Below are 57,671 nucleotides of genomic sequence, written 5' to 3' on the forward strand. Positions count from 1 at the left end.
GAACCGTGCTTTTGCCTCCAGCTTCCTCCAGATTCTGCCTCACGACAGACACCCTTGCTTTTGGCTAATGGTAGGCGCTTGCCAGCCCCCATTCCGGACTTTCACCGTAGAGATGACGCCCATGCTGGGCGTACAAACAAAACGGAGTCCGAATTCGAATTCGGACTCCGTTTTCCTTCCAGCGATTATTTCAAGGCGTCGATGACTTTGCCGAAGCCGCCTTCGAACACCGTTTCGTTCAACGGTCTCCGGCCGTTCGGCTGCTCCCGCTCCTGCAGGTTTTCCGGCAGCGCCTCTTTCTCGCCCCGGTAGCCGATCGCGATGACGATTTGCGGTTCGACGTCGTCCGGCAACCCTAGCGCGGCGCGGGCTTTCTCGCGATCGAAGCCTCCCATCGCGTGAGTGACGAGGCCTTGGCGCGTCGCTTCCAGCGCGAGATATCCCCAGGCGGTGCCGGCATCGAACGCGTGCGCGCGGTTGTCGCCGCGCTCGGTCGTCGTCGCCGACGCCAGGACGGCCAGCGCCGGCGCGTTCTGGCACCATGCGAGATTGCCCGGCAGGATGAAGGAATGGAAGGTTTCGAGATCTTCCTTCGTTCGCGCGACGATGAAGCGCCACGGCTGCATATTGTTCGCCGACGGCGCCCAGCGGGCGGCCTCGAAGAGGCTGAACAACGTTTCCTCCGGCACGTCTTTATTCGCGAACGATCGCGGAGACCAACGCTGGATGAAGACGGGATCGATGTCGTACGCCGGCTGGCGGAGCGTTTCGGGTTTCGTTTGAGATGGCTGCATGCGAACAAACCTCCATGATGAGTTGACTCATTGTTTAAATTCATAATAACTCTCCGGAGAAATGTACGCAAATAGCCGTCCTCCGCGTCGGCAAAGGACGGCCATCTTCGGTTCGCGCCGCTCGTTCGGAACGGCGTTCCGGCGCGCAGCGCGTCGATGAAATGCGACTGGAGCCTCCCCCCTCCTTCGTTACCGTTCCGCCCCGTACGCGAAGTCGATCGCGACCGCGCCGTACGGCGCCAGCGTCAGCTCGATCCGCCCGCCGCCGCGCTCCTCCCCGGTTGGCGCGCCGGGCGCGCGAACCGTCGCCGTCTCGTACGGACCGGCCGCCACTTCGATCCGCACCGGTTCGGCGGTCACGTTCGCGGCCAGCATCCGCCCGCGAGCGCCTTCGCGCAGCGCCAGCGCCGCGACCTTCGCGGAAGACGATGCCGCATCCAAGACGGCTGCGCCGCGAAACTCGCCGATTTCCTTGAATACGTCGAACAGCGGATTGCCGCCTGATTCGCGTTCGTCGATGACCCCGAGCGGACCGCACAGCTCGTAATACGAAATTCCGCGGACGGGCTCCCGGCACAGCGCGGCAAGGCTGCCCACCGTCCATGCGGCGCCGAACGCGGCGCGCTGCCTCGCGTCCGTCTGATCCGCGACGGTCAGGACGGCGCCGGACGTCGCGTTCGGGTTGAGGCGCGGCTTGAAGGTGACGGGCCCGATATACAGCGGCAGGCCGGTTTTGGCGGCCGCGTCCGCCGCGGTGACCGACTGCGCGGACAGCGTCTCCATCAAGGAGCGGTCGTCGAACGCATGCACCTGCGGATTGATCGGATACGCGGCGAACTCCATGTCGGCGAGCGGCAGCGTCGCCCGGTTCAGCTCCGCGTAATACGCGCGCGAGCCGCCGCCGATCGGCACGCGGCAGCCTCGCTCGTCGAGCGCGCGGCGGACCGCGGCGAGCGTCTCCGCGTCGGACGCGAACGAGCCGGAGCGGAACGGCAGCAAGCGGAGCGCCGGAAGACGCCGCCGGTCCAGCCGCTCCGCGAATCGACGCAGCTCCTCCTCGCCGCCGACGAGCAGCTCGATTTCGAGGCCGCAGCCGCACGCGGCGCTCCACTCGGCCGCGGCGTCCAGCCGCTCCGGCCAATCGTCGGCGGTCGTGTCGACGACGGCCCGCAGGAACGCGGGCGCCAGCTCGGCGAGCCGCTCCTTCGGCGGCGGCGTGACGCCATGCGCCTGCGGCAGAGCGAAGCCGATCGCGGGCAGAGCGGCGCGCGGTTCGCCCCGCACGACGATGCGGCAGCCGTCGTCCGGCCGCCGCCTCGTCTGCGCGCTCGGACGTTCGTCGACGCGAATGTCGACCGTCTGCGCGATGCGCTGCCCCGCCGACACGGCGACCGGGAACGGGAGCTCGAGCGGCGTGCAGTACGTTTTGTACGAAGCGTCCGTCCAGTTGCGCTGGTCTTCCATCTCGAAGGCGTCGCCGTCGAAGTCGATGCGCACATGGATGCCCGGCGCAGGTTCGTACGACATGCCTTCGATGCTCCGGAACGGTTGATGCGGCGAAATCGCGCCGGGGAAGACGCTATGCGCGACGCCGTCCGGCGACCGGATCTCGACGGGAAGCGCGGCGAATTCCATCGGATGCAGCACGCAAAACCCGATGCGGTTTTTCAGAAAGTTCGATCGCGCCGTACCGTCGAATTCGAATCGGATGCGCCGGCGCTCGAATCGAATGCGCCCTTCCCAAGCGAAATCGATATCGCCTTGCTCGTGGACGGACGAGAACCGCACCGAGACGCCTTCCGCGTCCTCCTCGAGGGCGAACGATTCGAACCGCGGGAGCACGGTGTTCCAATCGCGGTCGCGCACCGCGGCGTACGCGCCGCGGACGATTTCGACGCCGCGATAAGCGATGCTGCGGAGCCCGCCGTCCTCCAGCAGCGCTTCCATCTCTCCCGCGCGCAGCCGAACGGTCTCCATGCCTTCCATGCGCGCCTCCTCCTTTGCCCGATGGGATTAGAGCGCTTTCAGCTTCTCCGGATGAAGCATGACGTCGATCTGTTCGCGCACGCTCTCGGGGCTGAACAGATTTTTCCAATCGTCCTTGATCATCGCCCGGCGGCCGTATTCGATCGCGACGAGGCACGCGTCCGAGAACGGATTCACCTTCTCGAACACGACGGCGAGCTCGATGTTAATATGGCCGAGCATGAAATCTTTCGCGGCTTCGTACGGGACGCCGCGGCGCACCGCCTCCTCCATCGCTTCCCCGAGCAGCGTCGCCAGCATCGCTCCGACCGTCTCCGCCATCGCCGGCTCCAAAATCGCCATCTGTTCCACCGTCAGCCGATGCGTCCGCATGACCGGGGCGTACATTTCGCGCGCCAGCGCCTCCCCGACCGCGTAATGTTCGTCGGGCCCCTGCATGAGCGCGCAGACGACCGCCTGCTTCGCCGCCACGCCGCCGAACAAATCCCGCTTCGCTTCCGGCGTCGTTTCGTCGTTGAACACCGGCGGGTGGCACGGATGCGCCACGAAATACGACACGTCCCCGCGCGGCGGCAGCTTGCCGAGGTAGGCGGCGGCCGGGTCCAGCACCATCAGGAGGGCGCCGGGCTTCATCGCCGGGACGAGCTCCGCGGCCACGTCGCCGATCGCCGTATCCGGCACGGCGAGAATGACGGCGTCCGCCTCGGCGACGGCGGGCGCGGCGGGCGTCGTCGCGAGTCCTCTCTCCTTGAGACGCGCGACGCCTCTCTCCCCGTTTTCCACATACAATACGCGGTGAATCCCTTTCACCAAATTATCGGCGATTCTGCAGCCCATCTTCCCCCCTGCGCCGATCAGCGCAAGCGTCATCGTTTGCATGGACAAGACCTCCATTTCGTCATTTGAAATTGCCTTCCGGGCTGCGGGCTGCTTGCCTTCCCGCCCGCGGACGAAATCATCTTCCTTGCCGACCTGTCCGCCCTTCGGCGCCGCTTCCAAGGCAGTGGTTCCACGGCGCGGCTCCTTTCTTTTTTCCTGCTAACTCCCAAACTTGAACCTATGGTAACATGAGAGCAGCGGACCGTATTTAGCGGAAATCGCAAAGGTTCCGCCGCGCCCGCCGGTCGAAACGCTTGATCCGCCGGCATGGACGGAACGCCGTTTGCACGATGTTGTAACCGCTCGCAAGGAAGGAGTCGGATCGCTCATGCGCATACGCGAATCCGGGCGGCTTCGCATTCCGCCCATCGGCGCGGGAGGCGTGCATCCTTATCACGAATTGCTGTATCTCGCCTCCGGCATCGCCGAACTGCAGTGGATGGACCGGCGTTACCGGATGGCCGCGCCTTGTATGGCGCTGATTCCCGCCCACACGCCGCATTGGCTGACGCCGGACGGCGACGTCTCAGGGTGGTATTTGGAGGTCGACATGCAGTCGGTTTCGTTCCCGGATTACGATGTCGTGCTCAGTTGGAATCAGCGGCAGTCGCGAGAAGGAGGGGACCGCTCGCCGCCGGCGGTCTCGTCGTGCATCGACGGCGTGACTTCCGTCGTAGACGCGTACGAGATCGGGGAACTGGACGGGGAGCTCGCCCACCGGCTGCTCGAGCTCGACATCCGGAAGCTGCTGCTGCTCGTGGAACGGTATGCGCCGGAACCGGGCTCCGCCGCTCCCCCGCGGACGGACGGCCCAGCCGCTCCCGCCGTCGAACGGCAGCTATATATCGCCTTGCGCCACATCGAACGATCGTATGCGAAGAACGTCACGGTGGAGGAGCTGGCGAATTTGTGCCACTTGACCCCGTCGTACGTCATCCGGCTGTTCAAGCAGACGTTCGGCGCCACGCCGATCCAATATTTGCAAGAACTGCGCCTGAAAGCCGCCGTCAGCTACCTGAGCACGACCGACATCCCTGTACAGGAAATCGCGCGGATGACCGGTTTTTCGAACCTGCATTATTTCAGCCGCATCTTCAAACAGAAAATCGGCGTAAGCCCGACCGCTTGGCGCAACAACCGGAAGCGGCAGCGCGGCACGCCGAGCGCATAACGAAGGAGGAACGCGATCGTGACTATGAACCGCATCGTCATCACCGACCCGTACGACGCTTCGCAATGGAACGTCGAATCGTTGCGGCTTCGCCTCGCCGCTGCCGCGCCGGCCGCCGCCGAACGGCTGACCGGTTTCCGACTGGAGCGGCTCGGCGCCGACAACTCGAAGGCGTTCCGCGTCGCGCTCGACTACTCGCCGCATGCCGCCCCCGATTGGCCGCGGTCGTTGTTCTTGAAGCTCTGCGGCGGCGGAACGTTCGGGCCATCGGAAGTCGATTATTATATGAAAGATTACGTTCGTTTGGAGGGCGCGCCGCTGCCGCGCTGCTACGACGCCGCCTACGAGGACGGCGCTTATCATTTACTGCTGGAGGATTTGTCCGTCACGCACCGCAACCGTTGGGACGCGGCGCCGACGCTCCTTTACGGGCAAGCGGCCGGAGCCGCGCTTGCGAAGCTGCATGCGCATCATTGGGGGGCCGTCTCGGAGGATGCAGCGGATGCGGCGGTCGACGGGATGCAGCGGTATCTCGCCTATATGATGCAGGGGAGAGAGCCGCTTCTGGAAGCGCTGCGGGACGCCCCCGACGCCGAGCGCCGGGCGTTCGCGGAGCGCGTGTTCGACAAGCTTCCGGCGGCGCTGCTGCGCCGGGCGGCGGACGCGGCGGGCTGCACGCTCGTTCACGGCGATCTGAATCCGGGCAATATCCTGACGCGCGGCGAAGACGACTCGCCGGACGTGCGGTTTATCGACCGGCAGCCGTTCGATTGGTCGCTGACGCATTGGGTCGGGGCGAGCGATTTGGCTTACCTAATGGGGCTTTGGTGGGAGCCCGAGCAGCGGCGCGCTTACGAGATCGACGCGCTTCGGGCGTATTACGAGGGGCTGCTCGCTCGCGGCGCCGCGGCCGATTACCCTTGGGACCGGCTGCTGCGGGACTACCGGTTGACGCTGCTGCAGAACGTGTTCGTCGCCGCTTCGTGGTGCATTGACGAACGCGAGCGGAGCGGCATGCGCTGGCTGTGGGAGGCGGAGCTGGACCGAGCGGCGGCGGCATACCGCGATTGGGACGGAGCGGCGCTATTGGATGGGGCGTGAGTTGGCGGGACGCGATTAGTGGTGCGGCATGTCCCGCTCCGCCGCCTCGAGCGCGGCGACGCCGTTCTCGCAGCAGTCCGTCACCCTTAGACCGAGCGCCTCCCAAGAAATCGTCTCCGACAACAGCTCGAGCACCGGGTAATCGTCGTCGACAAGCATGACTTTATACATGAATCCCTTACGCCTCCTGCTGCAGCGGAAACCGCATCGTAATCGCGGTTCCCGCCCCAAGTTCGCTTTCCACGGTCATGCGGAACGCGCCGCCGTACCGGATGCGCATGCGCTCGCATACGTTCGGCAGCCCGATGCCGGAAAAGCGGGACCCCCGCCCGTCGGACGGCTCGCCCGGCTCGTGCCGCTCGGCCTCCAGCCGGGTTCGGAGCCGCGCCAGCGCTTCCGCGTCCATCCCTTCGCCGTCGTCGCGGACGACGATCTCGAGCTCGCCCCGCTCCGTTCGGCGGGCGACGACCGCGATCGTGCCGTTCGATTGGCGCAGACCGTGAATAAGCGCGTTCTCGATGATCGGCTGCAAAATGAACCGCGGCACCCTCGCGAGCATCGCGTCCGACGACACGTCCGCGTCGAGGCGGACCTTCTCCTTCTGCCGCATATTCATCAAGTTGACGTAATCGATGGCCGTGCTCACTTCCTCGTGCAGCGTGATCGCCTCCTCCTCCCGGCCGATTGTCATGCGCAGCAGCCGGGACAGCGACGAAATCATTTCGGCGCTGTCCTCGTCCCCTTTGCGCAGCACCTTCATCCGGATCGAATTGAGCACGTTGAACAGGAAATGCGGATTGATTTGCGCCTGCAGCATGGCGAGCTCCGCTTTCCGCTTGCGGCTTTGCTCCGCCGTCACCTCCGCGATCATCTGCTTGATCCGATCTAACATCTGGTCGAACGAGCTGGCGAGCCGCCCGATTTCGTCGCTGCCCCGAATTTGCGACCGCACCTCGAGGTTGCCCCGCTGCACGGTGTGCGCGAGCTTCCCGAGCCGGACGATCGGCTTCGTGAAGGCGCGAATCAGCAAAATAAGCACCACTAGGAACGTGGCGAAGGCAACGATTTGGAACAGGAACACCGATTGGAAAATGTGATTGATTTTGTGCACCGCGTCTTTGTACGGGGTCAGCAGCACCAGCTTCCAATCCTTCACCGCTAAGCGGCGCTGCGCGACGAGATAATCTTCGCCGTCGAGCTGCACGATGGCCGAGCCGTCCTCGCCCGGACGGATGTACGGCAGCCGCTCGCCGATTCGGCCGCGGTCGAGGTGCGACATGATCCGCCCCTCCCCGTCGACGAGCATGACCTCTTGATTCACCGCCAAACGCCGGAAAATGTCGAGAATTTGGTTGTCCGTCACCGTGACGATGACGTAAGCGTAAATCTCGAAATTCGGGCGACGGAGCGTGCGGGCGACGGAAATTTGGTACCTCCCGGCCGCCTCCTCGTACAAATACGGCGAGGGCTCCGCTTCTACCCAGTACGCCTCCATGCCGGTCAGCTTCTCCAATTCCCGGAACCACGGCTCCTCGACCAGACGGAGAGGGTCGAAGTCCTCCACTTCCACGGAATAATTCGTAAAATAACGCCCGTTCGGCAGCAAAATCGTCACGTACGTCTTCTCGCCGACGATCGCGATGTTGTTGATCTGCTTAATGATTTCGTTCCGATCCTCGAATTCGCGATATTCCGCGTCGGGACCCGCGTACGTTTTGCCGGCTGCTTGTTCCTTCAAAATCACGTTCATGTCCGGCTCGACGATAATGTAGTTGGAGATGTACAGCATGTTCGCCAGCAAATTCGACAAATACCCGTCGATCAGCTTCAGCTGCTCGGCGGCGTTCGTCTCCGCCTGCTCCTTGACGGCGTCCCGCGTAAGGATATTGGAAACCGACAGCGTGATGAGCGTCGGAATGAGGAGACAGGCGATCGACGTCAACAGCAGCTTCGTTCGGAACGACCCAATTCGCACCTTCAGTTGGTGAAGCGCTCTCACAAAACTCCTCCTATCTCACAACGAGGAAATGCAGGGGCCAAGCCTCCGCCTCCCCATCATACCGCCGGCGCTTTATCGTTGTCGACGATTTCCTACCCTGTTCGGCGCAAACGAAAACGGCAGCCCCCGCGGGACTGCCGTCGTTACTGCGTCGATGCATCCGATTATTTGCGCTGCGCTTCGACGACCGGGAACCAGCCCGGCGTATTCATAATCGCGTTCCACAGCGGATCCGGCACGACGAGCGCGGCTTGATCATCCTTCGTCAGCGTCGTGCGAATGTCGGCTTCGCGTTCCTGCTCGACCTTCTGCACCCAGTCCGGCTCCATAATGAGCTCCCGGCCGAGCGCGACGAAGTCGATCCCCGCGTCGAAAGCCTTGAGCGCTTCCTCCGGCGTATGGATCGAACCGACGCCGATGACCGGCACCCGCCCGGCGGTACGCTCCACGATCCACTCGATGCGCGCTTTGCCGTCGTCCGCCCCGCGCCGCGGCGCGGACCAGAAATCCTGCAGCGACACGTGGATATAGTCGAGCGATTGCTCGGCCAGCGCGTCGATCAAGCGGAACGTCTCGGCCATCGTGAGGCCCGGCGTTTCCGGCTCTTCCGGCGAGAACCGGTAACCGACAAGGAACGGCCGCTTGGCGTGCTCCTTCACCGCTTTCTTCACCGCGTCGACGACGGCGAGCGGGAACGCGAGCCGCTTCTCTCCGTCGCCGCCCCACCGGTCGGTGCGCCGGTTCGTGTGCGGCGAATAAAACTGCTGAATCAAATACCCGTTCGCGCCGTGGATTTCGACGCCGTCGTAGCCGGCCTCGATCGCCCGCCGCGTCGCTTCGCCGAAGTCGCGGACGATGCCCTCGACCTCTGCGTCCGTCAGCTCGCGCGGAATGACGCCCTTCTCGTTCGGCACGGCGCTGGCGCTGACGACGTCGCCGTTCGGCACGAGCTCCGGCGGGCAGGAGCGGCCGCCGTGGAAAATTTGCAGCACCGCGCGCGCGCCTTGCGCCTGAATCGCCTCCGCCAGACGGCGCAGGCTCGGAATCATCTCGTCGCGGTCCCCCGCGAACTCGCCGGGGAAACCTTTGCCGTTCGGCGTGACGTATGTGCATGCGGTAATGACCATGCCGACGCCGTTCGACCGGCGGGCGTAATAGTCGACTTCGGCGGTAGATACCGTGCCGTCCTCGTTCGACGAGAAGTTCGTCATCGGCGCCATGACGATCCGGTTTTTGATCTCGACGCCGCTCCGCAGCGTCTTCGACGCGAATAACGGTGAAAATTTCGGTTGCATCGGTTAACTCCCTCCAACATTTAGAAAATGTCCCCGGTTAGTTTGGTACGCTGTCGCTCCCTTTACTCATAGACGGGGAACACCGACCGCAAACTGATATCATCTATGTAACAGTTTAGGTTTACTGTAATTATAATAGTGACAGTAAGGAGTGTCAACATTGCTTCTGCCAAGACGCAGCAATGCCGGCTCTCTATTCGCCGCCTGCCAGGGCAGCATGTACTGGGTTTCCATCCCAATGCGTCTTGATTTTTGTTTTTGCAACGCCGAAAGCCCTGTGCTCCCACAAGGTTCGTTCAACAAAATCGGTTTGATCCGGATGACACTGAACGACAAGAACCACCTCGGTCTGCTTCTTTTTCGCAGTCCGCCCTTTTTTTCTTTTCATTACATTCATGATCAAATCAATTAGGAAACCCGCGGCAAATCCCCCCGCAGCTCCGATTAACCCCCAAAACACGGGTCCCCATTCCAAAACGTATCCCCTGGAAACGCCGATCGTTCCGAACATCATGGCCAGAATGAGTCCCAGATCGACGAGCGAAGTCCCGTCCGTACCGTGAATCGTATCCACTACCTTCACATCGTCTGCCCGTTGCTCTAACGGAACGGCGTAAATCCCTGTAACGTCATGCTCCTCCAGCTTACTTATGGCCAGTTCGAGATATTCCGAGTGGTCGAACGTTGCAAAAAATTGAATCACTGCACGGGCTCCCCTTTATAAACCACAAAATCTTTCGATTGATACTTCTTCCTGAGGTAATTGGCTTGTTCTCTGTCGAACAGTTTATTGTGTTCAACCGTGTTTACATATGCGTCGTACACGCCAAAAAAGTAAATCGAGGGCATATATAGAACCCACTGCGGTTCGATCACTGCCTTCGAAGCGGCGATATCCCCAAGGAAAAACAGGTGAAACCCTTCGATAAAGTTGGAATATTCAACGATCATGAGCGTGATAATCAGGGTAAAGGCAGCGGAAACCATACGATGCAAATACAATTGCCCCATGCTCGGGATGCCTAATGACCAAACTAACGCGAGCCACGGCTTTTTCTTGTCGATGTAATTTACCTCGAAGGTGTTCATTACGAATATAGGAAAAGGTGCATTCTCTCGTTTCGCAAGAAGATAGAGCTTGTTTTCGTCCACGGCCGTTCGATAACTATCCCAAATCGCAAACAAATACACAGGTATATAGAGGTATATATACTTTTCGTTTAACACGCTCTTTGCCAACTGTATGTTTCCATTGAAGGAGTGCATCATCGCTGTATTCAGCAGCGTTTTCTGATTAATGTACAATTCCCAAATAAACAACGCGTATCCGCGAAGATACTTATGAAGCAAGAAATGACCGAATCCGGGAAAGGCCACAGACCAGAGGGCAATCACCAATGGGTTTCTCAAATGAAGCTGCGAAGAGCCAAAAGCGTTAATGTTGGCTAAATAGCGACGACGATAACGGAATTTTTTGCGAGAATTGTTCAAGCTCCCACCTCATTGACCGATGCCATTGCAGGTATTATTTACCTTAGCTCCTTATAGCTATTCATCAATGCGCTTTCATGCCGGCGTTGCCGCAACTTTCGGATGGAGCATCCGTCCTTATTGTAGTTGCGAATAAGGAGTCTAATAAGGTCGAAGAAAAGAGGTTCGATACGAATGACGAAAAAAGGGGTGCTCGCGTTGGCGATTCTCATGACTATTATGCCGTGGGTACCTGCGGTAGGAGAGGCGTGGGCCGAGACGGCGCAAACGTACGACGGTACGAGCAGCGAAGAGCAGCGGAAAGGTTTAGACTACGTCAACCGCATCCGCAAGGGAATGGGGCTAACGGAGCTGGCGCTCGACCCGTCGCTGGCCGAAGCGGCGGTCCGCCATGCCAGGTACGCCGATGCGCATTTCAACCGGGACGATCGGCGGGATTTTTCTGCGGAGGAGCCCGGGAAGGCGCATTATAGCGGGACGACGCCGGAGGAGCGGGCGGCGGCGGCCGGGTACAAGGGCGAGGCGGATATTCGGGAAACGATCATTTTGGAAAACGAAGCGTACGACGAATTCGATTTGGCCGAGAACATGCGAGTAATGTCTTTGTTTCACGATTCCCGCGAAATCATGACCAACCCGAGCGCGACGGCCGTCGGCAACGCGAGGGTGGGGAAAGCGACCGTTATGGTAGGCGCCGTACAAAGCCCGGAGTCGGATTCGCCGGTACGCGTCGGCATCTACCCGTATGACGGAATGACCGAAGCGATGATCGGATTTTACGAGCCGCAAGACGACTCGGATTTCACGGGCATGACGATCACAGTCCATGCCGATCGAGAAGGCGTGGACGACATCCGGGCGACGTTGGAACGACAGGCAGGGGAGAAGCGAATCGTCATTCCCCTCTCCGCTAAGAAGATGGAGTACGGCGACGGATACGTGCTGACCGCGACGCGGATGCTGCGAGGAGACGCCGAGTATACAGCGAACGTATCGCTGCGGGTCGGCGGCGAGCGAATCGAGAAGGAGTGGACGTTCCGCACGGTTGCCTTTACGTACGATTTGTACATCGATGATGTCGGGGTCCATTCGCCGCCGTTTTACACGGTGGACGGACGAGTGACCGCGCCGATGCGGTTTTTGTTCGAACGGTTCGGCGCCCGCGTCGACTGGAACGTCGAGACGCAGACGATCACGGCGCACAAGGACGGGCTGAACCTGTCGATGACGATCGGCTCGGATACCGCATACGTGAACGGGGAAGCCGTCCGGCTGGACCGGCCGCCGTATTTGTCCATTTATACAACGTACGTCCCCCTCCGGTTCGTCTCGGAAACGTTCGGCTACGAAGTGGTGTACAACGAGGCCGACCGCAGCGTCGAGGTGTGGACCGGAGAGTTGGACGAAGCTTCCATCGATTGAACGGATGACGAGCCTGCTTCCGCGCCGAATTGCCGGGTACGGCGGCCGCTCCGCTTCCCGCTCGGCCCGCTCCCGGTCCGTCGAGCCGGTCAGCACGAGCACCGTCCTCATGCCGTGCAGCTTGGCGAGCCCGACGTCGGATTCCAGGCTGTCCCCGATCATCGCGCACCGCTCCGGCGGTTCGCCGACCGCTTCGACCGCCGCTTCCGCCATATGCTTCTTGTTCCGGGCAACAACACGGCCCGCTCGAACGTCGTCCGGCGGGCCTGCTGCGGTACTTTGTCGAATTGGGTAGCAAACTAAATCTTCGGCGTCAGTGTAAAGCTTTGACCGGGATTCATATAAACGGGTGCGAAAGCATGTCCCGAAGCTTCGTGTTTTAGCGGAACGCTGCTCCTCACGTCTAGAAAACCGCCGGACTTCGTACGGATCACCGCCTGCGTTATCGTTCCGCCGGACCACGAAAGATCCACCTCGAAGCCTCCGCGCGCCCGAAGGCCTGTAGCCCGGCCGCCGGACCAAGCCGCAGGCAGGGCGGGAAGCAGATGCAGAACCCCTTCATGGCTCTGAAGCAGCATCTCTGCGATGCCCGCGGCGCCGCCGAAATTGCCGTCGATTTGGAACGGCGGATGGTTATCGAACAAATTCGGTAAGGTGGAGGAACGCAGAAGCTCGGTAAGATGGCGATAGGCTTCCTCGCCGTCCTCGAGCCGCGCCCAAAAATTGATAATCCATGCGCGGCTCCAGCCGGTATGCCCCCCTCCGTTGGCGAGCCTTCGTTCGAGCGTCGCCCGCGCCGCGTCCGCCAGCTTCGGCGTGCGGCGAGGCGTAATTTGCTTACCCGGATGGAGGGCGAACAGATGCGAAATATGCCGGTGGCCCGGATGCTTCTCCTCGTAATCCTCCAGCCATTCTTGAAGGCAGCCGTTTTTGCCGATTTTCGGCTCCGGGATCCGGAGGAGCGCGCTGCGCAAACTCTCCTGAATCGGCCTCGTTTCTCCTAATCGTTCGATCGCTTCCAAACAAGCCGTAAACAGCTCGCGCGCGATTTGGCTGTCCATCGCGGGGCCGACGCACAATGTCCCTTCCTCCCCGTTCGGGAGCACGTACGTGTTTTCCGGCGATACGGAAGGGCATGTGACGAGCCGCCCCCCCGGTCCCTCGATCATGTAGTCGAGTAAAAACAACGCCGCTTCTTCCATGATCGGATACGCCTTGGCCAGAAACGCGGCGTCCTGATTGTACAAGTAATGTTCCCATAAATGCAGGCTTAGCCACGCCCCTCCAAGCGGCCAATGCGTAGCGGGCAAGTAGATGTCCTGCGGCGCCGTGTCCGCCCAGATGTCGGTATTGTGATGCGCCGTCCAGCCCCTGCATCCGTACATGACCCGGGCGGTCTCCCGCCCGCGCTCGCGCATCCTGCCGAGCAATTCGAACAACGGCTCATGGCACTCCGATAAATTGCACACCTCCGCCGGCCAGTAATTCATCTCCGTATTAATATTAATCGTGAATTTGCTGTCCCACGGCGGACGCATCTGATCGTTCCAAATCCCTTGCAGGTTGGCGGGAAGGGAACCCGGACGGCTGCACGATATCAACAAGTACCTGCCGAATTGATAATACAATTCTATCAATTTGAGATCGCTCTGCCCCGCTTGGACCCGTTCCAACCGTTCATCTGTCGCGAACTCCTCCAAGCCGCTTTCGTCGGGTCGCGGCTCCAGCGTAAGCGTATTTCGTTCGTACAATGCGCGATAGTCTTCGAGATGCCGCTCCAACAATTCCGCGTACGGGCGAGCTCGCGCTTCCTCGACGATCTGCAGACAGTAAGCCTCTGGGTCCTCCGTTCGGAAATTCGTAGCGGCGGACAGGAGGAATGTCACGGCGTCGGCATGCTCGACCATCAAAAACTCGCCGATGATTCGCGCCGTTCCTCCTTCCGGCACGGCGCGGACGGCGCAGCGAAACACAAGGCCGTCCTCCCCCCCGCAATGGCCGTGCATAAGAAGCGTGTGCCCCCCGTAGGTCCGAATGCCGTCCATATACCTTCCCTTGCCGCGGGACAACCGGACGCGAGCGTTGATGGCGCCCGGTCTTTCGGCGCGCAGGCGTACGACGAGCGCTTGATCGGGGAAGCTGGAGAAAATTTCTCGCTCATAAGCGATCCCGCCAGCCCGGTAGCGAATCCGGACGACGCCGTCGTTCAGATCCAACGTCCTTCGATAATCCTCAACGTTATCCCCATGAGCCATTTCAAGAGTCAAGTCGCCGAGCGTTGTGTAGTGCCTCTGGGTCTCCGGCACGCCGGATAAGGCCATAGCAGCCAATCGATGCGCTTCGGACAACCGGCCTTCGAGCAGGTGGCTGCGAATGACCGGCAAATATTTTAAAGCGTACGGGTTGTTACGATTGCTCGGCCCGCCGTACCACACCGTATCTTCGTTTAATTGAACATGCTCCTTCGCCGCCCCGCCGTAGACCATGCCGCCAAGCCGGCCGTTGCCGACGGGCAGCGCTTCGTTCCACTTCGCCGCGGGTTTTTTATACCATAACTTCATCAGTGCATCATCCTTCCGCTGTACCGTTTCCTTTGCCGTGCTGCATCCGATATTCCTTTGGCGTCGATCCGGTTACCTGTTTAAATCTGCGAATAAAGCTTGAAACGTTGTAGTAACCGACCTCCTCCGCGATCGACTTCAGCGTCGCGTCGCTCTCCAGCAGCAAACGCTTTGCCGTTTCCATGCGGAGGTTCGTCGTGTATTCCAGCAGCGTAAGTCCGGTTTGCTCCTTGAAATAAGCGCTCATGTTCGGCAGCGCAATGCCGAATTCTCGGGCCATGTTCTGAAACGAAAAATCGAGACTCAAGCCGTGCTTTTCGATATGTTCAAGGATCGCGTCGATGGAACGCCGGCTGTCCATCGCCGTAGCCGCCGTTGCAGCCGCGGACGCGGCCAAGGTCTGCGACAGGTCCGAACAGGCTGACCGAATCAATTGTTCGAAAGCGTCCAGCGTCTCGAGCCGTTCCAAGGAAAAAACGTCCGGATACGCCGCGGAACCCTCTTCGATGATGCCTAACTCCACCCAGGCTCGATTCACCGTACGAATAATCTCATAGCAGAGCGCCCGGACCGCGATCAACGGCGGCTGCTTCGATCGGATCGCGGTAACCATGGCGTTCATGCTGGATTCCACGCCGGGAGCGTTGCCGGAACGAACAGCGGCGCGAACCTGTTCCAGTTCATCATGAAAGTACGTATCTACAGCGTCCTGATTCGGCGTGATGTCTTCGAAATATATAGTGCGATCGTTGCCGTGAATGAATCGGTAATCGATGGCCGTGTTCGCCTCCAGGTACGACGTAGGAATCCCCGCGAGATCGCAGCGCGTGCCGACGCCGAGCGTCACAGGCTTTGCGACGACGTTCCGCACCGCGGCGCGGAATCGTTCCATTCCCTTGTGGTCCGCTTCCGTCGACATGCTGTCGATCGCGATCAAGAATATGTACCGGTTGCTGTCGAAATGCTCGATTCCGAAGCCCTTGAAGCCTTCCGGCAGCAGCTCTTCTAGCGCATGCGCGGTCCATCGGCGCTCCTCTTTCTCGCTGGGCAGTTCGACGATCGCGACCCGGAAAGCGAAGTTCGCCGACAGAAAACCGCCCTCTTCCCCTTCTTCCGCCAGCGCTTCGGCCGTGTCGAAATCCCCTTTCAATAAGGAAAGCAGCCAATGCTTCTTTGCCGCGGCCGCATGGGACTTCATCTTCTCGTCCAACTGACGGTTTTGAAGGGCCAACGAGTTAATCGCGAAACGAACCGTCTCCAACTCGTTCATCGCCCTCGCGCCGAGCGGCACGATGCGCTCGGTCTCCATCTTCAACTGGCGAATCGGGCGGTAATTCCACCGCATGCCGAAATAAACGAATAACCCGCCCGTCAAAAAAATTAGGAGCAGTCCGTATTGGAACATCTTCTGAGCTTTCCACACCTTGTCGAGCACGTGGCGTACGGGGAGAAGCGTCGTAAACTTCCATCCCGTTTGCTCCGATTTCACCATAAACAAATAATACTCTTCGCTGTCGAGCACGATTTTTCGGTACGCGTCGTCGCCGTGCCCTTCGAACAACGCGGAGATTTCCTCGACTCGATCGTGGAAGGAATCGCCGACGCCGGTCACGATCCGATTATCCCGATCTAATACCCAAGTAGACCCCCCGGTGTGTACTTGATTGGACAAAATTTTCCGTATAGAGCTCTCCTGTATTAAATAAACGAGCGTCGCGTATGGTTGATTATCTCGCGGATGAATCGGTATCAAGATGGGGACCACCCGCCTGCGATCGACCAAATTCAGAGTCGGCGGTCGCACCTTGGGCTCCGCCAACGTATTGAGATCTTCGAAGATTTCCTCCTCCGACCAGTTATCGAATCGGTAGATTTGTCTCGTGAGCATCGGAAGCGAATACACGCTGTTGTTCGTAAACACCGAGGCTTCCCCTCGATAATACAGCCACATCTCGTCGACGAACGGATTGCCCATATAATATCGTCTCAGCTCTTTCACAATTCCCCACGCTTTGTAACCGGGGTCGCCCGAGGCGCGGTATTGAGCGAGATGGTTTTCCTTCACCATCATTTGATAAGTCGTATCCTCCACTCTCTTCAACTGATCGTCCATTACGTATCTGACTTTGTCGAGTAGATTGACGTTCCCCGTAATGACTTCGTCCTGCAGTTGATCGACGAAGTAATGATACACGACGAAAGACATGATCGAGATCGGCAGCAATAAAATCGTTATATATGTCATTAAATACTTGAAGAAAATGCGACTTTGCTTCGCCCGCGCCATCCGGTTCCTCCTTTCGTAAAGCGATGAAAAACGGATCGGGGCTGGACGCTGAGCGTCCAACCCACTGAACGCTATTTCCGGTTTTGGAATCGTTCGTAAGCCGCTTGATAGATTGCGATCGCTTCTTCGATTCTCATCTTGCTCAGCGTATCGCGGAATTGTTCGTAATTGTCGATCGGCTCGTTACCCATGATGAACTTCACCCACATCTCCCTGGAGTACGTCTCTACTTCGCTCATGATGCTGCCGAGCGTCTGACTTTCTTCGCCCGTGAACGTAAGCGCGGGGAGCAGCAAGGAACGGTCGGCGTCGTACCACTTCTTGTTCGCTTCCGCCGCTTCCGGATATTTCAATTCGAAGGCGGCCCAGGCGTCGAAGCTCATCACCTTCACCATCCCCGTAGTCGGCAGCGCGTATTTCTTTACGGCGTCGGACGGAGAGAAATCGGGGTGTTTGAAGACTTCGTCGGTATATTTCTTCTTGCCGTTCTCGACGACATAGCTCTTGCCTTCGATGCCCCAGTTTTGCAAATCGCTGCCTTCCGGGCCGATCATGAAGTCCAGCAGCTTGACCGCGGCAACCGGGTCTTTGGCTTGCGAGCTGATGACGGCACCCTCGAGCGGAACGTTCTGCACCATCTGAGTGTGTCCGCTGTACGATTTGCCGGCCGGGCCGATGGGCGGACTTAAGCCTATAAGCTTAAAGTCCGGAACTTGCGCCTGCATTAAGTCTTTAAAGTTGTTAATGCCGGAAATGACGGCCGCGTAAGAGCCGATCGTATTATTCGCGAATTTCGCCTCGAACGCCTTCTTATCGAGCGCCGCGAATTCACTGTCGATCAAGCCTTCTTCGTACCATTTGTTCATCGTGGTCACATAGTCCTTGAATGCCGGCTCGTACGGACCATACGTCACTTTTCCGGTTTGCGGGTTCAAATGGAACGTATTCGCCAAAATGCCGTAGCTCGTAGCGAACGAACTGATCGAGCTCAAGGTGTCGCCGCGCTCGCCCAGCGGTATTTCGTCCGCGACGCCGTTGCCGTTCATATCGTTTTCTTTAAACGCTTTCAAGACTTTGTACCACTCGTCGATCGTCGTCGGCGCCTGAAGATTCAGCTTGTTCAACCAGTCCTCGCGGATGATATGTCCGGAATACGCGATCCGGTGCATGTCGATATCGATCTGAGGAAATTTCGCGATCGTCCCGTCATCCATCATGATCTGCTTTTTAATCTCCGGATGCTCGTCCAGAATTTTCTTGTAATTAGGCGCATGCTCCTCGATTAAATCGTTCAGCTTCAACGCGATGCCTTCCTGGACGAGCTTTTCGACGCCGCCCGGATAATTTCTCGGCACGAACATGATGTCCGGATACGAGCCGGATGCCAACATAATATTGAATTGCGACCCGTCGCCTGGAAGCTGGAAATTGATTTTCGTATTAGTACGTCTTTGAATCTCCTTGAACCCTTCGATTTCCTCGAAGCCTTTCACGGCTTTCGCTTCCATGTTCGTGTTCATAAAGAAAGATATTTCCACGGGTCCTTGTTGTTCCTTCTGCGATGTAGAACCCTTGTCCGATTGCGCCGGGGCGGCCGCGCCGCCGCCTTCGTTCCCGCCCGCGTTGCAGCCGGCCAGCGCCGTTGCGGCGATCGCGATACAGCTTACGAGAGTCAACTGTGTTCTCTTTTTCATACCTCTAAGAGCCTCCCTATATTTATTATACATGTTCCCTGCGATGGCACCTTTTCTTTCCGGCATCCCCCCTTTCGCGAATCGGCGAATGTTACCCCTTCAGCGCGCCGATCATAACCCCTTTCGTGAAATGCCGCTGAATCAACGGGTACAAGACCAAGATCGGAACGGTCGCCACGACGATCGTCGCATGCTTGACGACCTCGCCCAGGAACGGGTCGCTGTCCGTCGTCAGGTTGGTCATGTCGTTCATGCTGTTTTGGATCAAAATTTCTCTAAGCACTAACTGCAGCGGGAACAAATCGCGGTCGCGCAAATAAATCAATGCGCTTGCCCAAGCGTTCCAGTGTTGTACGCCGTAAAACAGCACCATAACGGCCAAAAGCGGGACCGAGAGAGGGAGTATGATTTTCCAAAACACCGTCCAATCCGATGCTCCGTCCATCTTAGCCGACTCCTCCAGCTCATAGGGAATCGACTGGAACGACGTACGCATAATGATCAAATTCCATGTCGCGATCAAGCCGGGCACGATCAGCGCCCACCGCGTATCGAGCATGCCGAGATGTTTGACCAGCATGTAATCCGGAATCAAGCCGCCGCTGAAAAACATAGTGAACACGATCATCATCATCATGTATTTCTTCCAAAACAAATCCCTGCGGGACAGGACGAAAGCGAACAACGCGGTGAAGAACACATTCATGACCGTACCGACGGCAACGTAAAACAACGTATTTCGATAACCGACGCCGATCATCGGATTGAGCAGGACCAGACGGTATCCCTCAAGGAAGAAGCCCTGGGGCTTCCACAGGATGCCCGTATGTTTAATCAGTTCGGACGGCGTGCTCAGCGATGCGAAAACCACGTAGAGGAAAGGATATAACGTAATCAACATTAAGACGGTTAACAATGCGTAATTGCATGTGTCGAACAGTTTATCTCCGAAAGACGATTTCATCATCCCTGCGCTCCCCCTACCATAAGCTTGTTTCGCTGACCTTGCGGCTGACGCGATTGGCAAGGATCAAAAGTGCGAAGTTAATGGTTGCATTGAATAATCCGACCGCCGTACTGTGGCTGTAATTCGCCTCCAGTATGCCTCGCCGGTAGACGAAGCTGGAGATGACGTCCGCGGTTTCGTAGGTCTGCGGATTGTACAGCAGGATAATTTTCTCGAATCCGACGTTCATCATCCCGCCGATTTGCAGAATCAGCAAAATGACGATCGTAGGCATAATACCGGGCAGCGTCACGTGTACCATTTGCTTCCAGCGATTCGCGCCGTCGACGGTCGCCGCATCGTAAAGCTGCGGATCGATCGCCGTCAAAGCGGCGAGATAAATAATCGATCCCCAACCGATGCCCTGCCAGATGCCTGAACCGATATAGATGGTTCGAAACAAATCGGGATTCAACAACAAATTCTGCGGCTCCGCTCCGAACCAACCTAGGATCGTATTCAACAATCCGTCTTTAGAGGAAAAATCGACCAACATCCCGCAAATGACTACGATCGAAACGAAATGCGGCAAATACGTAACCGTCTGAACCATTCGTTTGAACATCGTTTTGCGTACCTCGTTCAAAAGCAGCGCAAGGATGATCGGGGCCGGGAAAGCGAACAGCAGCTCGTATACGTTGATCATGATCGTGTTTCGCAAAATTCTCCAAAAGTAATAGCTTTGAAAGAAATCCACGAAATGCTTGAACCCTACCCAAGGACTGCCGAGGATTCCCTTGGTCGGCGAGAACTCTTTGAAGGCGATCAAGGCGCCGTACATGGGGATGTACTTGAAAATCAAGTAATATGCCACGCCGGATAACGACAGGAGGTAGAGCAGTTTATTTTTCTTAAAATCCTTTCCCAGCACCGCCGCAGTCTCTTGAAACCGAGAGCGCATCCCGGCCTTCCCCGCGATGGCCGTCGCGTTTTTCTGCATGCTGCCAACCCACTCCTTTTGTCTTTTTGGTAACGAAAACATACCACCGTTGACAGCGCTTACACAATGCTCATTATTTATGTGCAGTTTTTATGATTCGCCGAAAAAGACCGGAACGGCGCGGGTTTTCGGTCTTCGATTTTCCTTATTCGGCAGATCGGCCAGCGCATGATTGACTTAAAAACAGAAAGAAACCCAACGCTGGTTGGGTTTCCGGGAATGTGCAAACATTTAGATGTGAAGGCGGTGTTCATTATATCCGAAACTTCTGCAAACGTTCGTTAAGCCCTCGCGTTTGCGTATAAACGTCCTTGTACACTTCGAACAGCTCCGCGTACCGCTGAACGTTCTCGGGCTTCGGCTCGTACGCGGCGCCGTACCGGAGGAACGCCGACGCGCATTCGGCGAGCGAGCCGAACCAGCCGCAGCCGACCGCCGCGAGCATCGCCGCGCCCATGCCCGGGCCCTGCTCGTTCTGCAGCGTCGCGATTTCGGCGCCGAACACGTCCGCCTGCATCTGAAGCCACACGGGGTTCTTCGCGCCGCCGCCGATCGAGAGAATGCGGCCGACGGACTTGCCCGCGGCGCGGAACAGCTCGATCGACTCGTTCAGCGAGAACGTGATGCCCTCCATGACGGCGCGGGCGAAATCGATGCGCGTATGCGACGCGTCCATTCCGACGAAGCTGCCGCGAATGACGGCGTCCGCGTGCGGCGTCCGTTCGCCGACGAGATACGGCGTGTACAGCAGCCCCTTCGAGCCGATCGGCACGTCGCCGACGGTCGCGAGCAGCTCGCCGAACGGCACGCCCGGAGCGAACGTGTCGCGGAACCAGCCGAGGCTGTGCCCCGCGGACAGCGTGACGCCCATTGCGTAATACGCGTCTTCCTGCGCATGGTTGAAGAAATGCACCTTCCCCGCGAAGTCGCGGTCCTTGTCGCGCTCGTACCCGAGGATGACGCCGGACGTGCCGATGCTGCACATCGTCGCGCCCTCGCCGAGAATCCCGGCGCCGACGGCGCCGCACGCGTTGTCCGCGCCGCCCGCGAACACCCTCGTTCCGCTCGTCAGACCGGCCTCGGCGGCGACGTCCGGCAACAGCGTGCCGACAAGCGCCGTCGAGTCGACGAGCGGCGGGCAGAGCGCCAGGTCCACGCCGACGCGCTCGCACACGTCCGCGCTCCACGCCTTCGCCCGCACGTCGAGCAGCAGCGTCCCCGCCGCGTCGGAGAGGTCCATCGCGATGTCGCCCGTCAGGCGGTACCGCACATAATCTTTCGGCAGCACGAACGTCGCCGCTCGCGAATACAGCTCCGGCTCATGCTCCTTCACCCACAGCAGCTTCGGCAGCGTGAAGCCTTCCAGCGCCGGGTTGCGCGTAATGTCGAGCAGCTTGCCGCCGAGGGCGGCCTCGATGTCGCGGCACTGCTTCGTCGTGCGGGTGTCGTTCCATAAAATCGCGTTGCGCAGCGGACGATGCTCTGCGTCGAGCAGCACGAGCCCGTGCATTTGGCCCGAGAAGCTGATGCCTTCCACGTCGCCCGCCGGCACGCCGGAAGCGCGTACGACGTCCGCGAGCGCGTTCACCGTCTCCCGCACCCAATCCTCCGGCCGCTGTTCGCTGTACCCGGACCGTTCCTGCAGCAGCGGATATTCCCGCGTCGCCTCTCCCGCGATGCGCCCTTCCCGGTCGACGAGCAGCGCCTTCACCGAGCTCGTACCGAGGTCTACGCCGATGACGTACTTCATCCCGAACTCTCCTCTCTATGGAAAGGGGGCCCCCTCCGGAGACCCTCATCCTTTTCGTTGCAAGTCTATTTAGAAAATGTATTCGTTCAACAGGGAGCGGATTTGCTCCAGACGGCCGGATTTGTTTTGGATCTCGCCTTTGTCGATGATGTACGCCTCAAGCGATTTGAAATCCGCCTTCCCGCTGACGATCTCGAGGCCGATGCCGGAGCGGAAGCTCTCGTAACGCTCTTCGAGCACTTGGTCGAGCACGCGCTCCTCGATAAGACGCGCCGCCGCCTTCAAGCCGCGCGCGAACGTGTCCATCCCCGCGATATGCGCGTAGAACAAGTCTTCCGCGTCGAACGACTGACGGCGAACCTTCGCGTCGAAGTTGACGCCGCCGCTGCCGAGGCCGTCGTTCTTGACGATTTCGTACATCGCGAGCGTGACCGACGCCAGATCCGTCGGGAATTCGTCGGTATCCCAGCCGAGCAGCGTATCCCCTTGGTTCGCGTCGATCGAGCCGAGCATGCCGTTGATGCGGGACACATGCAGCTCGTGTTCGAACGTGTGGCCCGCGAGCGTCGCGTGGTTCGCTTCGATGTTCAGCTTGAACCGGTCGTCGAGGCCGTACGTCTTCAGGAACGCGATCGTCGTCGCCGCGTCGAAATCGTATTGATGCTTCGACGGCTCCTTCGGTTTCGGCTCGATCAGGAACTGGCCTTTGTAGCCGATTTCGTCCGCGTAGTCGACCGCCATGCGGAGGAAGCGCGCCAAGTTGTCGAGCTCCAGCTTCATGTCCGTGTTGAGCAGCGACTCGTAGCCTTCGCGGCCGCCCCAGAACACGTAGTTTTCGGAGCCGAGCTCAAGGCCGGTTTCGAGCGCTTTCTTCACCTGCGCGGCAGCGTAAGCGAACACTTCGGCGTTGCTGGACGTAGCGGCGCCGTGGACGAAGCGCGGGTTCGTGAACATGTTGGCCGTGTTCCACAGCAGCTTGACCTTGCTCGTCTTCATATAATCTTTCATCATGCCGACGATGACGTCGAGGTTTTTATTCGTTTCGCGCAGCGTGTCGCCTTCCGGCGCGATGTCGCGGTCGTGGAAGCAGAAATACGGGATGCCGAGCTTCTCGTAAAATTCGAAGGACGCTTCGACGCGGCGCTTCGCGAGGTCGAGGCCGTTCGAGCCTTGCCACGGGCGGATCGCCGTGCCGACGCCGAACGGGTCGGAACCTTCGCCGACGAACGTATGCCAATAGGCGACTGCGAAACGGAGATAGTCCTCCATGCGGCGGCCGAGCACGATTTCGTCCGGGTTGTAATGTTTGAATGCTAACGGGTTTTTCGATTGCTTGCCTTCGTATTGGATCTTGCCGATGCCTTGGAATACGCTCATGAGTGCAAACCTCCCGATTAAATCGTCACGTCGCCGCCGCGAATAGCGCTTACATCTCCGTCTCTCCGGCTGCGGAACGACCGTGCGTTTGAGATCAGTGTAGCACGGAACACTTTGTTTGTCGATACAACAAACTAAGTTTCATCATTTTCATTTTTTGTGCTATGATGGTGAAAAATCAACGAACGAAGGTTTCGCGACAAAGGGGCGGACGAACGCGGCATGAAGCTGACCGGGGACCAAACGTACATCAAACGAATGAACAAATCGCTCGTGCTGGACACGATCATCGCGCATGCGCCGATTTCGCGCGCCGACATTTCCGCGAAACTCGGGCTGAACAAAGCGACGGTCTCTTCCCTTGTCGCCGAATGGCTCGACGAACGGCTCGTGCTGGAGACGGGCCTCGGCGCCTCGAGCGGCGGCCGCAAACCGGTGATGCTGCTGTACAACGCGCAGGCCGGTTACGCCGTCGGCGTTGACCTCGGCGTCAACTATATCAGCGCCGCGCTGACCGACCTGTCCGGCGTCGTCGTCGCGCGGGAGCGGCAGCGGCTGCGCGACGCGGAGCCGGGCGCGGTGCTGGAGCGCGTCGTCGGCCTCGTCCGCGCGCTGACGGCGCAGGCGCCGGCGTCGCCCTACGGCGTCGTCGGCGTCGGCGTCGGCGTGCCGGGCATCGTGGACGGCGACGGCGTCGTCCTTACCGCGCCGAACTTCGGCTGGCGCGACGTCCCGCTGCGCGCCATGCTGGAAGACGCCGCTGGCCTTCCGGCGTGCATCGAGAACGAGGCGAACGCCGGCGCGGTCGGCGAGCAGCGGTACGGCATCGGGCGCGACGCGTCCGACGCGGTGTACATCAGCGCCGGCGTCGGCATCGGCACCGGGCTCATCGTCGGCCGCGACCTGTACCGCGGCGCGTCCGGCTTCTCCGGCGAGCTCGGCCATATGACGATTCAGGCCGACCAAGGGCTCCCGTGCGGCTGCGGCAGCTCGGGCTGCTGGGAAATGTACGCATCGGAGAAGGCGCTGCTGCACCGTCTCGCGCCTCATCCGGAGCGCGAAGACCTCGAGAGCGTCCTGCGCCTTGCGGACGAAGGCGACGCGGCGGCGGCGGACGCCCTCTCGGACATTGGCCGGTATCTCGGCATCGGCGTCGCTACCATCCTGAACGCGTTCAACCCGGAGATGGTCATCGTCGGCAACCGGCTCGCCCTCGCCCGCGCGTACGTGGAGCAGCCGCTGCTCGACGCCGTCGAGCGCCGCTCGCTGCGCCAGCATCGCCGCCGCGCGCGCATCGAATTCGCCTCGCTCGGACTCGACTCCGCGGCGCTCGGCGCCGCCTCCCTTGCGATTTCGCGGTTTCTCGCCGCCGCGAAGGCGGGGGAGCAGGCGTGACGTTCATGAAGTTAGCGCCCTTACGAACGATCGTCGTCGTTTGGGGGCACGAAAACGAAAAAAACGCCCCCCGGGCGTTTTTTCGTTCCTGCTATTGTTGCCGATCCGCTTCGTGCCTCCCTAGCAGCGGCAATCGCACCGCGCGCTTCGTGACGTGAGACCGGACGACGGCGTCCAACACCTCTTGGTTACGAAACCCGTCCAGGAAGCCGGGAAGTCCGTCCGCAGTTCCGCCCTCGAGCAGCGCCAAGAAATCCTCGTACTGCTTCGTCTTGCAGCGGTTCGGCACCTCCAGCGTCGTCCTCGCCAGCTGACCGGGCGCCTCCTCGCGGATTCGGACCACCCGGTCCGGGTCCAGCGTCGAGGCGTGAATCGTGCCGCGATCGCCGTAAATCGACACTTCGTGCTGGTTGCCCGAGCCGACCGCGTTCCGCGTCGTTTGGAATACGCCGACGCTCCCGTCCGCCATTCGCGCCCCGAAGCTGGCGAAGTCGTCGACCTCGACGCGAACGGGCTTCCCGCTCGAGGGATCTCTCCGCTCGGGGATGATCGTATGCAGCATGGCGGTAAGCTCCTCGAATTCGCCGAACAAGTACCGCGCCATGTCGATCATGTGCGAGCCTAAATCGCCGAGCGCGCCCGTACCGGTGATCTCCTTATTGTACCGCCACAAATAAGGCGTGTCGTAGATCGCGGAGCCCCAGCCCTGCAGGTACTGTATCGAAAAGCTGCGCACCGCGCCGATCGCTCCGCCGCGAACCAGCTCTCGCGCATAGCGGAATGCCGGCGTATACCGGTACGTAAAACCGATCATCGCGGGCACCGGCCTCCGTTCGTACAGCTCCAACAGCGGCACCGCCTCCTCGAAGACGCGGGTGAACGGCTTCTCCGCGAGGAACGGTTTCCCCGCGAGAAGGCAAGCGCGGACGATATCCGCATGCACATGGTTCGGCGTGACGGACACGATCGCATCGACGTCCGGATCGTCGATGAGCCGCACGAAATCGGAGTAACGCTTCTCCTCGCCGAGGCCCAACCGGCCGCCGACGTTCGCCAGCGCCTCCGCGTCGACGTCGCTCACGGCGACGACCCGGAACCGGCCGACGGCGTCCATCCAGTGAATATGCTCCCGCGCCATGCCTCCCAGACCGATCAACCCGATGCGATACTCGCGCTTCATGCCTTCACCCCGATTCGCTCCAGCGGCTTCGCGTTCCCGTAAACCGGTCGGCTGCGCCGAACGGGCCGCGCCCATTGCACCGCGTTCGCGATGACGCGCTGAATATCTCGATGATGATACGTAGGATAGGTTTCGTGTCCGGGCCGGAAATAAAAAATTTTTCCGCTGCCGCGGAAGTACGCGCAGCCGCTGCGGAACACCTCCCCGCCCTCGAACCAGCTCGTAAAAATTAATTCGTCCGGCGCCGGAATGTCGAAATGCTCGCCATACATTTCTTCCTTCGGCAGGTCGATGTACTCCCCGATGCCTTCGACGATCGGATGGCCCGGCGACACGACCCACAACCGCTCCTTCTCGTCCGCTTCGCGCCATTTCAGCTCGCAGCTCGTTCCCATTAACGTCTTGAATATTTTCGAGAAATGTCCGGAATGAAGGACGATCAGCCCCATGCCGTTCAGCACGCGCTCCCGCACCTTCCGTACCGCCTCGTCGCTTACTTCTTCGTGAGCCAGATGTCCCCACCAGATGAGGACGTCCGTCTCGTTCAACGCTTCGTCCGTCAGGCCGTGCTCCGGCTCATCCAACGTCGCCGTTCTAGTTTCGTACCCCGCCTCCGCCAAGAAGGACGCGATCGTCCAATGGATGCCGTCTGGGTAAATGTCCCTGACGATACAATTTCTTCGCTCATGTCGATGCTCGTTCCATACCATCACTCTCGCCGCCATCGGCCAACGCCTCCTCCGAGATGAATGCCTCCTAACGAATCGCGCCGCCCCGCGGCGTCTTGCCGGCGGGGCGGGCATGAACGCCGGCCGCTTATTCGACGTTCATATAGCGCTCGTATGCGTCTTCGTAGATTTGAATCAAGCGCTGCAGTCCCATTTCGTTGAGCTGCTGTACGTAGGCGTCCCAGCCTTCGTCGATGCCGCCTTTCGTCACCCATTGAGCGCGGGTGCTCGCGATATAGCTGTTGATGTCGGTCGTGAGCGTCGGCAATTCTTGATACTCCTCCGCCGTATGCATCACCTCCGGGTACGGCTCGGTAACGAACTGCTTCCCGAGCTTGTCGAGCTCCAGCTTCAGGCCGTCGCCTGTCGTCGGATCGAGCTTAATATTTTTCTCGAAGCCGGGGCTTACGTATTTCGGACCGAAATCGCGCAGCGAATTTTCCCAATACCATGCATCCGCGCTAGTCCCTTCGGGCGGAGCCATCAGCGAATACGTCCCGTCGCCGTGTTTCTCGATGGAGGTGCCGATGGCGCCCCAGAAATTCTGAATGCTCGCTTCGGCCGTATAGAACTGGTCGATCCATCGCGCCGTCGCTTCCGGATGCTCGTTGAAGGTCGTGATCAGCACTTCGTTGCGCCGGAAGCTCATCCCTTCCGGGCTTCCCTCCTGATATCGCTTGCCGTCCGGTCCGGCGATGGGCGCCAGAGTGACGTATTGATCGCTCCACTTGCCGAATACGGCGTCCGGCGTCCATTGGTACGTAAATCCGATGAGCGGCGCGTCCGGATTTTGCCGCTTCGCGCTGAGCATCGTGCCGTCCTGCGTGAACGTTTCCGGATCGATCAACCCTTCCGCGTACAGCTTATGCGCCCATTTCAAGCCCTCTTTATACTGTTCCGACGTAGGGAAGTATACGGGCTTGCCGTCCTGAATCATCATGAGATTCCCTCTAAGATTCGTGATGCCGAAAGGCATGAGCAGCTGCAGTTCGATATCGCCCTCGTTGCTTACGGGGATTTCGTCCGGCTTTCCGTTCCCGTTCGGATCCTGTTCCTTGAAAGCTTTCAGTACCGCGTAAAGCTCCTCGATATTTTCCGGCGGCTCCAATCCCAACGTATCCAGCCAAGCTTTGTTGATGACCGGCTGCGTCGCCGAGACGGGCCGCGACGGCAATCTCGCCGGAAGCGAATACATGTTTCCGTCCGGGAACGTGCTTAGCTTTCGCATGACGGGCGTCTCTTCCATCGCAGCCTTCAAATTCGGCATATACGCGTCAATATATTCGTCGAGCGGCCGGAAGTAAGGCAAGTTATTGATGATATCGGAGTCGCTCAACGCGATATTCCCCATGATGACGTCCGGAAGCTCCCCGCTCGCCAGCATGACCGACTTCTGCTCTCCCCAGTCGTTCGAGGACATCACCTGCCAATTGATCTTCACGTTGGTCGCTTTTTCCAGCTCCTGCAGCCAAGCGTTCTTCGTGAAGCTGTCTCCCATGTTGCCCCAGCGAACGGTCAGCACATCGAGCGTAATCGGTTCGTCCACCAACGGAAGACCCTCTTTATTAAAGCCGATTCCCGTATTGCCTTCGGCGGACGATCCTCCCGCTTCGCCGCCGTCGTTGCAGCCGGCGAGTACGACGGCCGTCGTAGAAATAAGGGCAAGATACGTCATCGCTTTCTTGAACATGCCGATTCCCCCTAGATTTGATAGATGATTCCTTCCGATTCCATGAATAAGTCGGTGCATGACTGCTTTACGCCTTCACGGCTCCGATCATCACCCCTTGATTAAAGTGCTTCTGCACGAACGGATACACGAGCATAATCGGGATCGTCGATACGATGATGACGGAGTACCGCATCATATTGGCGAGCCGAAGCGCGATTTCGGCGGCTTCCCCGCTGCCCATGCTCGACTGCATTTGATTGGTGATCAGAATGTTCCGCAGCACAAGCTGCAGGGGGTATAGATTCTCGTCTTTCAAGTAAATCAAGGCGTTGAAATATGAATTCCAGTGGCCTACCGCGATCCATAACGCCAGCACGGAAAGAATCGCTTTCGAGAGCGGCAGCACGATCTGGAAGAAGTACCGCAGGTTGCCGCATCCGTCGATTTGCGCCGCTTCCCACAAATCGGGAGGGATGCTGTTTTGGAAAAAGGTTCTCGCCACAATGATGTCGAACACGCCGACGGCGAACGGCAGCACCATCACCAAGAATGTATTGTATAACCCGAAGTCACGAATCGTAAGAAACGTTGGGATCAATCCGCCGTTGAAGAACATCGTAAAAATAAAGAACAACGTTATGGCTTTGCGGCCGAACAGATCTCTTCTGGAAAGCGCGTAAGCCGCGGATACATTGACGGCCAGCCCGATCGCCGTTCCGACGACCGTGTACACAAGCGTGTTTCGGTAGCCGATCCAAATATTGGCGTGATTGAGCAGCTCCCGATAGCCGTCCAGCGTGAACCCTTCGGGAAACAGCCACACCTGCCCGTTCCCGACCGCGGAAGGATCGCTGAACGAAGCGATGACGATAAAGTAAAGCGGGTACAGCGTTATCAGCAGCACTATGGCTGCCCATCCGTACAGCAGTCCCTCGAAAATCGTATCGGAAGACCATTTCCTCTTCGGTCCGCTCCGAAACGCCGCATGCGTCGCGATGTTCATCTTGTCTGCCCCTCCCCCTTTACCAGAGACTGTTGTCGCTGTACCTTCTGGAAATCTGATTCACAAGGATCAGCAGCACGAAGTTGATGACGGTGTTGAACAAGTTGATCGCCGAAGAAAAGCTGTATTGGGCGCTTAACAGGCCGATTTTGTATACATAGGTGGAAATGACCTCGCTGCCGGAAATGTTTAGGTTGTTCTGCATCAGGTACACCTTCTCGAACCCGACCCCGAGCAGTCCGCCGATCCGCAAAATCAACAACGTAATCGCCGTCGGCATGAGCATCGGAAGGTCGATGTTCCAAAGGTTCTGCCGTCGGTTCGCCCCGTCCACTTTGGCAGCCTCGTACAAGCTCGGATCGATCGCTGACAGCGCCGCAAGGAAGATGATGCTGTTCCACCCCGTCTGCTGCCATACGTCGGACCAGACGTACACGCTGCTGAACAAGCCGGGCGAGCCCATCACATTCGGCGCCTCGGCGCCGAATGCGCGGTACACGTGGCCGATCAGTCCGTTCCCCGGGGAGAGCAGAATCAACATCAGCCCGACGAGTACGACCATGGAAATGAAATGCGGCATATAGGTGGCCGTTTGGAAAAACCGCCGGAACCGGTTCGGCCGCATTTGGTTCACCAGCAGCGCGAACGCGATCGGAATCGGGAACGTCGCGAAACTGTAGAGGCTGATGAACAGCGTGTTTTTTATCGTAAGCTCGAATTGATAGGAACGGAAAAATTTCTCGAAGTACTTGAATCCCGCCCAAGGGCTTCCGGCAATCCCGAGCGCCGGGCTGTAATCTTTGAAGGCGATGATCACGCCGTACATCGGCTTGTAAGTAAAGCACAGGAGCAGAACCACGGCCGGCAGCAGCAATAAGTACAAGCCCCAGTTCCTTCCGATCCTCGCCGCGGTACGCCGCATCCGGACGGTCGATTGACTTGCGTTCAAGACGAATCCTCCTCTTTTTGTCGTCTCTCGGAACTAACCCCATCATACCGCATCCGGCCGTCGACGATACGGACATCATGAAAGCGTTATCCGGACGTTCTGGTCGTAAGGACGATTGGGGCCCGCTCGAATCCGGACCTTCTTTGCTCCGATCCGGACCTTTCGAGAGAAGGGGCGCCGGCGTCTTGTAATTTCGCGGTTTCGCTTGCTAATATGAAAATGACTCGGGGAGCGCGCGACAATCTAGAAGCGGCGCAGAAGGAGCACGCGGGCCATGGCGGGAAGAGCGGAAGAAAAGATGTACCCGATCAAGCATTACGTGAAAATATTGCTCGTCATTTCTTTCATTATTCTGACTCTCGATTTTATCGTCAGTTTCGCGTCCGTCGCGCTCGTCCGGCAGCAATCCGCCAGATACTTGCAGGATACGGCGGACCTGTATATCGATCAAATCGACAAGAGCTTCGCTTACATTCATCATTTCATGGGCTGGACGCTCGCGAACGACGAAGATGTGGAAACGATGACAAAACGCGACGCCAACGATACGCTCTTCCTGAAAGCGAATGAGAACGTATACAAGCGTTTCGCCGAACTCCAAAGGAGCCACGGAAAAGAGTATAACTTCTTTATCTATATAGAAACCAAAGATTTCCTGTTAAATACAGCTCCTATGAGCGTAACTTACTCCGAATACGAGGCGTTGAAGCGAACGATTACCGAGAACATCCGGAATGCCGACATTTACGACAAATTTTATTCCCGTTGGACGACGATCGACTTGAACGGAACTTATTACATTATCAATATCGTCCCTTACCACGATCGATATTTGATTAGTTTGATAGCCGCGGACGATCTCATCCGGCCCTTGCGCGAGATTAATTTAGGCGGCGGCGGTTTCGCCTCCTTGGTAAGCGAATCCGGCGTCCGCGTCACGAGCCCGGTCTCGAACGACGGCGAGTCGCTCGAGACACCGGAAACCTCGTCGCTCTTCGATCGCCTGCAATTCGGAACGACTGTAAACCGCAAGTTTTCGGACGCCTCTTTTCACGTGGAGCTCGTCATCCGGTTCGGAGCGTTCGAGAAAATTATGATCGCCCAGCTGTTGGTCGTCCTGCTGGCCGTTCTTATCGCTTGCAACCTGTGCTTCGTCATGCTGTATTTCCAGAAGAGGGTATTGAAGCCGATCAAGCATTTCTCCAGCAATCTTGCGATTTTGATGAACGGCGGCGAGCCGATCGACTTCGAGAACAACAAGATCATTGAGCTGGAGAAAGCGAATCGCCAATTTATCGACTTAGTGAAGCAAATCAAAGCGGTGAAAATCGATTTGTACGAGCGAGAGCTGGAGAAGCAGCGCATGCAGTTGAATTATATGAAGCTGCAAATCAAACCCCACTTTTTCCTGAATTGCTTGACAACGATCTACAGTATGGCCCAGATGCAGATGTACGCCGAGATCGAACGGATGACGCTGTCGATTTCGAAATATTTCCGGTACATTTTCCAAAACGATCGGGACTTTGTCCGTCTCGCGGACGACATCGAGCATGTTCGCACCTATTTGGAAATTCAGCGGGAGCGGTACCGGAATTCGTTTCATTATCGAATCGACATCGACCCTCGTGCGGCGGACGCTCTCATACCGCCCCTCTTACTTCAGACGTTTATCGAGAACTCGGTGAAATACGCCGTGTCCCGGGATCGGGAGGTTCTGGTTTCGCTTGCGGTCGAGCGGCGTACGGAGGAGGCAGGCGCTTCCGTCACGATCATTCGGATTACCGATACCGGCCCCGGATTTCCGCCGCCGGTGCTTGAGAAACTGACGACCGGACAGCCGCTCGATCAATCCAGAGGCACGCAGATCGGCATCATGAACGCCGTACAACGATTGCATTACCTCTATGCTGGCGCCGACATCCGATTTACCAATTTGGAAGGCGGCGGCGCCGGCGTCACCATGATTCTTCCAGATCGTACGGAGGATGGAACCGAAACGGAGGATCGCCCATGAACGCCCTGCTCGTTGACGACGACTACTTCGTCCTGACGGCGCTCGAGCGCAAAATCGACTGGAACGCGCTGCAGATCGACCATGTGTACACGGCCAGCAACGTCGCTCAAGCCCGGGACATCATCCTAAGCCATCCGGTCGACGTTCTCGTTTCCGATATCGATATGCCGCAAGGAAGCGGACTGGAGCTCCTGGCTTGGATTCGGGAGGAAAACTACGATATTCAAACGATCTTTCTCACCAATTACGCGGATTTTAATTACGCGCAGAAAGCTATCGAATTGCAGAGCTTCGAATATTTCCTGAAGCCGATCGAGTTCGACAAGCTGATGCTCATCCTGCAAAAGGCGATCGCCCGCGCGAGGAAACAGCGGAACAACGAGAAAGCGATCCAAGAAGGCTACTACTGGCAGAGAAACCAAGCCAAAATTCAGGAGCATTTCTGGCGGAAGCTCGTCGACGCGAGCGCCTCGTTCCCGATGAAATCGGCAGATCTCGCCCGCTCCGTCGAAGAGCATAATTTGCCGTATCGCATGACGGATCCGTTCCAGCCGCTGCTGATCCACGTGTTCCCTTACGACGGCAGTTTAGGGGAAACGGAGAAGGGACTTTTCGATTTCGCGCTCCTGAACGTGTTATACGAATCGTTCCGAAGCTCCGATTTTACGATCGAGACGATTCTGGAAACCAAACCTTACAACTGGGCAGCCGTCCTGAGATGGAACCGGCCGCCTGCGGTCGACGCGGTGGAAGCGCTGTGTACCGCCTTCATACCGAAGGCGAACCGGTTCCTGAAGGCCGACGCCTGCTGTACGATCGCCTCTTCCGGCCGACTGGAGGACATGAGCGGCATTGTCAAACGGCTGCTGACCCTGAACGAAGAGGTCGTCAAGTGCCGGAATCAGACGTTCCATGCGGACAGTTTCAGCCGTCAGCCCGCCGTCGACTATGCGCCGCCGAACTTGTCGAGGCTGGAACAATGGCTGGATTCGAACCGTCCCGACGACTTCCTCGCCGAAACGTCGCAATACTTGAAGAACAACTTAACCCACCGGACGCTTAACGTTTCCATTCTAAGTTTGTTTCGGCTGGACATCGTGCAGCTCGTCTATGCGTTCCTCAAGACGAAAGGGATTCAGGCGCATAAGCTGTACGCCGGCCGGACGAACGACCGATTGCTGGTGCAATCGTTGAACTCGATCGAGGATATGGAGGCGTATCTGCGATACTTGGTGAACACCGCCATGGATTATCGGAGCTTCACCGAGCAGCCGAAGTCGGTCGTCGAACAAATCAAGCAATATATCCACACCCATTGCAGGGACGATCTGACCCGAAACCAGCTGGCGGAAATCGTCTACCTCCACCCCGACTATTTGGCGAGGCTGTTCAAGAAAGAAACGGGGATTTCGCTCGGAAGCTATATTATCCAAGCGCGGATCGCGGCGGCGAAGCACTTATTGGAAACCACGAACTTATCCGTCCATGCCGTGGCCCAAAGAGTGGGGTACTCGAATTACTCTTACTTCTCCAAACTGTTCAAACAAGACGTCGGCGTCAGTCCGCACGAATACAAGCGAGGATCGAAAACCGAGCGAGCGGAATAGAATAAAAGGTGAAACTCCCTGTTCGAATGTTCGAACAGGGAGTTTCGTTATTCGCGGGGTGACCGCTTCGGCGAATTGGGCGAATGCGGAGGGCGTTTTGCCTACGGGACACATACCATGTGTTGAATCTAATATTGGAGGTCTTTTCCATATGTTTCATACCGTGCAACCCGGGGAAACCCTGTACAGCATCGCGGCTCGCTACGGCGTGACGGTCGACGCGTTGATGCAAGCGAATAATTTGACGAGCGGCTACTTGTACGCCGGCCAGACGCTCCGCATCCCCGTAACCGGCGGCGGCGGCGCAGGTTTCCCGTTCCCGCTGCCGATTCCGGTACCGCCGGGCGGCCGTCGCCTGGAGGAGCGCGTCGAACGTCTGGAGCGGCAGCACGCGGCGCTCGAGCCGGTCGTCGATCGCTTGTCGCGACAGGTGAACCAGTTGGATACGGAAGTCGACCGTCTGCGCCAGCGCGTCCGTCGTCTGGAACAGCAGGCCGGCATTCGCGACGAATAAGAACACGCGCTAAGGACGAAGCTCTCCCGCCGGCAACCGCGGGGGAGCTTTTCGTATCTAGGCTTCCTCCGCGTTCCTTCGCCGCCCTCGCTCGATCCACCCTCTGACGACCATTACGACGAGCAGCATTGCCGGAAACGCCCCGAGCATGATCGGAGTCGCCATGTATCGTTCCGCTACGAGCTTCCCCGTCTCCAGATGGCCTTGCCAGCTGCGGGGCAGCAGCGATGCGGCATATAGCGCGCCCGCCGTCGGGACGACGAACCATCGGTACGACTTTCGAAACAACTCCTCCAAACCGATGACGGCCGCCAGCAGCCAGACCGTCGCTTTCACGAAGATTCCCGCGTAAAACAGCAAAAACACCAAGGCGTCGAACCGTTCGAAAATTTCCGCCAATTGAATGAGCTGCGTCGATTGCAGCAGCGGAATCGTGCTGATTTCGATAAAATCGGGACCGAGCGTACATAAAGCGAGAACGTTCATCGTCCAGATGACGGCCGCCGAGACGAAATAAGCCCTAACGCTGATTCGCCATACCGCCCTCCCCTCGCTCTTCTGCAAATAGCTCCAAAATACGAGGAAGACGAACATTTGCCCGAAAGGAAACCATAGCGCGTCGCGGAACACTTCCTTGAGCACGGGAGACGCTCCGTTCTCTAATATTGGAAGCAGTCTTTCGAACGCGACGATGCCCGACAACAAATAAAACGCGATCAGCACGGCGTAAAACGAGATGACCCCGATGACGATGAATTCCGCCAATCGGAAAAAAACCTCGATGCCTTTCAGCGCGGCATATGCAACAAGGAGCGTCAGCACCAGCAAAATCAGCGGCAGCGGCGTGCGAGGCAGCACGGTGAGATTCGTCAAATCCCCGAAATCCCGCAAATTTCGCATCGACTCGTACGCAAAGAAAACGACGTAGAGTACGATCGCCGCCCTGCCGGCCCAAGGTCCGAAATATCGCAAAAAAATTCGAAACAAATTGCTTTCCATCTCCCGCGCCTGGATGGCGACAAACATCGCCAACAACAGCGACCCCAAGAAACAGCCCAGAAGAATGACCAGCCACGCGTCTTGACGCGCTTCGAGGCCAAGCTCGAACAGCGTCGTACTGCCGATCTGAAACAAGATGATCATAGCGCCCAACTGCGTGTTATTGATTTTTTCCACGGCCGCCCTACTTTCCTTCCAGCTTCTTCGCGACGGAGTCGTTAATCATGCCCGTGTTGCGGATTCTCGCGTCGACGTCCACGCGCAATTGGACTTCCGCGAAATTCGCGTCCCAATCTTTCTCCAGCTCTTTCCACCAACGGGGATGTTCCCGGTGAACCGCCTCCCCGATGCCGAAGACGTCCGCCTTAAACCGTTTGGCGCCTTCGAAGCTCGTTCGCACGTCGTCTTCGATGCTCCGCTCGATCCGTCGTTCCATGCGCTCCAGCGTGTCGCTGCGCTTCAAGGGCGAGCGGCAGGCGGACTCGATGACCGACCCTTGCACGGCGATGTCGATGTCGACATACACCCTCCCGTTCCTCGCGCTCGTACGCAGGTCCGTGTCCGACCTTTCGATTGCGAACGAAGCCCGCTCCTCGCCGCCGTCCCCGCACGCGAACGGGACGATGTCGTACCCTGCCCGACCGGTCGCGAAGCCGACGCCGTTCGCCTCCCGTTCCGTCATCCAGCCGACGAACTTGTCCCCTTTCAGCACGCCGGCCCGGTGCAGCTTCAACACGGCCATCCGTCTCGTGCGCTGCACCGCTTCGGAGGTCGTCTGTTTGTCCAGCTTCCCGGACACGCGAATTTCCGGCACCGCCGCGCTCTTCGACGGACCGACCAGCATCGTGACGATCTCGTACACCTTGGAAGGAATCGTGCCGTTCTGTTTGCCGGGACCCTCGATCAGCTGATGGATCGAATTGCCGGGAAGCCTCTCCAAATTCGTCAACACCTCGAGAATGTCCCTCGTGCTCCCGTCATACAGCAGCAGATTGGACGTTTCGCGCGACTCCTCGTCTCTTAAATAAAAATCGATAATGTCTCCGATGCCCCGCTCGGCGGCCGAGCGGCTGACGATGACGACGCGGCTGTGAGGAAAAAACAGCTGGCGCGGCAGCTCTCTTCTGGCGTTTTGCACCGCTTCCCCCAACGTATTTCCTTTCGTCGTGAACGTCATGACCGGCGACCCGCTGCCCCCTCCTCCGGTTCTCATTCCGAACGTGCGCGGAATGACGACTTGATACGTCATCACCCATTGCCCCGCCTCGTTCCGGTCGATCGCCGTCGCGTTGACGATCGCCAGATCGTCCATCTCCATGCGATCCCAGCAGCCGCTCAGCACCACCGCGGTCAACAGCAGCATCCAAAGTCCTCGTTTCATGGCCTCATTCCTCCCGGCGATCCTATTCGTCCGCGCCCGGAGGCTTCTTCCGCCGTCTCTGCCGAATCGGATTGTTCGCCCCGAAAGGCAGCGGCCTCGTTCGCAGCAACGTCCAAGGCGCTCTGACGAACATGTCCTTCCAGTTCCGCAGAACGAACGGCGCGAACGGCGTCAAATACGGCACGCCGAACGATCGAAGCCCGCACATATGAATCAACAGCGCGAACAGAAACGTCATAATGCCGAAAAACCCCAACGTCGCCGCGAATATCATCAGTACGAACCGAAGCAGCCGGGACGCGATCGCGATGTTGGTGGCGGGGGCGACGAAGTTGGAAATCGCCGTGAAGGAGACGACGATGACCATCGCCGCGGAGACGAGTCCCGCTTCCACGGCAGCCTGTCCGAGCACCAAAGCGCCTACGATCGAAATCGCGGGACCGATCGCCCGCGGCATTCGCGTTCCGGCTTCCCGCAGCACCTCGAACGTGATCTCCATGAGAAACGCTTCGATGAACGCCGGGAACGGAACCCCTTCCCGCTGAGCGGCAAGCCCGATCAGCATCGTCGTCGGCAGCATTTCTTGGTGGAAGGTCGTGATCGCGATATACATAGACGGCAGCAGCATCGACGCCGTGAACGCTCCGAAGCGCAGCACGCGAAGGAAGCTGGCGATATCGAAACGCTGGTAATAATCCTCGCTGGCGATCAAGAACTTAAAGAACGTTACGGGAAGAATGAGAGCGAACGGCGTGCCGTCGGTAAGGATAACGACTTGGCCTTCCAGCAGCGCGCCGGCCGTCGTATCCGGACGCTCCGAGTTCAGGATCGTTGGGAACGGCGTGAACGTATGGTCTTGAATGAATTCCTCCAAGTATTCGCTTTCCAAAATGCTGTCCGTCCGGATGGCGTCCAACCGCCGCAGCACCTCGCGCACGACGCCTTCGTCGGCGATTCCTTTCATATACAGCACGCTGACGTCGGTTTGCGTTTGCCGCCCGATTTTCCGATCGATCTTCCACAAGTTCGGACTTTTGATTCTCCGGCGGATCAGGGCCACGTTCGTGCCGATATTTTCGTTAAAGCCCTCCTTGGGCCCGCGGATGACGGTTTGGGAGGAAGGCTCCTCGACGCTCCGATGCTCCCACTTCGACGTGTTGACGGCCAGCGCTTCTTCCGCGCCCTCCGCGAATACGACGGCGTTGCCTTCGAATAAAGACGAAAAAAGCTCCTTCATCGAACGAACCGGCGATACGGCATCGACGGTCAAGAGACGATTTGCGATTTCGCGGACGAACGACTCGGCCGGCTTCGCATCGTCTCGCTCCGGGGAGCGGGGCGTCATCAGCGGGCCGATCACGTTCTGGTTGACGATGATGTTATCGGTCAGTCCGCTGATGTACGCGAGCGCCATGGGCGTTCCATCGAACGCCAAAAAAGTTCGAATCACAATATCCGAACTGTGTCCCGTCATCTCTTGGATCGTTGCAAGGTTCTGCTGCACATGGGCGGATACGAGCGCATCTTGCTCCGGTACCGACTCTTGCGGCAATCCGATCACATCCACTCGTCGAGGTAAGCTTTCGTGATAGGATTTCCTGACCTTCCTGATTTATACTTCTCTGTTCCAAAGGGTAAATAAAAACCCGCGACGGATCGTCGCAGGCTTCGTGCGCTTTTGGTTATACGTCCAACCCGATCAACCGGGCGGGGTTTTCCGCCACCATGCGGTAAATTTGCTCGGGCGCGAATTCGTAGTCCAGCATCGTCGTAATCATCGTCCGCATCCCCTGCACCGGGGTCGAAGCGGCTCGGACGCCGTAATCGGTGGCAAGCACGAAATGCTCCGGACCGACCTCCCGAATCGTCTTCATCCAAGCGACCGCGTTCTGCGTCCGGTATCCGAGCTCGGACCCCATATCCATATATTCGCGCTCCACGTAATAGTGCGTGCGAGGCACGTCCGGATACATCCAATCGACGAGGCAGCCCTCCAGGAAGGCGCCGCGGCGCGCCGCTTCCTTCTGCTGTTCGATCGACATGCTGCCCCGCACCGGGTGCGCGATCAACACCTTCTTAATGCCGTATCGCTCCGCGAGGTCGAGCAGCCGGAACGCCTCTTCCACCGATACATGCCCCGTGTTCAAGTACACCTCGGGATGCTCGGCGATCATGGCGAGAATTTCGTCCAATTCCGGCGGAACGGGATCTTCCAGCGGAATTCTCGTCGCCCGCGGCAGCTCCTCGGCCGCGAACTTCGGGAACGCGTCCTTGAAGGGAACCAGCTTCCCGTCGACGACGGTCGATTCCCGGGTCGCCGAATGGTACGTGCAGTGGGAGCCGAAGCTGATGAACCGGCAGCCGTCCCCGAGATGCAGCGCCGTCTTCACGGCGCGCGGATTCATGCCCCCGTGGCAGGAGTTCATCAAGTAGCCGCCGAACGTCCGGATCCCTTTCACGTGGCGGTTCACCATCCACGCGGTTCCCGACGCCCAGCCGAAGACGTCGTAATATACGAGAGCGCGCATGCCGGCGGCTCTCGCCTCGAGTGCCGCCTCGATCGGATCCTGATGCCCCGGATTCGATTTCAGAACCGGACCCGCGTGCACGTGGCTGTCGATCGCGCCGACGAGCAGCTCGCCGGGAAGCTCCATGGAGCGGTCGTAAAACGGTTCCTTCGCCCCGTTCCAATCCCGTTCGCTTCTCGCCTGATGTTCTTCATTCATATATAAGGCCATGTACGGTTCCCTCCAACGTGGAATATAAATTTGACGGTTTAGCCTTTTACGGAGCCGGCCCCGACCCCTTTGATTATTTTCGAGCTGAAGCTGAAATACACGAGCGCGACCGGCAGCAGGGCGATCATCATGGCCGCCATCAACAGCGGATAATTCGTGTCGTACCGATTCCCGAAGGAGGTCAGTCCCAGCGGCACCGTTCGCAAATGCTCGTCGTTAATGAGGATGAGCGCGAAAGAGAATTCGTTCCAACAAGCGAAAAATTGCAGGATCGCCACGGTCGTGACCGCGGGCATCGTCATCGGAAAAATAATGGTGAACAGGGTTCGCGCGAACGAGCATCCGTCGATGGCGGCCGCCTCCTCCATCTCGCGAGGAATGCCCCGGATATAGCTCTCGACGAGAAAAATCGGGAACGACAAGCTGTACCCGATTAACGGAATCAGCAAGGTGTACCATTGGTTGACCATTCCCGTTTTGTTGAAAAGCAGGTACACGGGAACGAGCAAGGCATGAATCGGGACGAGCAGCCCGAAGACGTAATAGTAGTAAATCAGTCGTTTCCCTCGAAATTCGAATCGAGACAGGAAGTATCCCGTTACGAAGGAAATGACGACGACGAAGAGGACCGAAATGACCGTGTTGCGAATGCTGTTGAAGATCAAGAGCTCCATTTGGATCGTCCGGAACGCTTCGACGTAATTGGAAAATTGGAGCGTCTTCGGCAAACTGACGATGCTGCCGGCGAACTCCTCTTTGGTTTTCAGCGAAGAGTACGACAGCCATACGATCGGAAACACGCAGCTCAACGTAAAAAGCATCAGCATGCCGTTCGTAAGGAACACCCCGGTTTTCCGGAGTAGCGTTAAGGCGGACTTTTCGCTTTCCAATGCGGACAATCGGTTGTTCGCGACTTCCATGTCACGCCTCCTTCTTCTTTCTCCAGTTTCCAAGGAGCAATATGCGGCTGCCGACGATGAGCGCCAAGCTCAAGATCATGATGCCGATGGAAATCGCGGAGCCGTAACCGTAATTAAACCTCGTGAACGAAGTGTTATAGGCATATAACGCGACCACGAGCGACGAATTGCCCGGCCCTCCGCCGGTCAGCGCGTAGAAATGGTCGAACCCCCGCATGTTCGCGGCGATGCACAGCACGACGCAAACCATCAGCGTGTTCTTCAGCAGCGGCAGCGTAATATGCATAGCTCTTTTGATCCCCGACGCGCCGTCGATTTCGGCCATCTCCAGCACTTCCTTGTTGATCGAAGTATAGCCGGCCAGAATGATGATCGCGTACCCTCCGATCGCCTGCCAGATGAGCGGCGCGGTCGCCGTCAGCAATATCGGCCCCGGCATATCCAGCCACGGCAACGCCCACCGGTCGAGACCGATCGACCGCAAGATTGCGTTAATTAATCCGTGATTATAGTTGTACAGCAGGGACCACAGCATGGCTACGACGATCGCGGAGAGCGTAGAAGGGAAATAGCTCATCGTGCGATGCAATCCCTTGAATTTCGTCGACCTCGAGTGAAGCAGGAGCGAAAAGACGATCGCGAACCCGACCTGCCCGATCAAGGCGATGGCGATAATTACGAGGTTGTTCCAGAAGGAATACCAGAACAGCTCGTCGTGAAGCAGCCTGCCGTAATTCTCGAGGGCGATGAAACGCATTCGGGGACCGCCGGTCCATGCGTATAAGCTGTACCGGAACGCGTCGACGATCGGGAGCAGCACCACGAACGAATAAATGAGAAGTCCGGGCAGTAAATACAGTACGAATCCCCACGCAGACGGGCGCAAAGATCGATTCATTCCGTCACCTCCGCTTTCCTAGCTCGTCCCTTGCGGAGCCGCCGCGACTTCGGCAGGCTCCGCTCGGGCCGTTTCGGCGCTTCGCCGGCATTAGTTGTCTTTGTTTTCCAAGTAAAACTCGTACTCTTCCTGCGTTTCTTCCGCGACCTGCTCCGGCGTTCTCGCCCCGATCAAGAGGTCCTGCAGCCCCGTTTTCAAGACGTCGTTGACGGACGCCTCGAACCACAGTCCGAAAATTCGGGACGCCGGCGCCGCGTTCGCCGCGCCGTAGGTGTCCACGGCAAGCCTATGCAGCTTCGATTCGTCGAATTCGCCCGGGTCGTACGCCGGAAAGCCGCCTACGCTCGCCATAATTTTCGCGCTGCCGTCGCCGGTCAAGTATTGAAGAAGCGTCATGATGGCGTCCCGCTTCGGGCCGGGCTCCACGCTGCTGCTTACGCTGTAGTAGACGCCAGCGCCGCCGGACGAACTTTTCGGATTTCCTTTGCCGCCTGCGACGCTTGGGAAGACGGCCACCTTCGTCGCGTCGAGGACGTCCTTCGGAGCGTTCGTCACCTGGTTATTGACGTCCCAGATGCCGTCGACGAACGCCGCCGCCTTGCCTTCGTAGAAATACCGGTGCATTGCGTCGCCGTCGATAGAATTCAAATCCTTATTAAAGTACTCGGCCTTTGCCATATCGGACAGCAGCGTCAAGGCGCTCACGAACTCGGGGTCGGTGTATTTCGCCCCCGTCCCTTCCACGATCGATTTCGTCCACTCCGGGCCGGCGAACCGGTCGGCAAGCACGGAAAACCACATATCCAAGGCGTAGCCTTTGTCTTTGTTCGCGAACGCGAACGGGAGAATGCCTTTCGCCTTTAACTTTTCGCTTGCGTCCCGCAGTTCCTCCCATGTCGCCGGGAATTCGGAGTAGCCGACTTCGGCGAACATTTTGCTGTTATAGAAAATGATATGGGTCGGTCCGGCGGCCATCGGGATGCCGTAAATGCTTCCGTCGTAGGTCGCTCTGTCGAACGTTCCCTTGCGATACCCGTCGCGCCACTCGGGGCGCTTGTCCAAGTCTTCGTTCAGCTCGGCCAGCATGCCGTTCTTAACGAAATTGCTCATATACGAACCCGGCAGCTGGAATACGTCCGGCAAGTCGTTCGAAGCGGCGAGCGTCTGCGCTTTAAGGCCGTATTCCTCGAACGCGACTTGCTCTTCGACGACCTCGATGTCGGGGTAATCTTCTCTGAACTTTTGAAGCATCGTCAGCACGCCGGTTTCCTCGGAATATTTGCCGATATTTTCGGAACGATAGCCGTGCTTGAGCGTGATCGTAATTTTTCCTTCGTCCGCGCTCGAATCGTTCGACGCCGTGCCGCACGCCGCGATCGTCATCGACGCGGCGAGAATGGTGGTAAGGACCGTCTTCTTTTTCATGTTGGTTTCCCTCCGTTTGGAATTGGGATTCGCTTGCCGCTCTTTCTCCGATTTCCAGCTCTCTGTGTTTTCTTTTTCGTTTGCTAAGCAGAACGTCTGCCCTTAACTCGAGATCTCACCTCCCTCGTTCTCCGTGTCAAGGCGTTCCCCGCCGACAGCCCTATGCAAACCCCGTTTGGGGAAACCTTACCGTCCGAATGACCGCAGCATACCGGTATACGTCTTTTTTTCGGGCTCGGCGAACGTCAGCGACTTGCTCGTCTTCGCCCCCAAGTCGACCAGCGCTTCGCAATATTTCACAGCCGCGAGCACCCCGTCGACGACGGGGACTCCCGCCAGACGCTCGATCCGCGCTTTATGGGCCGCCATCGCGGCGCACCCGAGCACGATCGCCTCCGCCCGATCCTCTTCGACCGCTTTGCGGCATTCCTCGGCGATTTGGCGTACGGAAGCATCAGGGTCCGCGAGAACGTCCAGCACATGCAAGGATGTCGTCCGCACGCTCCTGCATTTCTCCCTCATTCCGTAATGCTGCACAAGGTGCTCTGACATCAGCCGGGTGCGAGGCAGCGTGGTGACGATGCTGAACGTCGCCGCGATCATCGACGCCATCGTCATCGCCGCCTCCGCGATACCGAGGACCGGCGCGGAAGTCAGTTCCCTCGCCCCGAGCAGCCCGGGGTCCCCGAAGCAGGCGATGACGTACGCGTCGGCGCCTTCCTCCGCATCGCCCTTCCGAATTTCTTTGAACAACCCGGGAATCGATAAATATTCGTCGTAGAACGACTCTATGGAGGACGGTCCCATTTCGGGGCTGGCCGCGATGATTTCCGTCGACGGGCGGACTACTTTCAGCGCTTCCCTGCGCAGTTCCTCGTTTAAAGCGCTGCTGGTGTTCGGGTTGATGATTTTAATTTTCATGCCATACCTACTTTGCCTAGGATTTTTATCCAATCTTGCATTTCATTCGGAATACGAGATTGTATACAATCTGGTCCAAAAAAAATGGACTGTCGACCCTATGCGATTATGTACTTACCTTCTTCGGCCGGAAAATGTCGTTCAAAGACGCCGGGGCCGCGCCGGCTTCGCCGAAATCGAGCTCCGCCTCGATCTCTTTCAAATGATCCGTCATCAGCCGTTCTGACAAATGCTCGTCGCCCAGCCGCATGGCATGTAAGATTCGCTTGTGATCTTGGCAAAAGATTGAATGGCGTTTCCCGTAGAATGCTATGATGACGTACGTAAGAGACACCAGTTCCTCCAAATAGCGGTAAAAGTAAAAGTTTCCGGCCATTTCCGCGATCTTCAGGTGGAAATCCCCCGTAATTCGCAGCGCGCCGAACCAATCGCCCTGCCGGTGGAATTCCTCTTCTTCCTCCAATACGAGCTCCAGCTGACGGAATTGCTCCTCGGTCAACCGGTGGCACACTTTCCGAATCGCCGCCGCCTCCAGCACGCGCCTCATCTCGAATACTTCCTTCGCCTCTTCGACGGTAGGGCAGGAGACGAACGTGCCTTTATACGGAATGACCGTCACCAATTTTTCGATGGCCAATCGACGGAGCACGTTGCGGACGGGGGTCCGGCTGACCCCGAACGATTCGGCGATGACGTCCTCTACAAGCTGCATGTTGGGGCGCAGCTTCTGCTGGATAATCGCCTCTTTGATCGCCTTGTAAATTTCCGTTTCATTCGCTTGCGACATGTTCTACGGTCCTTTCGCTCGGTTTTTGATCTGATTCAGATTGCAATTCACTTTCGCTCCTCTCTACAAGCTCGGTTCTGGATGGGTCGAGTGTAATATGAACTTTTCATGCATGTCAATATAGCTTTCACAATACTACAAAAAGTATCGCTAAAATTACAAAAAACCAGTGGTAAGTTTGTTTTTTATTCCAAAACGGCGTTCTCTATAGGTTTTGGTGTTATGTTTTATTACATATTAAAAATCGGGCAGGAGCCCGCCCGCCCCTGCCCGTTCCGATGCCGCATCGTTAATTATTGAAATTTACGTTCTGGAAATACGCCCTGCCTCCGCTGACGTGAACCCCGAAGTTTCCGCCCGCGAAACGGGAATCGTTCGTATCGATGACCGGCTGCGCGTCTTCGCCGAGGTACGCTTTGATGTTCGTGCCGCTGGCGACGACTTTGACGCGATACGTCGTTCCTTGCTGGAGCAACAGCGGCGCTTCGGCCAGCGCGGGGCCGGACATGAAGCTGCCGTCGACTTTCGCGAGCAGCCGCACTGCTCTTTGCCCAGGGGTTACGCTCAGATAATACCCGCTGGAGCCGTCGGGACTCGCCCGGAAGACGAGCGAACCGGAGCCTCCCGCTTCGTCGATCTTTAGGTCCGCTTCGAACGTGAAATCGGACGCTTGGGCCGAGGACATATACGCCGCATCCGCGTCGTGCATCGCCGAGATGCCGTCGGCCGCCGCGGCCCACCGCGCGGCGCTCGCCCCGGCGGTCCAACCCGCCGCGTTCGTATGGAATGCGCCGACGCGAACGACGGTCGTCCCGACGACGGCCCCTGCTGAGGTCGTCGCCGTGACGCGGGCTTCTCCCCGCTTCGCCGCCGTCACGAGCGCGCCGCCGTCGCCGCCGTCGGACACCGTCGCGATTTCAGGGTTGCTCGACTGCCAGACGACGCTCCGATCCGCGGCGGTTTCCGGCAGCACCCTCGCATACAGCCGCCGCGACTCTCCTTCCGCTAGCTCCAACAGCGCTTGATCCATGACGACTCGACGCGGAACGTCCCCGCTCGGCGGCGGCCCCGTCCAAATGTCGGACAGCGGATAGATGTCCAAAGCAACGACGTCGACCCGGCCTCCGATCGTATACAAGCTCAATCCGTCGCTAGCCGCATCGGGGAACATCATCGTGGAGAACGCGACCTCCCCGTCTTTGCCGAACGCTTCGACCGACGACTCGTCGACGAAGATGCTCATCCGAATCCGCCGTTCGTCCGGCAGCAACTCCGCTTCGCGCCGCGGCGTGAACTTCGCGGCGAAATCGTCGCGTCCCGCTTCCGACCGGTCGACGAACAGGCGAGAAGCCGCCGCGTCGTAGCCGACGACCGTACGCTGCTCTCCGCGCTCGCGAAGCCGGAAGCCGAATTCGGTAGCGGCGCCGGAAGACGGCAATTCGAATTCGGCGACGATCTCGTACGCCGTCCCCGAGACGTTCTCGAGCAGGTTCGCATCCTGCGGGTCGAGGGCGATATTGCGCCATGACTGCGGCGTCCCTCGCAGCGTCCGAAGCTCCGCGGCGGGCGTCTGCACAAGCCGGACGCCTTGGCCGGGGATCGTCCGCAGCGAGAGCTCGCGCGGAATGGACATTTGCCCCTTCCACGGCGCGGTCGGGAAGCTGAACGGGTAGTCCCAGTTCGCCATCCATCCCAACTGAATGCGGCGGCCGCCCGGCGCGTCCGCGAACGTCATCGCCGCGTACATGTCTTTGCCATGCTCGCCGCGCAGCACGGTACCGGCGGGATTGTCGCTGACGAACGTCGTCCCGTCGAACGACCCGACGAAATATTCCGACGACGAGCCGTCGTTCTGCGGAACCGCGCCGTTGCTGATGGCAAGCACCCACTTGGTGTGCAGCGGATCGCCGTCGACCGGCAGCGGGAAGAAGTCCGGACATTCCCATACGCCCCCGTGCAAATAGTTCCCGTACCCGAAGGAGCTCGCATACGTCCAATCCACCAAATTCGTAGAGGTGTAGAACCGGACGTGGTCGCCGCCGGAGACGACCATCACCCATCGGCCGCGCTCCTCGTCCCGGACGACCTTCGGATCGCGGAAATCCCAGCCGCCGTCCGGTCCGCCGGGGTTTTCGACGATCGGGTTCCCTTCGTAAAACTGCCACGTTCGGCCGCGGTCTTTGCTGTAGGCGATGCCGATTTTCTGATTGCCCCCCGGCTTGTCGGGGTGGAACATCGTGTAATATGCGATTAGGCCGGACCCGCCTTGGAACAATCCGGAGACGTCATGCTCGTCGGCGACCGCCGAACCGGTCCACGCATGCCCGGCTTCGTTCCACGGGAGCGCCGTCGGCAGTCTCCGCCAATGCACTAAATCGGTGCTGACCGCATGCGTCCAAGTCCCGCCGTCCTGCGCGAACAAGTGGTATTCGCCGTCGTAGTAGACGAGCCCGCACGGGTCGCTGATCCAGTTCAGCGCCATCGTGTAATGATACTGCGGCCGGTACGTTTCCCCGTAATACGTTTCCGCCGGAAACAGATGAACGTTCTGGAAATAGGCCGTCCCGTTGAACGCGCTCAAACCGACTCGGCCGGATACGTACCTCCCGTCCGTCGCCGCCAGCGCCGGCGCGGAACCGCCGTCCACGAACGCTTCGATCCGGCTTCCTTTCGCGTGAATTTCTAAGCGGTACCATCGGCCAGCTTCGACCTGCATCGCAGCGGAAGCGATGGTGGCGCCCCCGTTCAAATCGAACAGGCGAATACGATCCAGATTCGGATCGATGTTAATCGCGTAGCCCGACGCGCCGGCCTCGTCGACCCGAAAGACGAGAGCGGCCGTGCCGAACGGCGTCGAGGGGTCGACCCGCAGGTCGCCCTCGAGCACTACATCGCCGGCTTGGCCCGCGGCGAAGCGGAACGCGTCGCTCGCCCCCTCGCTCACGGCTTTCCTGCCGTGCAGATGCGGCGTCCACGTGCCGCCGAAGCTTTGCCACCCGCCGAGATTGCTCCGCAAGTCGCTAACGACAACGTTGTCGAACCGCACGGTGCCGTTATACGCGTTCAGTCCCGCGAAGCCCCCCGCATAGGACGAATCGGAGACGCTGATCGCGGGATCGTACCCGTCGGCGCGACGAAAATCGGTCTGCACGTACGCTTTGATGGAGGGTCCTTCGGCTTTGATGCGGACCCGGTACACCTTCCCGGCGTCGAGCGCCATCGATTTGACGCCGAGCGTCACGTCGTCCGCCGTCCTGTACAGACGCAGCCGATCCATATTCGGGTCGACCTGCAGCGCGTAGCCGTGCGTGCCGGCGGCGTCGGACCGGAACAACAGCGTCCCGACGGCGTAGGCGTCCTCGATCAACAAATCCGCCTCGTACGTGAAATCGTCGGCCCACACGCCGGACATCGCCTTCCCGTTTTGCCCGCTCGCGGCGGTCGCTTTCCAGCCGAGCGACGTCTGCTCCCAGTCGCCGCCGAGCTCGCTCCACCCGGCAAGGTTCGTCCTCGTTTCGTAAGCGTATACATTTTGAAAATGAGCGGTACCGTTGTATACGTGAAAGCCCAGATGCCCGTACCCGTAGGCCGTGTCTTGCGCCGAGAAGACCGGCGCGCCGTCGACGGCGACGCGAAGATTTGCGCCGTCCGCGTCGATGCGCACGCGATACCACGTTCCCGGTTCCAGCGGCATCGGCTGCGGCGGGGCGACGTCCGCTCCGGTGTCGTAGTCGAACAGCCGAACCCGGTCCAAATTCGGATCGACGCTGACGACATACCCATTCGCCCCGTCGGAAGTCGACCGGAACACGAGCGAACCGACGCCGTAGGGCGTCCCCGCGTCCACCCTAACGTCGGCTTCGAACGTAAACTTCGAGCCGACCCGGACGGTCGATATCGCGAAAACATTGGCGTCCGCCGGACCGGTTCCGCTCAGCCCGAGGCCGGGCTGCGTCGTCCACTGCCCGGAAACCGGCAAATAACCCGGGAGATTCGTAAGCCAATCGTGACCGGGCGACGCGGACGCGCCGAACGGCGTCAAGCCGGCGCTAACTGTCGCGAGCGCGAGCCAAACGCGCAGAAGCGCAGCGATCCACCGTTTGCCCCACCGTACCTTCCCCTTGTTTACCACGAAAACCACCCCTCTGTAAGCGCTTTATATTTTCTGCGAAAAGAAAAGCACTTGCGTGCTTTCCGTTCCCGGTTACCAGATCGACTTCAAACTCCAAGCTTCGAACGTCCGAAGCCGCGCGGAACCGCCTTCGGCAAACCACGCGGCGCCCAAGCTGCTCGGATCCGGATACATCCGATTCGTCATCGTGACCGCGCCGTCGCCGGCGAACACCTCTACCGAGGACCGGTCCAAGAAGACGTGCAGCCTCAGCCCTCCGTCTTCCGCCGGTTCGACGTACGCCTCGCTCCGTCCCCCGTCGCCTGCGCCCGATCGGTCGCGGTCGACGACGAGCCGGCGCTCGCGGACGTCGTACCGGATTTCCGTATACTCGCTCCCGTCCGGCGAACACCGGAGCCGCAGCCCGAAGGCGTCCGCGCTCCCCGCTTCCCATTCCGCGACGAGCTCCAGCGCGTCGCCGCGGAGCCCGGGGATCGCCGAGACGCCTTCTTCGACGGCGAGGGAAGACGCCGACGACGCTAGGGCGATTCGCAGCGCCCGCAGCTCCTCCGTCGGGCGCATACGCAGCTTCCCGTCGCGGCCGAGCGTCAGTTCGCGGGGAAGCGTCATCGCGCCCATCCAGCCGTCGGCCTGCTCAGGCATCGCCGCGCCCCAGATGTTCATCCACGCGAGCAGCAGCCGCCGCCCGCGGCCGTCCCGGAACGTCTGCGGCGCGTAAAAATCGAAGCCGTAGTCGAGCCGCTCGGCGTACGCGCGCCGGAACGTCCCCGTCTCGTAATCGAACGTTCCGCTCATATACATCGTCTTCGTCGCGCCCATGTTCATCGGCGACACGATCAGGACGTGCTCGCCGCCGTCGCCGAGCGGGAACAAATCCGGACACTCCCACATGTTCCCCTCCGTCCCGTCGCTTTCCGCCGCCACACCGATATAGCGCCATTCCCGCAAATTCCGGGAGTCGTACAACAGCGCCCGGCCTTTGCCGTTCAAGCCGCTGCCGACGACCGCGTACCACGTATCGCCCCGCTTCCACACCTTCGGGTCGCGGAAGCCGAAGACGCCCGTCTCCGGCGGAGCGGGGATGACCGGGTTCGCCGCATCCTTCGCGAAGCGGACGCCGTCCTCGCTGACCGCAAGGCACTGCGCCTCCGGCGGCGTTCCGCCGTCGACGTGGCCGGTATACATCAAGACGAGCTTCCCGTCGTCTTCGACCGCGCTGCCCGACCAGCAGCCGCCCGCGCTGCCGCTCTCGTCGAGGTCGTACGGCTCCGACGGCGCGAGCGCGACCGGGAGATGCTCCCAATGCACCAGGTCGGCGCTTTTCGCGTGGCCCCAATGCATCGGCCCCTGCGTCGGGCGGTACGGGTCGTGCTGGTAAAACGCATGATACTCGCCCCTGAAATAAACCAAGCCGTTCGGATCGTTCATCCAGCCGCCCTTCGGCATGAGATGGTAATGCAGCCGGTACCTGCGGTCGGTCACCCGAGACTCGCTTGCCTCGAGCGCTTCGCAGGCCCGGCGAATGCCCGCCTCGTGCGCTGCGTTCGAACCCTCCCTCATGAAATCCCTCCTAATCGTCGTCGTGCCAAACGGAACGCAGCCGGTACAACCTCAAATATTCCACGACCGCGGTCCCTCCCTTCGCGTACAGCTCCACGCCGTCGCTGTCCGGCGAAGGGTAGATGAGCGCGGTGAACGTCTGCAGCCCGTCGTCCGCGAACGCCTCGACGCTGGAGGCATCCACGTACCCCCGCAGCGTCAGGCGGCGCGACGAACGGATGCGCGGCGCGAACATTCGCCTTGCGAAGTTCGCCGGCTGCCCGTTCCTTCCCTCGACGCCGGTGAAGCCGGAGCGCGAGCGGTCCAAGAACCACTCTCGCCTCGCGGCGTCGTACCCGATGACCGTCTCCTCCGCGCCGGATACGCACAGGCGGATGCCGACCTCCTCGGCGTCGCCGCAGTCGATCGCGAGCTCGAACTCGAAGGAGGTTCCCCGGAACCCGACGGCGACCGTTCGATCGCAAACCGGCAGCGCTTCCGCCTCGAACGCCTCCGTCCGCAGCCGTTTCAGCTCGTCGACCGGACGCTGAATAAGATGAAGCGCCTCCGCTTCCTTCGCGAGCGAGAGCGATCTGGGCACCGACAGCGCCCCCCGCCAAGGCTCGGTCGGAGCCGAGAAAGGGTACCGCCAATTCGACATCCACCCTGTCCAAATGCGCCGGCCGTCGATCGCCGGGACGTCCGAGTACGACACCGCCGCGTAGAAATCCTGACCGTAATCCGTCCACCGCGTCTCGTTCGCGGGGAGCTCGCCGACGAACCGAAACCCGTCGAACGAACCGATAAAATATTGCGCGGTCGAGCCTCCCGTTTCTTCGTTGTCCCCGATACTGACGTGCAGCACCCACTTGACGGCCCCTTCGCCGCCCTCGACGGCCAGCGGGAACAGGTCGGGACATTCCCACACCGCCGCGCGCGACCCGCAGCCTTCCCCGAATTCGCTCGCGTACGTCCAGCGAATCAGGTCGGGCGAACGGTAAAACCGGACGACCCGGTCCGCGGAGACGACCATCACCCAAGCGGCGGACGATTCGTGCCAAAACACTTTCGGGTCGCGGAAATCTTTCAGGCCGGGGTTCGGCAGGACCGGATTGCCCGCATATTTCGTCCACGTGCGCCCGCGGTCGCGGCTGTAGGCGATCCCTTGCGACTGCAGGCCTTGGTCGTACAAGGTGAAAATCGCGACGAGGCCGCTCTCGCCCCCGAACAACCCGCTCGTGTCGCGCCAATCGACGACGGCGCTGCCGGACCAAACGTCGCCCAGCTCGTCGCCGACGAGCGCGAGCGGCCGATGCTCCCAATGGAGCAGGTCGCGGCTGATCGCGTGGCCCCATCGGCCGGTAAATTGATAAAACTGGTGATATTCTCCGTCGAAATACACCATGCCGTTCGGGTCGCTTAACGCGCCCGACGGAGGCGTCAAATGAAATTGCGGACGGTATCGCTCGCGGTAAAGCGTCTCTTTCTGCATGCCGCGCTCCTCCTTCGGGATCGGGCAAAGCCCTTGCGGCGCAAGGGCCTCCCGTTCCGTCGATTACTGCTCCAGCGTAATCTTAATGCCTTCTTCCAGCAGGTTTTTGGCGTTCGCCGCGAACGTGCCGACCGGCGAGCCGTCTTTGATCCCCGTCACGACGGCGCCGTTCGCGTCCCAATACTTCTCGACCCCAATCGGCGCGAACAAGATGTGATCGGCCAGCTTGTTCATCAAGTCGACTTTGTCTTGGCCGAACTTTTGCGCGTTCGTTTCGGCGTTCATCTTCGCTTCGTTCTCCGACATCATCCGGATGAACGCGGCCGCGCCTTCCGGGTTTTTCGAAGCGGCCGGAATCGACCAGCCGGACAACCCGCCGGGCCCCGCGTCCGGTGCGCCTCTCGGACCGGTCGGCACCGGCACGAAGTCGATTTCGTAGTCGCTCTTCAGCACGTTGAAGCCCGCGAAGCCGTACTCCGCCGTCATGGCGAGCTTACCGTTTTTGAATTCGGCGAAGAAATAATCGCCTTCTTTTTCGCTGTCGATATATTTGTCGTTCAAGAGCGCGTCCTGCGCGAACTGCATCGCTTCCTTCACGTTCTCGGAGTCGTAATTCGTCGTAATCGTGCCGTCGGCGTTGTAGGACAAAATCGTTTTGCCGTTGGAGCCGACGAACAGCGGATACCCGTGATCCCACCAGCCGAAGCCGAACTGATCGTTTTTCCCGTCGCCGTCCGTGTCCATCGTCAATTCCTTCGCGACCTCCCGGAACGTCTCCCACGTCCAATCGCCTTCGGCATAGTATTCGGAAGGCGTTTTCACCCCGTTGTTCTCGAAAAGCGTCTTATTGTAATACAGGACGATCGGCGCCGCGGACGCCCCGACCGCGTACGGCTTGCCGCCGAACGTGAACGTGTTCGTCACCGCGCCGTTCCAGAGCGGATCGGAAATGTCGATGTACTGATCGATCGGCTGCACGATGTTTTTCAGCGGATACACCGGGAAATTCTGGTCGTTGGCCTGCGCCACGTCGACTTGGTCGCCGGCGTTGACCATGGAGATGAGCGTCGGCTTCTGGTCGCCCCACGGGACGGCGATGACCGTCACTTTGCCGCCCGTCGCCTCCTCGAACTGCGGGATCGTCTCGTACACGACGTCGTACGCGTCCGGGTTGGCCGCCTTGTTCTGCTCGTACTGCTCTTTGGACGTGTGGTACAAAATCGTAATATTGCCGTCGACCTTCGGCGCATCCGCTTCCGGCTCCGCCGCCGGAGCCGAGCCGCCGGTCGTCTCGTTCGAAGCCTGCGGTTCGGACGCCGAAGGCGCATCGGCGCCGGCGCCGCCGCCGGAACAGCCCGCGGCGAGGACCAGCAGCACCGCTGCGATCAAAGCGAGCGATAAGGACATGCGATTGCGTTTGCTTTTCATTTGATTCATGGACGAATCCTCCCCGAGAATAAGTTGACTCCCTTTTCAACCAACGTAAAACCCGCGACGAATCGTGGCTCCGCCCGGTCGAGCCGGTCCTGCCGGCCGCGGCGGCGGATGGCGGCCTCGCCCCCTTTCCGCGGATGCCCGCGTCATTTGATGCCGACGTTCTCGACGCTGTCCGTGAAGTACCGCTGCGTGGCCAAATACAAAATCAAGAGCGGCAAAATCGCGAGCAGCGAACCGGCTTGGATGCGGGTGACGACCGCGAGCGGGTCGCTGATCGTCTGCACATTGACGACGGATTCCAAATCGACCCGCAGCGAAGAAAGGGCGATCGCGAAGTTTTTCTTCAAATTGCCGAGGAACAAATTCGATAAATAGTACTCGTTCCAGTGCCAAACGAACGAGAACAGAAACACGGTAATGACGGCGTTCTTCGCGTTCGGCAGCATGATGCGGAAAAACGTGCGGAACGGTCCGTATCCGTCGACGTAGGCGGCGTCCTCCAGCTCCTTCGGCATGCCTTTGAAAAACTGGCGAAAGATGAAAATGTACAGCCCGGACCGCAGGCCCATCGCGAACAGCGACGGCAAATAAAAGGAAGCGTAACTGCCTACCAGGCTGACCGAATCGGGCCCGCCGAACAGCGCCGCAGTCAATGGCAGCACGCCGAACGCGTCGAAATATTTCATGTCCGCGTACAGCGGCAGCAAAATCGTCTGCGTCGGCACGACGAGCGTGAAGACGACCAGCGCGAACAGCGCGTTGGACAGCGGGAAGCGGAAGCGCGCGAACCCGTAGGCGACGAATGCGCAGGAGAACACGTCCAGCAACCCGCAGCCGACGCCGATGTACAGACTGTTCGCGAACGCGTCCCAAAAATCCATCACCCGCAGCGTATCCGCGAAATTTTGCAGCGTGAGGCTCTTCGGAATCCAGACGACGCTCGGATCCATCGCTTCCTCGGGCCGCCGCAGCGCCATGCTCAGCATATAAAGCAGCGGATACAGCAATTGATAAGCGAGGACGGCGAGCACCGCCGTCCGGAGCGCGGCCGCGGCGTTCGCGCGCAGCCGTTTGCTCCATTTCAAAGCGTACACATTCCTCAACTCGGTTCACCGCTTTCGCTTCGTTAATCCTGCGCGTACACGATTCTTCGTTTCAGGAACAGGTAAGCGATCCCTAAGAACGCCCCGATTCCCGCGCAGTACAGCCATGCCAGCGCGCTGCTGTAGCCGAAGCGCACCTGCGCGAAGGCCGTGTTGTAAATCATTAAAATGACCCCGTTCCCGTAATCCGTGAACGTATCGATGATCGTGTAGACGACGTTGAGCAGCAGGATCGGCGTCAACATCGGCAGCGTAATTTTCCAAAATTGCTCCCACGGACGCGCCCCTTCGACGGACGACGCCTCATACAAGTCCGCGGAAATCGAATGAAGCCCGGCCAAAAACAGCAGCACCTGCACGCCGGAGCGCCACGTCAAATCGAAGATGCGGGCGATGACTTGGTTGAACGCTTCGATCAGCCTCGGCCCGAGCCCGAGCTCGATCAGCACCCCGTTCAACCCCGACCCGCCGAACAAATAGACGGTCTCGACCCCGCCCCGCATGCCGGAGGCGAACACGTCCTCCTTCATGATCTGCATCAGCACGCCGGAGGCGATAATGACGGGCAGGAACGCGACGGCGCGCATAAAGCCCCGCCCGCGGAAGTTGTTCTTCAGCAGCACGGCGACGAACAAGCTGTAGATCAAGATCAGCGGGACGCCGTACATGATGTTCACGAAGGAATTCGCCGCTTCGCGAACGAACTGCGGGTCTCTGAAGAGCGCGTACTCGAAATTGTCCCACCCGACGAACGTCCCCTTCAGCCCTTCCGGCGTCATCTCCATGTTGTGGAAAGCGTAGAGCAGCGAGGTAACGAAAGGGCGCGCGAAAAACAGCAGAAACCCGACGATCCACGGCAAGACGAAGAGGAAGCCGTACAGCTGCTTTTTCTTCGGGTAAGGCATCGATTTCAGTCTATGAATCATGGCACAAGCCCCCTATTGAAGTCGGTAGCCGCCCGGTTCGATGCGGTCCCGACCTACGGTCACCGTCTCCTCCGAATAATTGACGACGACCGTTTTTCCGTTCGCGAACGTCGTCCGATACGCGCCTTCCGCCACTTTCTCGTGGTCGACGATCGGCTGCCCCATAACGCTCTTCAAGCTATCGTTCAGCTCCTCGTACTGCGCGGCGGCCGTATCGAGCCAATCGTCGAACCCGCCTCCGTACAGGCCGTCGAATTCGGTGCCGACAAGGCGGCTCGCGTCCCCGGCGATAAACCGGTACGACGGGTACGTCCCCGTCTCCAGCAGCTTCAGCATGTACCTGCGGGCGTCGCCCTTCAAGTTGATCGGCTCGCCGAAGGCCGGCCGAAGCCCGCTGATCGCGATGCTGTAGAACGGCACCGATTCGTCCGCGACGTCGAACCCGCTCGACGCGAGCGGCACATCGGCGACATGTTCCGCCGCGCCTAAAGCATACGCGTTCGCGGCGTCTAACGAGAGGCCTTGTACGCGGCCCGAGATCGAACGCAAGCTGTCCTCCCAGATGCGGCCGGTCTCGTTCTTCGCGAGCGTCTCCCGGCGGAAGTCGGAGTACACGATCGAACCGATCTGTTCGAGCGCCAGCCGCGTCAGCCCTTTGGCCTGCGCGGCAGCGCCGATCCGCTCGACGGCTTCCCGCACCGATTCCGGCTTCAGCAAATACCACGGCGCAGCGTCCCGGTCGCGTGTTCCGTTGCTGACCAAGTAGCGGTATTTGAGCGCGGGGGCGCGGCTGATGCTTCGGACGGCGTCGAAAAATTTGTGGAACCCGCTGCCGTTCCGATACAAGCCGACGGGGTCGACGACGGGGTAGAACGCCACGCCGCGCGCCTCCAAATCCCGGAGCAGCTCGCGAAACCCGCGCTCTCCTCCGAGCTTCCGCTCCGCTTTCAGCGACGCCGGCACCCGATCCTTCATGCCGCCGGCCGTCCACCCTTCATAACGGATCGATAAATTACGAATTCCGCGCTCCTGGAGCCGGCTCGCGATCGAGGCGACATCGTCGTAGTCGGTCAACGCTTCGACCGTCCGGTACGGGATGCCGAGGAACGTCTCCCGCTTCTTCACGCCGCCGAGCAGCTCGATCAGCAGCGGAATCTGCTCTCCGCCGGCGGGAGCCGCCGGCTTCACGCCCTGCTCCTCGGCGAGGTATTCGCGGTACCTCTCCGCCATGCCCGCGTAATCGGCTTTCTCCCCGGAGAGGAAAAAATACCGAACCTCGAACGAAGCGGCGCCGGCGCTCGACGCGGACGCGCGGACGACCGATTTCTCGCTCGGGCTTCCTTCCATCACCTTGTTCGTCTCGAACTCCGTCATCGCGAGGTAGCTCCATACCGCGTTGTATTGATTGTTTTTGCGGCTGACCTCCCCGGCGACGCCGGCCTGGTACGCGCCCTCGCGGATGACGGCGAGCGCCGCCGCGCCGTTGCGTTTGATGCCGAACACCGGGAGCCGGATTTTCTCGGCGAGCCTGGTTTGCCCTGGCGAAGCGATCGCTTCGTCGCCCCCGTACACCCGCTCGTTATAGCTGCGGTACATGTTTTTCCCGTTGTTGAAGCGGATGAGCGCGCCGCTGCCGTCGGGCACGAACAAATATCCGTCGTCGCGTATGCTGCCGGCCCCGAAGAGCGGCAGCAGCCCGATGGTGACGATCCCATATTCGCCGGTTTGTTCGACCCGGTCCGCGGCGATGGCCGCAGAGAACGCATCGTCCGTCAGCCGGTACGTCACCGGAATCGTAAATCCCGCCTTCGGAAAGCGGAATTCGACCTCGACGCCGCCTTCCACCCGTTTCCAGGCGAACGCGTTCTCCCGGATGCTTCCGGTATAGTTGTTTAACTGGAACGGTTTGTTTTGCGCATCCGCGTACTCGACGAGCAGCTGCGCGTGCAAATCTTGCTTTTTCATGCCTTTGGCGATGTCGTCCGTCTCCCGGTCCTCCGGGTTGCTGCGCCAGACGGCGCCGGAAGCCGCGTCCGTCACCGCCACCTCCGCCGTCGCCGGGTTGAAATCGAGCGCCAGCGCGCCGTTCTCGGCGACGCGGACGAACCCGTTCGCGGCGGCGGCTCCGCGGGCGGTGTCCGCCGGAGCGCCGGCG

The 57,671-nt window shown here is 59.4% G+C and carries 43 protein-coding genes and 1 pseudogene (1 of these 44 running past the window's edge); 7 read left to right on the forward strand and 37 right to left on the reverse strand.

Annotated elements, in window-relative coordinates:
* Positions 1-185 precede the first annotated feature (185 nt).
* The 3 genes from VE009_RS12770 to VE009_RS12780 all read right to left on the reverse strand — a co-directional run bounded on the left by VE009_RS12770 (position 186) and on the right by VE009_RS12780 (position 3,659).
* Positions 186-794: a nitroreductase family protein gene (locus VE009_RS12770; RefSeq protein WP_325008146.1), complete on the reverse strand. Its 609-nt coding sequence runs from the start codon at positions 792-794 to the stop codon at positions 186-188.
* A 189-nt stretch (positions 795-983) separates the two neighbouring features.
* On the reverse strand, positions 984-2,780 hold the full coding sequence (locus tag VE009_RS12775; protein ID WP_325008148.1) for a hypothetical protein: 1,797 nt from the start codon (positions 2,778-2,780) through the stop codon (positions 984-986).
* 27 nt (positions 2,781-2,807) lie between these two features.
* Positions 2,808-3,659 carry a phosphogluconate dehydrogenase C-terminal domain-containing protein gene (locus VE009_RS12780; protein ID WP_325008150.1) on the reverse strand — a complete coding sequence of 284 codons (852 nt, stop codon included), beginning with the start codon at positions 3,657-3,659 and terminating at the stop codon, positions 2,808-2,810.
* Positions 3,660-3,987: 328 nt separating this feature from the next.
* On the opposite strand from VE009_RS12780, the gene VE009_RS12785 reads away from it, so the two are divergent.
* Positions 3,988-4,830 carry an AraC family transcriptional regulator gene (locus VE009_RS12785; protein WP_325008152.1) on the forward strand — a complete coding sequence of 281 codons (843 nt, stop codon included), beginning with the start codon at positions 3,988-3,990 and terminating at the stop codon, positions 4,828-4,830.
* A gap of 24 nt (positions 4,831-4,854) precedes the next feature.
* The gene (locus VE009_RS12790; protein ID WP_325008664.1) at positions 4,855-5,931 is read left to right on the forward strand and encodes a phosphotransferase; all 1,077 of its coding nucleotides are present in this window, start codon (positions 4,855-4,857) and stop codon (positions 5,929-5,931) included.
* Between the two features lie 15 nt (positions 5,932-5,946).
* Here the strand turns inward: VE009_RS12790 and VE009_RS12795 are convergent, their stop codons facing one another.
* The 5 genes from VE009_RS12795 to VE009_RS12815 all read right to left on the reverse strand — a co-directional run bounded on the left by VE009_RS12795 (position 5,947) and on the right by VE009_RS12815 (position 10,716).
* Entirely contained in the window at positions 5,947-6,102 is a 156-nt protein-coding gene (locus VE009_RS12795) for a hypothetical protein (RefSeq protein WP_325008154.1), read from the reverse strand.
* 7 nt (positions 6,103-6,109) lie between these two features.
* Positions 6,110-7,930 (reverse strand): cache domain-containing sensor histidine kinase, encoded by a 1,821-nt coding sequence (locus tag VE009_RS12800; RefSeq protein ID WP_325008156.1) that lies wholly within the window; start codon positions 7,928-7,930, stop codon positions 6,110-6,112.
* Between the two features lie 164 nt (positions 7,931-8,094).
* Positions 8,095-9,225, reverse strand: a complete 1,131-nt coding sequence (locus VE009_RS12805) for an NADH-dependent flavin oxidoreductase (RefSeq protein ID WP_325008158.1) — start codon at positions 9,223-9,225, stop codon at positions 8,095-8,097.
* Between the two features lie 193 nt (positions 9,226-9,418).
* Positions 9,419-9,928 carry a hypothetical protein gene (locus VE009_RS12810; RefSeq protein ID WP_325008160.1) on the reverse strand — a complete coding sequence of 170 codons (510 nt, stop codon included), beginning with the start codon at positions 9,926-9,928 and terminating at the stop codon, positions 9,419-9,421.
* The gene (locus VE009_RS12815; protein WP_325008162.1) at positions 9,925-10,716 is read right to left on the reverse strand and encodes a hypothetical protein; all 792 of its coding nucleotides are present in this window, start codon (positions 10,714-10,716) and stop codon (positions 9,925-9,927) included. Before VE009_RS12815 ends, VE009_RS12810 begins: the two co-directional genes overlap by 4 nt.
* A 174-nt stretch (positions 10,717-10,890) precedes the next feature.
* On the opposite strand from VE009_RS12815, the gene VE009_RS12820 reads away from it, so the two are divergent.
* On the forward strand, positions 10,891-12,138 hold the full coding sequence (locus tag VE009_RS12820; protein ID WP_325008164.1) for a stalk domain-containing protein: 1,248 nt from the start codon (positions 10,891-10,893) through the stop codon (positions 12,136-12,138).
* A gap of 48 nt (positions 12,139-12,186) precedes the next feature.
* On the opposite strand, the pseudogene VE009_RS12825 reads toward VE009_RS12820, so the two are convergent.
* From VE009_RS12825 to xylA, 8 genes and pseudogenes are all read right to left on the reverse strand, one after another.
* Positions 12,187-12,351, reverse strand: a pseudogene (locus tag VE009_RS12825) (HAD hydrolase-like protein); the annotation flags it as partial.
* Between the two features lie 86 nt (positions 12,352-12,437).
* Positions 12,438-14,699: a glycoside hydrolase family 95 protein gene (locus tag VE009_RS12830; protein WP_325008166.1), complete on the reverse strand. Its 2,262-nt coding sequence runs from the start codon at positions 14,697-14,699 to the stop codon at positions 12,438-12,440.
* Positions 14,700-14,706: 7 nt separating this feature from the next.
* On the reverse strand, positions 14,707-16,986 hold the full coding sequence (locus tag VE009_RS12835) for a helix-turn-helix domain-containing protein (RefSeq protein WP_325008168.1): 2,280 nt from the start codon (positions 16,984-16,986) through the stop codon (positions 14,707-14,709).
* A gap of 71 nt (positions 16,987-17,057) precedes the next feature.
* Positions 17,058-18,680 carry an extracellular solute-binding protein gene (locus tag VE009_RS12840; protein WP_325008170.1) on the reverse strand — a complete coding sequence of 541 codons (1,623 nt, stop codon included), beginning with the start codon at positions 18,678-18,680 and terminating at the stop codon, positions 17,058-17,060.
* Positions 18,681-18,771: 91 nt separating this feature from the next.
* Positions 18,772-19,647, reverse strand: coding sequence for a carbohydrate ABC transporter permease (locus tag VE009_RS12845; protein WP_325008172.1), 876 nt, complete (start codon positions 19,645-19,647; stop codon positions 18,772-18,774).
* A 13-nt stretch (positions 19,648-19,660) separates the two neighbouring features.
* Positions 19,661-20,587, reverse strand: a complete 927-nt coding sequence (locus tag VE009_RS12850; protein ID WP_325008666.1) for an ABC transporter permease — start codon at positions 20,585-20,587, stop codon at positions 19,661-19,663.
* Between the two features lie 292 nt (positions 20,588-20,879).
* Entirely contained in the window at positions 20,880-22,376 is a 1,497-nt protein-coding gene (gene xylB / locus VE009_RS12855) for a xylulokinase (protein WP_325008174.1), read from the reverse strand.
* A 69-nt stretch (positions 22,377-22,445) separates the two neighbouring features.
* The gene (gene xylA, locus VE009_RS12860) at positions 22,446-23,753 is read right to left on the reverse strand and encodes a xylose isomerase (RefSeq protein WP_325008176.1); all 1,308 of its coding nucleotides are present in this window, start codon (positions 23,751-23,753) and stop codon (positions 22,446-22,448) included.
* A 222-nt stretch (positions 23,754-23,975) separates the two neighbouring features.
* Between xylA and VE009_RS12865 the strand changes: the two genes are divergently transcribed.
* Positions 23,976-25,148: an ROK family transcriptional regulator gene (locus VE009_RS12865; RefSeq protein WP_325008178.1), complete on the forward strand. Its 1,173-nt coding sequence runs from the start codon at positions 23,976-23,978 to the stop codon at positions 25,146-25,148.
* 91 nt (positions 25,149-25,239) lie between these two features.
* On the opposite strand, the gene VE009_RS12870 is transcribed toward VE009_RS12865, so the two are convergent.
* The 5 genes from VE009_RS12870 to VE009_RS12890 all read right to left on the reverse strand — a co-directional run bounded on the left by VE009_RS12870 (position 25,240) and on the right by VE009_RS12890 (position 30,653).
* The gene (locus tag VE009_RS12870; RefSeq protein ID WP_325008180.1) at positions 25,240-26,328 is read right to left on the reverse strand and encodes a Gfo/Idh/MocA family oxidoreductase; all 1,089 of its coding nucleotides are present in this window, start codon (positions 26,326-26,328) and stop codon (positions 25,240-25,242) included.
* The gene (locus VE009_RS12875) at positions 26,325-27,053 is read right to left on the reverse strand and encodes a ThuA domain-containing protein (protein ID WP_325008181.1); all 729 of its coding nucleotides are present in this window, start codon (positions 27,051-27,053) and stop codon (positions 26,325-26,327) included. Before VE009_RS12875 ends, VE009_RS12870 begins: the two co-directional genes overlap by 4 nt.
* Positions 27,054-27,144: 91 nt before the next feature.
* Positions 27,145-28,746, reverse strand: a complete 1,602-nt coding sequence (locus VE009_RS12880; protein ID WP_325008183.1) for an extracellular solute-binding protein — start codon at positions 28,744-28,746, stop codon at positions 27,145-27,147.
* A gap of 67 nt (positions 28,747-28,813) precedes the next feature.
* A complete protein-coding gene (locus VE009_RS12885) occupies positions 28,814-29,731 on the reverse strand; it encodes a carbohydrate ABC transporter permease (protein WP_325008185.1) in 918 nt (305 codons plus the stop codon).
* Positions 29,732-29,750: 19 nt separating this feature from the next.
* The gene (locus tag VE009_RS12890; RefSeq protein ID WP_325008668.1) at positions 29,751-30,653 is read right to left on the reverse strand and encodes an ABC transporter permease; all 903 of its coding nucleotides are present in this window, start codon (positions 30,651-30,653) and stop codon (positions 29,751-29,753) included.
* A gap of 301 nt (positions 30,654-30,954) precedes the next feature.
* Here VE009_RS12890 and VE009_RS12895 point away from each other — a divergent pair, with 301 nt between their 5' ends.
* The 3 genes from VE009_RS12895 (at position 30,955) to VE009_RS12905 (ending at position 34,818) form a co-directional block, all read left to right on the forward strand.
* Positions 30,955-32,697, forward strand: a complete 1,743-nt coding sequence (locus VE009_RS12895) for a sensor histidine kinase (RefSeq protein ID WP_325008187.1) — start codon at positions 30,955-30,957, stop codon at positions 32,695-32,697.
* A complete protein-coding gene (locus VE009_RS12900; protein ID WP_325008189.1) occupies positions 32,694-34,304 on the forward strand; it encodes a response regulator transcription factor in 1,611 nt (536 codons plus the stop codon). The genes VE009_RS12895 and VE009_RS12900 overlap by 4 nt, the downstream gene beginning before the upstream one ends.
* Before the next feature lie 151 nt (positions 34,305-34,455).
* Positions 34,456-34,818, forward strand: coding sequence for an MbeD/MobD family mobilization/exclusion protein (locus VE009_RS12905; protein ID WP_325008191.1), 363 nt, complete (start codon positions 34,456-34,458; stop codon positions 34,816-34,818).
* A gap of 57 nt (positions 34,819-34,875) precedes the next feature.
* On the opposite strand, the gene VE009_RS12910 is transcribed toward VE009_RS12905, so the two are convergent.
* From VE009_RS12910 to VE009_RS12985, 16 genes are all read right to left on the reverse strand, one after another.
* On the reverse strand, positions 34,876-35,994 hold the full coding sequence (locus VE009_RS12910; RefSeq protein WP_325008193.1) for a GerAB/ArcD/ProY family transporter: 1,119 nt from the start codon (positions 35,992-35,994) through the stop codon (positions 34,876-34,878).
* A gap of 7 nt (positions 35,995-36,001) precedes the next feature.
* Positions 36,002-37,198: a Ger(x)C family spore germination protein gene (locus VE009_RS12915; protein ID WP_325008195.1), complete on the reverse strand. Its 1,197-nt coding sequence runs from the start codon at positions 37,196-37,198 to the stop codon at positions 36,002-36,004.
* A gap of 22 nt (positions 37,199-37,220) precedes the next feature.
* Positions 37,221-38,759, reverse strand: a complete 1,539-nt coding sequence (locus VE009_RS12920; RefSeq protein WP_414694848.1) for a spore germination protein — start codon at positions 38,757-38,759, stop codon at positions 37,221-37,223.
* A gap of 121 nt (positions 38,760-38,880) precedes the next feature.
* Positions 38,881-39,936 carry a DUF6282 family protein gene (locus tag VE009_RS12925; RefSeq protein WP_325008199.1) on the reverse strand — a complete coding sequence of 352 codons (1,056 nt, stop codon included), beginning with the start codon at positions 39,934-39,936 and terminating at the stop codon, positions 38,881-38,883.
* Between the two features lie 38 nt (positions 39,937-39,974).
* On the reverse strand, positions 39,975-40,856 hold the full coding sequence (locus VE009_RS12930; protein WP_325008201.1) for a carbohydrate ABC transporter permease: 882 nt from the start codon (positions 40,854-40,856) through the stop codon (positions 39,975-39,977).
* A gap of 1 nt (position 40,857) precedes the next feature.
* The gene (locus VE009_RS12935; protein ID WP_325008203.1) at positions 40,858-41,754 is read right to left on the reverse strand and encodes a sugar ABC transporter permease; all 897 of its coding nucleotides are present in this window, start codon (positions 41,752-41,754) and stop codon (positions 40,858-40,860) included.
* A gap of 90 nt (positions 41,755-41,844) precedes the next feature.
* Complete coding sequence (locus VE009_RS12940) at positions 41,845-43,179, reverse strand: extracellular solute-binding protein (protein WP_325008205.1); 1,335 nt, start codon at positions 43,177-43,179, stop codon at positions 41,845-41,847.
* 186 nt (positions 43,180-43,365) lie between these two features.
* A complete protein-coding gene (locus VE009_RS12945; RefSeq protein ID WP_325008207.1) occupies positions 43,366-44,100 on the reverse strand; it encodes an aspartate/glutamate racemase family protein in 735 nt (244 codons plus the stop codon).
* A gap of 106 nt (positions 44,101-44,206) precedes the next feature.
* A complete protein-coding gene (locus tag VE009_RS12950; RefSeq protein ID WP_325008209.1) occupies positions 44,207-44,887 on the reverse strand; it encodes a GntR family transcriptional regulator in 681 nt (226 codons plus the stop codon).
* 289 nt (positions 44,888-45,176) lie between these two features.
* Complete coding sequence (locus VE009_RS12955; RefSeq protein WP_325008211.1) at positions 45,177-49,019, reverse strand: GH32 C-terminal domain-containing protein; 3,843 nt, start codon at positions 49,017-49,019, stop codon at positions 45,177-45,179.
* A 72-nt stretch (positions 49,020-49,091) separates the two neighbouring features.
* Positions 49,092-50,579, reverse strand: coding sequence for a glycoside hydrolase family 32 protein (locus VE009_RS12960; RefSeq protein ID WP_325008213.1), 1,488 nt, complete (start codon positions 50,577-50,579; stop codon positions 49,092-49,094).
* Between the two features lie 10 nt (positions 50,580-50,589).
* Complete coding sequence (locus VE009_RS12965; protein ID WP_325008215.1) at positions 50,590-52,050, reverse strand: glycoside hydrolase family 32 protein; 1,461 nt, start codon at positions 52,048-52,050, stop codon at positions 50,590-50,592.
* 63 nt (positions 52,051-52,113) lie between these two features.
* Positions 52,114-53,487, reverse strand: coding sequence for an ABC transporter substrate-binding protein (locus VE009_RS12970; RefSeq protein ID WP_325008217.1), 1,374 nt, complete (start codon positions 53,485-53,487; stop codon positions 52,114-52,116).
* Positions 53,488-53,630: 143 nt separating this feature from the next.
* Positions 53,631-54,572 (reverse strand): carbohydrate ABC transporter permease, encoded by a 942-nt coding sequence (locus VE009_RS12975; RefSeq protein WP_325008219.1) that lies wholly within the window; start codon positions 54,570-54,572, stop codon positions 53,631-53,633.
* Between the two features lie 41 nt (positions 54,573-54,613).
* Positions 54,614-55,516: a sugar ABC transporter permease gene (locus VE009_RS12980; RefSeq protein WP_325008221.1), complete on the reverse strand. Its 903-nt coding sequence runs from the start codon at positions 55,514-55,516 to the stop codon at positions 54,614-54,616.
* A gap of 12 nt (positions 55,517-55,528) precedes the next feature.
* On the reverse strand, positions 55,529-57,671 hold the 3' portion of the coding sequence (locus VE009_RS12985; protein ID WP_325008223.1) for a DUF5696 domain-containing protein. It continues 74 nt past the right edge of the window; 2,143 of the gene's 2,217 nt are visible here — the last part of the coding sequence; its start codon lies beyond the right edge, outside the window — the gene reads right to left on this strand; its stop codon occupies positions 55,529-55,531.

The organism is Paenibacillus sp. (assembly GCF_035645195.1).
In the GTDB taxonomy this organism is placed as follows: domain Bacteria; phylum Bacillota; class Bacilli; order Paenibacillales; family YIM-B00363; genus Paenibacillus_AE.

Bases quoted from the DNA above. Each gene is read 5' to 3' on its own strand.
- VE009_RS12770 (WP_325008146.1), bottom strand. From the start codon at position 794: ATGCAGCCATCTCAAACGAAACCCGAAACGCTCCGCCAGCCGGCGTAC.
- VE009_RS12875 (WP_325008181.1), bottom strand. From the start codon at position 27,053: ATGGCGGCGAGAGTGATGGTATGGAACGAGCATCGACATGAGCGAAGA.
- VE009_RS12780 (WP_325008150.1), bottom strand. From the start codon at position 3,659: ATGCAAACGATGACGCTTGCGCTGATCGGCGCAGGGGGGAAGATGGGC.
- VE009_RS12820 (WP_325008164.1), top strand. From the start codon at position 10,891: ATGACGAAAAAAGGGGTGCTCGCGTTGGCGATTCTCATGACTATTATG.
- VE009_RS12930 (WP_325008201.1), bottom strand. From the start codon at position 40,856: ATGGAAGTCGCGAACAACCGATTGTCCGCATTGGAAAGCGAAAAGTCC.
- VE009_RS12890 (WP_325008668.1), bottom strand. From the start codon at position 30,653: ATGCGGCGTACCGCGGCGAGGATCGGAAGGAACTGGGGCTTGTACTTA.
- xylB (WP_325008174.1), bottom strand. From the start codon at position 22,376: ATGAAGTACGTCATCGGCGTAGACCTCGGTACGAGCTCGGTGAAGGCG.
- VE009_RS12850 (WP_325008666.1), bottom strand. From the start codon at position 20,587: ATGCGCTCTCGGTTTCAAGAGACTGCGGCGGTGCTGGGAAAGGATTTT.
- VE009_RS12830 (WP_325008166.1), bottom strand. From the start codon at position 14,699: ATGAAGTTATGGTATAAAAAACCCGCGGCGAAGTGGAACGAAGCGCTG.
- VE009_RS12775 (WP_325008148.1), bottom strand. From the start codon at position 2,780: ATGGAAGGCATGGAGACCGTTCGGCTGCGCGCGGGAGAGATGGAAGCG.
- VE009_RS12805 (WP_325008158.1), bottom strand. From the start codon at position 9,225: ATGCAACCGAAATTTTCACCGTTATTCGCGTCGAAGACGCTGCGGAGC.
- VE009_RS12865 (WP_325008178.1), top strand. From the start codon at position 23,976: ATGAAGCTGACCGGGGACCAAACGTACATCAAACGAATGAACAAATCG.
- VE009_RS12895 (WP_325008187.1), top strand. From the start codon at position 30,955: ATGGCGGGAAGAGCGGAAGAAAAGATGTACCCGATCAAGCATTACGTG.
- VE009_RS12980 (WP_325008221.1), bottom strand. From the start codon at position 55,516: ATGATTCATAGACTGAAATCGATGCCTTACCCGAAGAAAAAGCAGCTG.
- VE009_RS12905 (WP_325008191.1), top strand. From the start codon at position 34,456: ATGTTTCATACCGTGCAACCCGGGGAAACCCTGTACAGCATCGCGGCT.
- VE009_RS12790 (WP_325008664.1), top strand. From the start codon at position 4,855: ATGAACCGCATCGTCATCACCGACCCGTACGACGCTTCGCAATGGAAC.
- VE009_RS12840 (WP_325008170.1), bottom strand. From the start codon at position 18,680: ATGAAAAAGAGAACACAGTTGACTCTCGTAAGCTGTATCGCGATCGCC.
- VE009_RS12960 (WP_325008213.1), bottom strand. From the start codon at position 50,579: ATGAGGGAGGGTTCGAACGCAGCGCACGAGGCGGGCATTCGCCGGGCC.
- VE009_RS12915 (WP_325008195.1), bottom strand. From the start codon at position 37,198: ATGAAACGAGGACTTTGGATGCTGCTGTTGACCGCGGTGGTGCTGAGC.
- xylA (WP_325008176.1), bottom strand. From the start codon at position 23,753: ATGAGCGTATTCCAAGGCATCGGCAAGATCCAATACGAAGGCAAGCAA.
- VE009_RS12785 (WP_325008152.1), top strand. From the start codon at position 3,988: ATGCGCATACGCGAATCCGGGCGGCTTCGCATTCCGCCCATCGGCGCG.
- VE009_RS12900 (WP_325008189.1), top strand. From the start codon at position 32,694: ATGAACGCCCTGCTCGTTGACGACGACTACTTCGTCCTGACGGCGCTC.
- VE009_RS12835 (WP_325008168.1), bottom strand. From the start codon at position 16,986: ATGGCGCGGGCGAAGCAAAGTCGCATTTTCTTCAAGTATTTAATGACA.
- VE009_RS12970 (WP_325008217.1), bottom strand. From the start codon at position 53,487: ATGAATCAAATGAAAAGCAAACGCAATCGCATGTCCTTATCGCTCGCT.
- VE009_RS12880 (WP_325008183.1), bottom strand. From the start codon at position 28,746: ATGTTCAAGAAAGCGATGACGTATCTTGCCCTTATTTCTACGACGGCC.
- VE009_RS12885 (WP_325008185.1), bottom strand. From the start codon at position 29,731: ATGAACATCGCGACGCATGCGGCGTTTCGGAGCGGACCGAAGAGGAAA.
- VE009_RS12845 (WP_325008172.1), bottom strand. From the start codon at position 19,647: ATGATGAAATCGTCTTTCGGAGATAAACTGTTCGACACATGCAATTAC.
- VE009_RS12925 (WP_325008199.1), bottom strand. From the start codon at position 39,936: ATGGCCTTATATATGAATGAAGAACATCAGGCGAGAAGCGAACGGGAT.
- VE009_RS12950 (WP_325008209.1), bottom strand. From the start codon at position 44,887: ATGTCGCAAGCGAATGAAACGGAAATTTACAAGGCGATCAAAGAGGCG.
- VE009_RS12945 (WP_325008207.1), bottom strand. From the start codon at position 44,100: ATGAAAATTAAAATCATCAACCCGAACACCAGCAGCGCTTTAAACGAG.
- VE009_RS12795 (WP_325008154.1), bottom strand. From the start codon at position 6,102: ATGTATAAAGTCATGCTTGTCGACGACGATTACCCGGTGCTCGAGCTG.
- VE009_RS12940 (WP_325008205.1), bottom strand. From the start codon at position 43,179: ATGAAAAAGAAGACGGTCCTTACCACCATTCTCGCCGCGTCGATGACG.
- VE009_RS12935 (WP_325008203.1), bottom strand. From the start codon at position 41,754: ATGAATCGATCTTTGCGCCCGTCTGCGTGGGGATTCGTACTGTATTTA.
- VE009_RS12870 (WP_325008180.1), bottom strand. From the start codon at position 26,328: ATGAAGCGCGAGTATCGCATCGGGTTGATCGGTCTGGGAGGCATGGCG.
- VE009_RS12965 (WP_325008215.1), bottom strand. From the start codon at position 52,050: ATGCAGAAAGAGACGCTTTACCGCGAGCGATACCGTCCGCAATTTCAT.